41 protein-coding genes and 3 pseudogenes are annotated in these 42,026 nt (G+C 60.9%); 30 read left to right on the top strand and 14 right to left on the bottom strand.

Annotated elements, in window-relative coordinates:
* Positions 1-53: 53 nt before the first annotated feature.
* Both ppnP and BGI27_RS09910 read left to right on the top strand, forming a co-directional pair.
* Positions 54-296: pseudogene (gene ppnP, locus BGI27_RS09905) on the top strand (pyrimidine/purine nucleoside phosphorylase); the annotation flags it as partial.
* Positions 297-390: 94 nt separating this feature from the next.
* Positions 391-885, top strand: coding sequence for a YajQ family cyclic di-GMP-binding protein (locus tag BGI27_RS09910; RefSeq protein WP_095524712.1), 495 nt, complete (start codon positions 391-393; stop codon positions 883-885).
* A 106-nt stretch (positions 886-991) separates the two neighbouring features.
* Here the strand turns inward: BGI27_RS09910 and BGI27_RS18870 are convergent.
* A pseudogene (locus BGI27_RS18870) lies at positions 992-3,547 on the bottom strand (sodium-translocating pyrophosphatase).
* Positions 3,548-3,827: 280 nt separating this feature from the next.
* On the opposite strand from BGI27_RS18870, the gene BGI27_RS09920 reads away from it, so the two are divergent.
* Positions 3,828-4,055 (top strand): DUF2788 domain-containing protein, encoded by a 228-nt coding sequence (locus tag BGI27_RS09920; protein WP_095524713.1) that lies wholly within the window; start codon positions 3,828-3,830, stop codon positions 4,053-4,055.
* Positions 4,052-4,267 (top strand): DUF3820 family protein, encoded by a 216-nt coding sequence (locus BGI27_RS09925; RefSeq protein WP_095524714.1) that lies wholly within the window; start codon positions 4,052-4,054, stop codon positions 4,265-4,267. The genes BGI27_RS09920 and BGI27_RS09925 overlap by 4 nt, the downstream gene beginning before the upstream one ends.
* A 5-nt stretch (positions 4,268-4,272) precedes the next feature.
* Here the strand turns inward: BGI27_RS09925 and BGI27_RS09930 are convergent, their stop codons facing one another.
* The 6 genes from BGI27_RS09930 to cimA form a co-directional block, all read right to left on the bottom strand.
* Positions 4,273-5,841, bottom strand: coding sequence for an ABC transporter ATP-binding protein (locus BGI27_RS09930; protein WP_095524715.1), 1,569 nt, complete (start codon positions 5,839-5,841; stop codon positions 4,273-4,275).
* On the bottom strand, positions 5,838-6,884 hold the full coding sequence (locus BGI27_RS09935; protein ID WP_095524716.1) for an ABC transporter permease: 1,047 nt from the start codon (positions 6,882-6,884) through the stop codon (positions 5,838-5,840). Before BGI27_RS09935 ends, BGI27_RS09930 begins: the two co-directional genes overlap by 4 nt.
* On the bottom strand, positions 6,877-7,920 hold the full coding sequence (locus tag BGI27_RS09940) for a microcin C ABC transporter permease YejB (RefSeq protein WP_095524717.1): 1,044 nt from the start codon (positions 7,918-7,920) through the stop codon (positions 6,877-6,879). Before BGI27_RS09940 ends, BGI27_RS09935 begins: the two co-directional genes overlap by 8 nt.
* Positions 7,921-7,925: 5 nt before the next feature.
* Positions 7,926-8,387: an endonuclease domain-containing protein gene (locus BGI27_RS09945; protein ID WP_223871731.1), complete on the bottom strand. Its 462-nt coding sequence runs from the start codon at positions 8,385-8,387 to the stop codon at positions 7,926-7,928.
* Positions 8,388-8,456: 69 nt separating this feature from the next.
* Positions 8,457-10,274 (bottom strand): extracellular solute-binding protein, encoded by a 1,818-nt coding sequence (locus tag BGI27_RS09950; protein ID WP_095524719.1) that lies wholly within the window; start codon positions 10,272-10,274, stop codon positions 8,457-8,459.
* Positions 10,275-10,292: 18 nt separating this feature from the next.
* Positions 10,293-11,843: a citramalate synthase gene (gene cimA, locus BGI27_RS09955; protein WP_095524751.1), complete on the bottom strand. Its 1,551-nt coding sequence runs from the start codon at positions 11,841-11,843 to the stop codon at positions 10,293-10,295.
* A 371-nt stretch (positions 11,844-12,214) separates the two neighbouring features.
* On the opposite strand from cimA, the gene BGI27_RS09960 reads away from it, so the two are divergent.
* From BGI27_RS09960 to BGI27_RS09970, 3 genes are all read left to right on the top strand, one after another.
* Complete coding sequence (locus BGI27_RS09960) at positions 12,215-12,760, top strand: PAS domain-containing protein (protein ID WP_141239743.1); 546 nt, start codon at positions 12,215-12,217, stop codon at positions 12,758-12,760.
* Positions 12,669-15,224, top strand: coding sequence for a sensor domain-containing protein (locus tag BGI27_RS09965; RefSeq protein ID WP_170942998.1), 2,556 nt, complete (start codon positions 12,669-12,671; stop codon positions 15,222-15,224). Before BGI27_RS09960 ends, BGI27_RS09965 begins: the two co-directional genes overlap by 92 nt.
* Positions 15,225-15,433: 209 nt before the next feature.
* Positions 15,434-15,733, top strand: coding sequence for an HU family DNA-binding protein (locus BGI27_RS09970; protein ID WP_095524721.1), 300 nt, complete (start codon positions 15,434-15,436; stop codon positions 15,731-15,733).
* 65 nt (positions 15,734-15,798) lie between these two features.
* Here BGI27_RS09970 and BGI27_RS09975 read toward each other — a convergent pair whose 3' ends face one another.
* Positions 15,799-16,479 carry an NUDIX hydrolase gene (locus tag BGI27_RS09975; protein ID WP_223871732.1) on the bottom strand — a complete coding sequence of 227 codons (681 nt, stop codon included), beginning with the start codon at positions 16,477-16,479 and terminating at the stop codon, positions 15,799-15,801.
* A gap of 177 nt (positions 16,480-16,656) precedes the next feature.
* Here BGI27_RS09975 and BGI27_RS09980 point away from each other — a divergent pair, with 177 nt between their 5' ends.
* From BGI27_RS09980 to BGI27_RS10005, 6 genes are all read left to right on the top strand, one after another.
* Positions 16,657-17,514, top strand: a complete 858-nt coding sequence (locus tag BGI27_RS09980; RefSeq protein ID WP_095524723.1) for a cysteine hydrolase family protein — start codon at positions 16,657-16,659, stop codon at positions 17,512-17,514.
* Between the two features lie 15 nt (positions 17,515-17,529).
* Positions 17,530-18,735 (top strand): nicotinate phosphoribosyltransferase, encoded by a 1,206-nt coding sequence (gene pncB, locus BGI27_RS09985; RefSeq protein ID WP_095524724.1) that lies wholly within the window; start codon positions 17,530-17,532, stop codon positions 18,733-18,735.
* 33 nt (positions 18,736-18,768) lie between these two features.
* Positions 18,769-19,239 carry an NADAR family protein gene (locus tag BGI27_RS09990; RefSeq protein WP_223871733.1) on the top strand — a complete coding sequence of 157 codons (471 nt, stop codon included), beginning with the start codon at positions 18,769-18,771 and terminating at the stop codon, positions 19,237-19,239.
* Positions 19,240-19,275: 36 nt separating this feature from the next.
* Positions 19,276-20,988 (top strand): NAD+ synthase, encoded by a 1,713-nt coding sequence (locus BGI27_RS09995; RefSeq protein ID WP_095524726.1) that lies wholly within the window; start codon positions 19,276-19,278, stop codon positions 20,986-20,988.
* A 19-nt stretch (positions 20,989-21,007) separates the two neighbouring features.
* Positions 21,008-22,024, top strand: a complete 1,017-nt coding sequence (locus BGI27_RS10000; protein WP_095524727.1) for a bifunctional nicotinamide-nucleotide adenylyltransferase/Nudix hydroxylase — start codon at positions 21,008-21,010, stop codon at positions 22,022-22,024.
* Positions 22,025-22,169: 145 nt separating this feature from the next.
* Positions 22,170-22,517: a YgiW/YdeI family stress tolerance OB fold protein gene (locus tag BGI27_RS10005; RefSeq protein ID WP_095524728.1), complete on the top strand. Its 348-nt coding sequence runs from the start codon at positions 22,170-22,172 to the stop codon at positions 22,515-22,517.
* Positions 22,518-22,586: 69 nt separating this feature from the next.
* Here BGI27_RS10005 and thrC read toward each other — a convergent pair whose 3' ends face one another.
* The 4 genes from thrC to BGI27_RS10025 form a co-directional block, all read right to left on the bottom strand.
* Positions 22,587-24,020: a threonine synthase gene (gene thrC, locus BGI27_RS10010; RefSeq protein WP_095524729.1), complete on the bottom strand. Its 1,434-nt coding sequence runs from the start codon at positions 24,018-24,020 to the stop codon at positions 22,587-22,589.
* A 95-nt stretch (positions 24,021-24,115) separates the two neighbouring features.
* Positions 24,116-25,426 (bottom strand): homoserine dehydrogenase, encoded by a 1,311-nt coding sequence (locus BGI27_RS10015; RefSeq protein ID WP_095524730.1) that lies wholly within the window; start codon positions 25,424-25,426, stop codon positions 24,116-24,118.
* Positions 25,423-25,875 (bottom strand): GNAT family N-acetyltransferase, encoded by a 453-nt coding sequence (locus BGI27_RS10020; protein ID WP_095524731.1) that lies wholly within the window; start codon positions 25,873-25,875, stop codon positions 25,423-25,425. The genes BGI27_RS10015 and BGI27_RS10020 overlap by 4 nt, the downstream gene beginning before the upstream one ends.
* Entirely contained in the window at positions 25,865-27,172 is a 1,308-nt protein-coding gene (locus BGI27_RS10025; RefSeq protein ID WP_095524732.1) for a pyridoxal phosphate-dependent aminotransferase, read from the bottom strand. The genes BGI27_RS10020 and BGI27_RS10025 overlap by 11 nt, the downstream gene beginning before the upstream one ends.
* Positions 27,173-27,257: 85 nt before the next feature.
* Between BGI27_RS10025 and BGI27_RS10030 the strand changes: the two genes are divergently transcribed.
* From BGI27_RS10030 to BGI27_RS10045, 4 genes are all read left to right on the top strand, one after another.
* Positions 27,258-27,632: an Mth938-like domain-containing protein gene (locus tag BGI27_RS10030; protein ID WP_095524752.1), complete on the top strand. Its 375-nt coding sequence runs from the start codon at positions 27,258-27,260 to the stop codon at positions 27,630-27,632.
* Between the two features lie 79 nt (positions 27,633-27,711).
* Positions 27,712-28,164: a peroxiredoxin gene (locus BGI27_RS10035; protein ID WP_095524733.1), complete on the top strand. Its 453-nt coding sequence runs from the start codon at positions 27,712-27,714 to the stop codon at positions 28,162-28,164.
* A gap of 58 nt (positions 28,165-28,222) precedes the next feature.
* A complete protein-coding gene (locus BGI27_RS10040) occupies positions 28,223-29,647 on the top strand; it encodes a PhoH family protein (protein WP_095524734.1) in 1,425 nt (474 codons plus the stop codon).
* Between the two features lie 79 nt (positions 29,648-29,726).
* Entirely contained in the window at positions 29,727-30,263 is a 537-nt protein-coding gene (locus BGI27_RS10045) for a C40 family peptidase (RefSeq protein ID WP_095524735.1), read from the top strand.
* A gap of 11 nt (positions 30,264-30,274) precedes the next feature.
* Here BGI27_RS10045 and BGI27_RS10050 read toward each other — a convergent pair whose 3' ends face one another.
* Positions 30,275-31,648, bottom strand: coding sequence for an AAA family ATPase (locus BGI27_RS10050; RefSeq protein WP_317984290.1), 1,374 nt, complete (start codon positions 31,646-31,648; stop codon positions 30,275-30,277).
* A 547-nt stretch (positions 31,649-32,195) separates the two neighbouring features.
* Between BGI27_RS10050 and BGI27_RS10055 the strand changes: the two genes are divergently transcribed.
* From BGI27_RS10055 to hisD, 12 genes are all read left to right on the top strand, one after another.
* On the top strand, positions 32,196-33,014 hold the full coding sequence (locus tag BGI27_RS10055) for an ABC transporter ATP-binding protein (RefSeq protein ID WP_095524738.1): 819 nt from the start codon (positions 32,196-32,198) through the stop codon (positions 33,012-33,014).
* Entirely contained in the window at positions 33,007-33,798 is a 792-nt protein-coding gene (gene mlaE / locus BGI27_RS10060) for a lipid asymmetry maintenance ABC transporter permease subunit MlaE (RefSeq protein ID WP_095524739.1), read from the top strand. Before BGI27_RS10055 ends, mlaE begins: the two co-directional genes overlap by 8 nt.
* A gap of 3 nt (positions 33,799-33,801) precedes the next feature.
* Positions 33,802-34,269, top strand: a complete 468-nt coding sequence (mlaD, locus tag BGI27_RS10065) for an outer membrane lipid asymmetry maintenance protein MlaD (RefSeq protein WP_095524740.1) — start codon at positions 33,802-33,804, stop codon at positions 34,267-34,269.
* The gene (locus BGI27_RS10070) at positions 34,266-34,976 is read left to right on the top strand and encodes an MlaA family lipoprotein (protein ID WP_095524741.1); all 711 of its coding nucleotides are present in this window, start codon (positions 34,266-34,268) and stop codon (positions 34,974-34,976) included. The genes mlaD and BGI27_RS10070 overlap by 4 nt, the downstream gene beginning before the upstream one ends.
* Before the next feature lie 15 nt (positions 34,977-34,991).
* On the top strand, positions 34,992-35,600 hold the full coding sequence (locus BGI27_RS10075; protein ID WP_095524742.1) for an MlaC/ttg2D family ABC transporter substrate-binding protein: 609 nt from the start codon (positions 34,992-34,994) through the stop codon (positions 35,598-35,600).
* Positions 35,597-35,908 (top strand): STAS domain-containing protein, encoded by a 312-nt coding sequence (locus tag BGI27_RS10080; protein ID WP_095524743.1) that lies wholly within the window; start codon positions 35,597-35,599, stop codon positions 35,906-35,908. The genes BGI27_RS10075 and BGI27_RS10080 overlap by 4 nt, the downstream gene beginning before the upstream one ends.
* Positions 35,895-36,818, top strand: coding sequence for an ABC transporter ATP-binding protein (locus BGI27_RS10085; RefSeq protein WP_095524744.1), 924 nt, complete (start codon positions 35,895-35,897; stop codon positions 36,816-36,818). The genes BGI27_RS10080 and BGI27_RS10085 overlap by 14 nt, the downstream gene beginning before the upstream one ends.
* Complete coding sequence (locus BGI27_RS10090; protein ID WP_095524745.1) at positions 36,815-37,570, top strand: ABC transporter permease; 756 nt, start codon at positions 36,815-36,817, stop codon at positions 37,568-37,570. The genes BGI27_RS10085 and BGI27_RS10090 overlap by 4 nt, the downstream gene beginning before the upstream one ends.
* Positions 37,571-37,572: 2 nt before the next feature.
* Positions 37,573-37,836, top strand: coding sequence for a BolA family protein (locus tag BGI27_RS10095; RefSeq protein ID WP_095524746.1), 264 nt, complete (start codon positions 37,573-37,575; stop codon positions 37,834-37,836).
* Positions 37,837-37,967: 131 nt separating this feature from the next.
* Positions 37,968-39,218 (top strand): UDP-N-acetylglucosamine 1-carboxyvinyltransferase, encoded by a 1,251-nt coding sequence (murA, locus tag BGI27_RS10100; protein ID WP_095524747.1) that lies wholly within the window; start codon positions 37,968-37,970, stop codon positions 39,216-39,218.
* Between the two features lie 10 nt (positions 39,219-39,228).
* On the top strand, positions 39,229-39,885 hold the full coding sequence (hisG, locus tag BGI27_RS10105; protein WP_420886927.1) for an ATP phosphoribosyltransferase: 657 nt from the start codon (positions 39,229-39,231) through the stop codon (positions 39,883-39,885).
* Positions 39,882-41,168 carry a histidinol dehydrogenase gene (hisD, locus tag BGI27_RS10110; protein WP_095524749.1) on the top strand — a complete coding sequence of 429 codons (1,287 nt, stop codon included), beginning with the start codon at positions 39,882-39,884 and terminating at the stop codon, positions 41,166-41,168. The genes hisG and hisD overlap by 4 nt, the downstream gene beginning before the upstream one ends.
* A 68-nt stretch (positions 41,169-41,236) precedes the next feature.
* Here the strand turns inward: hisD and BGI27_RS10115 are convergent, their stop codons facing one another.
* Positions 41,237-41,587 (bottom strand): ABC transporter substrate-binding protein, encoded by a 351-nt coding sequence (locus BGI27_RS10115; protein WP_095524750.1) that lies wholly within the window; start codon positions 41,585-41,587, stop codon positions 41,237-41,239.
* A gap of 66 nt (positions 41,588-41,653) precedes the next feature.
* Here BGI27_RS10115 and BGI27_RS10120 point away from each other — a divergent pair.
* A pseudogene (locus tag BGI27_RS10120) lies at positions 41,654-42,026 on the top strand (transposase); the annotation flags it as partial.

Below are 42,026 nucleotides of genomic sequence, written 5' to 3' on the forward strand. Positions count from 1 at the left end.
TGAAAAACAGTATTTCATGAAGCTCGGGGCTGTCTAGGAAACCCGGGGCGATTCACAGCTTCGTGCTGGCCGATGGCACGAAGAAGTCCGCAGGCGTGATCCTGCCTGCGCGTCTGACATTCACCACCGGCGCAGCCGAGATCATGGAGACCGTGGCGGGATCCTGCCGCGTGCTGCTCAAGGGCGAGAGCGAGTGGAAGACCTATGGCGAGGGGCAACGTTTCGACGTGCCGGGAAATTCCAGCTTCGAGATCGAAGTGACCGAGCCCTATCACTACATCTGTCACTACGCCTGAAATTCATTGGCGCTTCGCGTCGCGTGTCGCCTTTTCCGCGATCTGCATGCGATGCGCCTCAATGAATTTCGTGTCAGGAATCAGGAGAGTCTCAATGCCTTCATTTGATTTCACTTCAGAAGCCGACATGGTCGCGATCAAGAATGCGATCGATGTGGCCTCCCGTCAGATCGACAACCGCTACGACTTCAAGGGCACCAGCGCCAAGATCGAGTTCAACGAGAAGGACAAGCAGATCACGCTCTTCGGCGATTCGGATTTCCAGCTCGATCAGATCAAGGACATTCTTTTCCCCGCGATGGAAAAGAAGGAAGCCGAGAGCTCCAAGCGTTTGGATGCTGAAAAGGTCGAGTCGATCTCGGGCAACAAGGTCAAACAGCTCTTCAAGATCAAGAGCGGCATCGAGAGCGAATTGGCGAAGAAGATCGTCAAGCAGATCAAGGACGCCAAGCTCAAGGTGCAGGCCGCGATCCAGGGCGATGCAGTACGGGTGACCGGTGCCAAGCGTGATGACCTGCAGGAATGCATCGCGCTGATCCGCAAATCGGTTACGGATTTCCCGATCAAGGCGGGTAATTTCCGCGACTGATCCCCACGGAGTCTTTGTCGGACGTGGCCTGTACTGCCCGGGCGGAAAAGAAAAGGCGGAACGCTTTCGCGTTCCGCCTTTTTCATGTCTTCGAAGCAGTCTGGAATCAGTCAGCGTTGAGCGACTCGATACGCATGCCGTAGAAGCTGCGATACACGAACACCAGATTCAGCAGCAGGAAGATAGCGGCCAGCGTGTACTGAACACCGGTGCTGCCCTGGGTTTGCAGGCCGACGGCCATTTCTACGGCGAGCAGACCGAACAGGGTGGTGAACTTGATGATCGGGTTCATAGCCACCGAGGAGGTGTCCTTGAACGGATCACCCACGGTGTCACCCACCACGGCGGCGTCATGCAGAGGGGTGCCCTTCGCGCGCAGCTCGGTTTCCACAATCTTCTTGGCGTTGTCCCAGGCGCCACCGGCATTGGCCATGAATACTGCTTGATACAGGCCGATGATGGCGATCGAGATCAGGTAGCCGATGAAGAAGAAGGGTTCGATGAAGGCGCAGGCCAGCGTGCCGAAGAACACGGCGAGGAAGATGTTGAACATCCCCTTCTGTGCGTACTGCGTGCAGATCGCCACGACCTTCTTGCTGTCTTCGATAGAAGCCTTGGTGACGCCATCGAGCTTGATGTTGCGCTTGATGAACTCCACCGCACGGTAGGCACCGGTCGACACGGCCTGGGTGGATGCACCCGAGAACCAGAAGATGGTGGCACCACCGGCGATCAGGCCAAGCAGGAAGGGGGGGTAGAGCATCGACAGCTTCTGTACGGCAGCGACACTGTCGAGGCCATCGGTGAGCATGAAGATGATCGAGAACACCATGGTGGTCGCACCCACGACAGCGGTGCCGATCAGCACCGGCTTGGCGGTAGCCTTGAAGGTGTTACCGGCGCTGTCGTTTTCTTCGAGCAGATCCTTGGCCTTGTCGAAATTGGCGTCAAACCCGAAATCACGCTTCAGTTCGCCTTCGATGCCTTCGATCTGTTCGATGGTGGAGAGCTCATACACCGATTGAGCGTTGTCGGTCACCGGGCCATAGGAGTCGACCGCGATGGTGACCGGGCCCATGCCGAGGAAGCCGAATGCCACCAGGCCGAAGGAGAATACCGCGGCCATGATCTTGCTGTGTTCGGGGTTGTTATTGATCACGTGTGCCAGTTCGCCTTGCGAGACGAGGTAGGCGCCAGTCATCAGGCCGACGATGATCACGCCCATTCAGAAGGCGGAGAAGTTGCCTGCGGTGAGGCCGGCCAGGATGTTCAGGCTGGCGCCACCTTCGCGAGAGGCGGTGACGACTTCACGCACATGACCGGACTTGGTGGAGGTGAACACCTTCACGATCTCGGGGATGATCGCACCGGCCAGCGTGCCGAAGGTGATGATGATCGACAGCTGCCACCACAGGCTGGTATAGGCCACACCGTTGATGGAGATATTGCCGATCAGCGCCTTGGAGACGATGAAAGTGAGGATCAGGGAGACGATGGAAGTTACCCATACCAGCGAGGTCAGCGGGGCTTCGTAGTCGAATTTGTCGGCATTGCCGAAGCGGGCCTTGGCCACGGCTTCGTTGAGCAGGTACGACGCGCCGGAGGCGATGATCATCACCACGCGCATCACGAAGATCCAGACCAGCAGCTGAACCTGGGTGGACGCCTCGGGCACGGCAAGCATGATGAAGCTCACCAGGGCCACGCCGGTCACACCGTAGGTTTCGAAACCGTCGGCGGTCGGGCCAACCGAGTCGCCCGCGTTGTCGCCCACGCAGTCGGCAATCACGCCAGGGTTGCGGGCATCATCTTCCTTGATCTTGAAGACAATCTTTATCAGATCGGAACCGATGTCAGCGATCTTGGTGAAGATGCCGCCTGCGATTCGCAGTGCGGCAGCACCCAGCGATTCACCGATGGCGAAGCCGATGAAACACTTGCCGGCCAGCGAAGGATCGATGAAGAGCAGGATGCCCAGCATGATGATCAGCTCGGTGGAAATCAGCAGCATGCCGATCGAGATACCAGCCTTGAGCGGAATCGCGTAGCACGGGAAAGCCTTGCCATTGAGTGAAGCGAAAGCAGTACGGCTGTTGGCCAGCGTGTTGATGCGGATGCCGAACCAGGCCACGCCGTAGGAGCCGGCGATACCGATCAGCGAGAACACCAGGATCAGCAGCACTTCAGACGCCGGCAGGCCGGCGGTGCCATCGGCGCCATGGGCGACGAAGCCGAAGTAGGCCACGATGATCACAGCGATGAAGGCTTCGAGGATCAGCAGGAACTTGCCCTGCGTGAACATGTAGGTCTTGCAGGTCTCGTAGATCAGCTCAGAAACATCGGCCATGGATTTATGGACCGGGAGTTTCTTGACTTGCGTATAGATGATGGCGCCGAACACCAGACCCAGCGCGCAGATCAGCAGGCCCCAGGAGAGCAGGGAGCTACCGGTCATGCCGCCCAGGAAGGTGGCGAGTGACGGATCGTTCAGATTGGGTAGCACCAGGTTGGCTTCACTGGATGCGAGTGCGGGACAGGCTGCGCTGCCAAGCGCCAGGACTGCGAGTAACTGCAGATGACGCTTGATGGCTCCGCCGCTTTGCGCGATGAAGCGTGCGCCGACGGATCGGGCCGTTGTTACAAATGACATATATGCCTCCATGTATACTTCGATCAACAAAACAGTGGATCTGGTGTTGCTTCCGCAAGGCTCACGAAAAAGAAGTCAACGTTGCGGGCTATTGCATTGTTTGTACGCTAGCGGCTATTGGGGTTGACGGGGCTCAAACACCTTCGTTGCATCGGGAACAAAACAGGTGCGAGTTGCCACATCGGCAACAGATGGCAATGACCCCGGTGACAGAAGCTGTTTCCCGCGACAGCACGGGGGTAGCATGCGACCAGCGCGGCAGGGGCCGCGATGATTCCAGGCGTCCCGCACCATGAATACACCCATGATCCTTGGCCTGACCGAACCCGAATTCGCCGAGCTGTGCCTGAAATTCCTGCTCAGCGGGCTGATCGCCTACATGGTGTTCATCATCTGGCGTCTGGCGACCGAGTCGCGTGCCGGGCGCTACGGCGCCTTCTGGCTGTTCTTCGCGCTCGGCCTGGGCATGTTCGGCTTCATCGCCAAGGAGCTGGTCATCAAGATGCTGTCTTCGCAATGAGATCCGAGCTGCTGGAAAAACTGGTGTCGATGCACATGCCCTTCGGCAAGTACGAAGGGCGTCTGCTGGCGGATTTGCCGGGGCATTATCTGGGCTGGTTCGCACGTGAAGGTTTTCCGCGCGGAGAGCTCGGAACGCTGCTGGCCTTGATGTACGAGCTGGATCACAACAATCTGCGCGGTCTGCTCGATCCGCTGCGTCGCCCTTCCTGAGTGCTTCAGGCCGCTGCCTCGATGAGGCGTCGGGTGTAGGGCTCGCGTGGCTGTGCCAGCACTGTTTCTACAGGGCCGCTCTCGATCACCCGGCTGTCCTTCATCACCAGCACGCGATGGGCCATGGCACGGATCACGTCGATGTCGTGGGTGACCAGCACGTAGGCGATGCGGTAGCGGCGCTGCAGTTCCGCGAGCAGCGCCAGCACCTGCTGCTGGATGGTCACGTCCAGCGCGCTGGTGGGTTCGTCCAGGATCAATACCTGCGGACGCAGGATCAGCGCCCTTGCGATGGCGATGCGCTGGCGCTGGCCGCCGGAAAATTCGTGCGGGTAGCGCGCGAGCAGGGATTGGTCATCCAGACCGACATCGGCCAGCGCGGCGAGAATGCGTTCGCGCCGTTCGGCGGCGTTCAGGCGCGGCTCATGGATTTCCAGCCCTTCGCCGACGATCTGCTCGATGGTGAGTCGTGGCGAGAGGGAGGAGAGCGGGTCCTGGAATACCACCTGAATGCGTTTGCGCAGGCTGCGTTCCGTTTCCCGGCCGCCCTGGCGCCATTGCTGTTGCCCCAGCGCCACACGGCCTGTCGACGGAATCAGATCGAGCAGGGCGAGCGCCAGCGAGGTCTTGCCCGAGCCGGATTCACCGATCACGCCCAGGGTTTCGCCCGGGGCGAGATCGAAGCTGGTCGGGCTCACCGCGCAGAAGCGCCCCTTGCGGAACCAGCCGGCGATGCCGGGCAGGGTTTGCGGGTAGTGCACGCTCAGATCCGTCGCGCGCAGCAGGCAACCGTTGGCCGCGGCGGCAAGCTGGCGTTGCGGGCGGCTGTCGATGAGGCGCCGGGTGTAGGGATGTTCCGGTGTGCTCATCACCTTGCTGGTGTCGCCCTGTTCGACGAGCCGGCCTTTTTCCATCACCGCCACGCGATCGGCGAAGCGGCGGACCAGGTTCAGGTCGTGCGTGATCATCAGTACCGCGAGGTCGCGCTCGCGGCGCAGCTCTTCGAGCAGATCGAGGATCTGCAGGCGCAGGGTGACGTCCAGCGCGGTGGTCGGTTCGTCAGCGATCAGGATCTTCGGATCGCAGGCCAGCGCCATGGCGATCATGGCGCGCTGGCGCTGCCCGCCCGAGAGTTGGTGCGGGTAGCTGTCGATGCGCCGTGCCGGCTCGGGGATGCCGACGCGCTCCAGCGCGGCGATGGCCTGTCTGCGCGCGGCACGGGCATCCAGGCCCTTGTGCAGTTGCAGGCTTTCCATGATCTGGCGGCCAATGCTCAGCACCGGATTCAGGGCTGTCATGGGCTCCTGGAAGATCACCGAGATCTCGCCGCCGCGGATCTGCCGCAACTCACGGGGGCTCATCGCCAGCACTTCCTTGCCGGCGAAACGGATACTGCCTTCGAGGCCGGCGGCTTCCAGCAGGCGCAGGCAACTCAGCGCGGTCACTGTCTTGCCTGAACCGGATTCTCCCACCAGGGCGAGTTTTTCACCGGCTTTCAGGCTGAAGCTGGCTTTGTGCACCACGGCGTGCTGGCCGAAGCGGATGTCTAGATCCTGGACTTCCAGAAGGCTCATTGCCCGTCTCCCACCAGTTTGCGCGGATCGAGCGCATCGCGCAGCGCGTCGCCGATCAGCACCAGCAGCATCAGCGTGCCGACCAGCACGGCAAACGTGGAGACCGAGATCCACCAGGCATCGAGATTGGCCTTGCCCTGGGCCAGCAGTTCGCCCAGGCTGGGTGAGCCGGGCGGCAGGCCGAGGCCGAGGAAATCCAGGCTGGTCAGCGCGCCGATGGCACCGGCCATGGTGAACGGCAGCAGGGTGATCACCGGCGTCAGGGCGTTGGGCAGGATGTGGCGGAAGATGATCCTGCGCCGGCTCTGCCCCAGGGCACGCGCGGCGCGCACGTAATCCAGACTGCGGTTCTTGAGGAATTCGGCGCGTACGTAGGCGGCCATGCCCAGCCAGCCGAAGGCGGAGATCAGGGTGACGAGCAGCCAGAAGCCCGGCGAGAACAGTGCCGAGAAGATGATCAGCATGTACAGCGTGGGCATCGCGGCCCAGATTTCCACTGCGCGTTCCATGGCGATGTCGGTCCAGCCGGCGAAGAAGCCCTGGATTGCGCCGTAGAGCACGCCGAGCACGGCGCTGACCAGCGTGACCACCAGTGCGAAGAAGACCGAGAGCCGGAAGCCGTAGAAAAGACGGGCGAGCAGGTCACGGCCGCGGTCATCAGTGCCGAGCAGGTTTTCGCGCGTGGGGCCGGAAGGCGCCGGCTCCTTGGCGAAGTAGTTGATGGTGCTGTAGTGGTTCGGATTGGGTGGGAACAGTGCGAAGTTGCCTGGCTGCTCGAATTGCTCACGGATGAAAGGGTCGTGATAATCGGTCGGGGTGTCGAAGTCGCCGCCGAAAGTCGTTTCGGGCAAGGTCTGCGCGATGGGGAAATACCACTGGCCGACGTAGCGGGCCACGATGGGGCGGTCGTTGGAGAGCAGTTCAGCGCCCAGGCTGAGGATGAACAGCAGACAGAACAGCCACAGGCTCCAGTAGCCGGGGCGGTTGCGGCGGAAGCGCAGCCAGGCGCGACGGGCGGGGCTTTGCGGGCGGGGCTCAGTCATATTTCACGCGCGGGTCTACCCACAGGTAGGCAAGATCGCGGATCAGGGTGGTGAGCAGCCCGATCAGCGTGAACAGGAAGAGGCTGCCCAGCACCACCGGATAATCACGCCGGATCACCGATTCGTAGGAGAGCAGGCCCAGACCGTCGAGCGAGAAAAGCGTTTCGATCAGCAGCGAGCCGGTGAAGAACGCTCCGACGAATGCGGCCGGAAAGCCGGTCATGATCGGAATCAGCGCATTGCGGAAGACATGGCGCCAGAGCACGGTGCGCTCATCCAGCCCCTTGGCGCGGGCGGTGAGTACGTACTGCTTGCGGATCTCTTCCAGCATGGAGTTCTTCGTCATCAAGGTGATGACGGCGAAGCTGCCGGCGGTCATGGCGATCACGGGCAGGGTGATGTGCCAGAAGTAGTCCAGCAGCTTGCCCCATAGGCTGAGTTCATCCCAGTTCGCCGAGGTGAGCCCACGCAGCGGGAACCATTGCAGCACGCTGCCGCCGGCGAACAGCAACATCAGCAGGACGCCCAGCACGAAACCGGGGATGGCGAAGCCGAGCAGCACCGCGAAGCTGCTGGCGAAATCGAAGCGGCTGCCGGCGCGTACGGCCTTGAGAATGCCCAGCGGCACCGAGATCAGATAGGAGAGCAGGAAGCTCCAGATGCCCAGCGAGATGGAGACCGGCAGTTTTTCGCGGATCAGCTCGCCCACGCCCTTGTTGTGGAAGAAACTTTGCCCGAGATCGAAGCGCGCGAACTGCCCCAGCATCTGCAGGTAACGCTCGTGCGCAGGTTTGTCGAAGCCGTAGAGTTTTTTGATCTCCTCGATGCGCGCCGCATCCACGCCCTGGCGGCCGCGATAGGCACTGCTGGCGGAGCTCGCCGCGCCTTCCCCGGCGGCGTTGCGTCCCTGCAATTGCGACACCATCTGCTCCACCGGCCCGCCAGGCACGAACTGGATCACCAGGAAGGTGATGGTCAGCACCCCGAGCAGCGTGGGGATCATCAGCAACAGGCGTTTGAGGATGTAGGACCACATGGGAGTCAGTCGGTCTCGCGTTGCAAATGACGCGTCAGGTCGTCAAATACGCCGGATAGATTCTGCAGCACGTCACCGTTGCGGTAACGCAGCACCCTCAACCCCTGGCCGGCCAGGAAGCGTGTGCGTGCGGCGTCATATTCCGCCTGTGCGGCATGGCTGTCGCCATCGACTTCCACGACCAGTCCAAGTTCGGCGCAATAGAAGTCGACAATGTAATGGCCGATCGGTTTCTGACGGTGAAATTTGTAATGCGCGAACTGGCGATGCCGCAACACCCGGCGCCAGAGCAGCGCTTCCGCTGGCGTGGGGTTGCGCCGGTTGGCACGGGCCAGGGCCGTCAGCGCTTGGGCGTACGGCAGGAAGCGGCGCTGAAACCCCTCCCCAGCCCTCCCCTTGTCAGGGGAGGGAGTATCGGGCGCGGTGCGTTCGGGGGAGTCCCCGATGAGGGCGGGCGTTGCGGCCAAGGCGTGTGCGGACTCCCCCCTGACAAGGGGGGCTGGGGGGGTTAGAGGGGGGCGCCGAGTGGACATCGCTCAGTTCCCCGCTGGCAGTGACCACCAGGTGCGCAGCACCCAGTCCTCGGCCTGGAAGTAGTCCGGTGCCGTGGCCGGTTGGGCGAAGCGCTTGCCGCGCCAGGCGATGCGGAAGCCGTCTGCATACCAGGCGGGGACGAAATGATGCTCGTGGCGCAGCACGCGATCCAGCGCACGCAGGCTGGCGATCAGCGCTGGCCGGGTGGTGGCGCTGATGGCTTTCTGAAGAAGCGCGTCCACTGCCGGACTGCGGATACCCATCAGGTTGCCCGAGCCCTCCGTGTCGGCTGCCTTGCTGCCAAAGCGGTCCAGCAGCTCGGCGCCCGGGGCCTCGGAGCCGAGCAGGCGGATGCTGGTGATGTCGAAGTCGAATACATCCAGCCGCTTTTGCAGCAGGGCGAAATCGACCTGGCGGTAATCGCACTGGATGCCGAGCTTGGCCAGCGCCTGCATGTAGGGGGTGACGACGCGCGATTGTCCCCCTTCGCTGTCCAGGAATTCGATCCGGAACACTTCTCCCCTGGCATTGCGCAATGCACCGTCGCGGTAGGTCCAGCCGGCCTCGGCGAGTAGATCGCGGGCACGGCGCAGATTGGCGCGCAGGCTGTCCGGTGGCTCGGTGGTCGGCGGCATGGGCACCGGTCTGGTGAACACCTCGGGGCGAAGCTGCTTGCGTAGCGGTTCGAGCAGCGCGAGTTCATCGGCGCCGGGCAGGCCCTTGGCCTCGAAATCGCTGCCGTTGAAGTAGCCGCGCACGCGTGTGTAGCTGTTGTAGAAGAACTGGCGGTTGAGCCATTCAAAGTCCATGGCCAGGCCGATGGCTTCACGCACCCGGGCGTCCGCCAGATGCGGGCGGCGGGCATTGATCAGATAACCCTGGAAATCGCCGGCATTGCGAGCCGGCAACTTGCTGCGCACGAGGTTGCCGTTGTCGAACTGGCGTCCGGTGAAGACGCGAGCCCATTCGCGCGCGGAGAAGACTTCCACATAATCGAACTCACCGGCCTTGAAGGCTTCGGTCTGGGCGGTATTGTCCTTGTAGATGCGGTAAGTGACGCGATCGAAGTTGAACTGGCCGCGCCGTACCGGAATATCCTTGGCCCAGTAGTCGGGATCTCGGTCGTAACTGATGTCGCGGCCGAAGCTCTGGCGGCCGATGCGATAGGGACCACTGGCGATCGGCGGCTCCATGACGATCTGGTCGAAGGGCTTGCCGGCACCCCAGTCCCGGCTGAACACCGGGAGACTGCCCACGATCAGCGGCAATTCGGCACTGGCGCGTACGAACTCGAAGCGGACGCGGCGTGAATCCAGCGCGCGTGCATCCTTTACGTCGGCGAACAGGTTGGCGTAGCCTGGATGCGCCTGCTTGCTGGTCAGCATGCGGAAGCTGTGCACCACGTCGGCAGCTTCCACGGGTTTGCCGTTATGAAAGCGCGCGGCCGGATTCAGGTGAAATGTGGCGGAGAGCTTGTCTCGTGCGACCTGGATATCGTCGGCGAGCAGGCCATAGGCGGTGGTGGGTTCATCCAGCGTGCCGGTGAGGAGGCTCTCGAAGAGCAGGCGGGAAAGGCCTGGTGGTGAAGTGCCCTTGAGCGTGAAAGGGTTGAATTTGTCGTACTGGGTGACGCGCGTGGGCGCCACCAGCCTGATCTCGCCCTCTTTGGGCGCTTCCGGATCAACCCAGTCGAAATGCCGGAAACCCGCCGGGTACTTGATGTCGCCGAATTGCGCATAGGCGTGTGCAGCCTGCACTGGGGCGGGGGCGCTCAACCCCGTCAGGAATACGAGGAACAGGTAGCAAAGCGGTCGCCACATGCCTTGCGTTCTCATGTTTCAGGTTGCCAGCTTGTATTCGATGGCATCCACCAGCGCACGCCAGGAGGCGTCGATCACGTCGGAGGATACGCCGATGGTGCTCCAGGAATTCTGTGCGTCGGCCGATTCAATCAGCACACGCACGCGGGCAGCGGAGGCTTTGTCGGAGTCGAGTACGCGAACCTTGTAATCGGTCAGGCGCATCTCGCGCAATTGCGGGTAGAAGCGCTCCAGCGCACGGTCCAGCGCATTGACCGGGCCGTCGCCCTCGGCGGCAGTGATCTCGTCTTCGCCGTCGACACGGATCTTGATCATGGCCGACGAGTTCACGCCATTGACGCTGGGCTCATTGACGATGACCTTGAATTCCTTGAGTTCGAACGAAGGTGTGAATTTGCCCAGCATCTTGCGCACCAGCAGTTCGAAGCTGCTTTCAGCGCTCTCGAACTGATAGCCCTCGTGTTCCAGTTCCTTGAGTCGTTCGATGATGGCGTGGGTTTCAGGCGAATCCTTGGTCAGTGCAGGGTCGATGTCGTTGATCTTGCCCAGGATGGTGGAACGGCCCGCCACCTCGCTCATCAATACTCTGCGTGCATTGCCCACGGATTCCGGCGGCACGTGTTCATAGCTGACAGGATTCTTCTTCACTGCATCGATGTGCATGCCGCCTTTGTGGGCAAAGGCGTCGGCACCGACGTAGGCTGCCTTGTCGTTATGTTCGACGTTGGCTACTTCGGAGACGAAGCGGGCCACTGGGGTAAGGTGTGGCATCGCCGCGGCGGGGATCACCGGGAACCCCAGCTTGAGCTGCAGATTGGGGATGATGGCGCAGAGATTGGCATTGCCGCAGCGCTCGCCGATGCCGTTGATGGTGCCTTGCACCTGGCTGGCGCCGGCCTGTACGGCGCGGACCGAGTTGGCCACCGCCAGCTCGCAGTCATTGTGGCAATGGATACCCACGGCAACGCCGGGGAAGCGTGAAACCACCGCGCGGGTGATTTCGAAGATCTCGTCGGGGAAACTGCCGCCATTGGTGTCGCAAAGCACAAGGCTGTCGGCGCCGCCTTCGGTTGCTGCGGCCAGCGCCTGCAGGGCGTAGTCCGGATTGGCCTTGTAACCGTCGAAGAAGTGTTCTGCATCGAACACCACTTCACGCCCCTGGGCCTTGAGCCAGGCAAGCGTGGCGCGGATTATGCGCAGATTCTCTTCCAGCGTGGTGCGCAGGATGGCGGTGACCTGGTAGTCCCAGGTCTTGCCGAAGATCGCCACGGCCGGCGTGCCGGCGGAAAGCAGGGATTCGAGTTGCCTGTCCTCGGCCGGCTCGGCGCCGACTTTGCAGGTGCTGCCGAAGGCGATGATGCGGGCATGGCGCAGCGTCAGCTCGCGCACGCGCTCGAAGAATTCCAGATCCTTCGGATTGGAGCCCGGGTTGCCGGCTTCAATATAGGTAATGCCCAGCTCGTCGAGCTTGCGCACGATCTTGAGCTTGTCGTCCACCGAAAAGGATATTCCCTGGGCCTGCGCGCCGTCGCGCAGGGTGGTGTCGTAGGCATAAACCGGGTGAGTCATGTTCTGGATCAAAACGGAGATGGGCTGCACAACGGGTATCCGCCAAAAACTTGGCGAAGTGCTCGAAAAGTACCACAGAACCCTCAGGAAGCTGAACCATCAGGTATTGGGGTGTTTGCCACGGGCTGGGAGTGGGCTGGGTGCCGCCAGCCTGTTGATGTGTTGCCCCCCTTTGGGATCGTTTGCCGCAGGTGTATCTTCTGTCAGCCGTCACACGATGAATTTGCAAGAATTTTTCTGACTTCGTGGCGGGACCAATCACATAAGAACAATTGCGGCGCTGGGGGCAGGCTTTGTTGCGAGGAGTTTTTTCGGCCAAGCGGAGGCGCGATGATGCGCGCGTCTGGCTTGGACTATCCGTGTTCGGCGCAATGCCCGCTCATGCAAGTGGCGCGGCAGAGGGCGGTGGCACGGCCCTGATCTCCGTCATGATCGGGGCCGCATTGCTGTTGCTGCTGACGGCAGCTTTAATGTATCGCCGTCAGTTGCAGCAGATTTCGCTGCGTACCCGTGAGCTGCAGCGCTCGGAAAAGCGCTTCCGGGTGCTGGTCGAAGGCACGAACGTGGTCGCCTGGGAGTACGACGCCGGCTCCGATGCCTTCACTTACGTCTCCGCGCCTGGCGAACACCTGTTGGGTTTCAGCCTGGATGACTGGCGACGTTCGGGGTTCTGGCGTTCCCGTCTGCATCCGGAAGATCGCGAACTGGCGCTGGCTTTCCTGCGCGACACCATGGCGTACGCGGATGCTCGCGAAGGCGAGTATCGCTTGTTGCTTGTTGCATGCGGATGGGCGCGAGATCCATGTGCGCGATCTGCGCAGTCCCATGGAAAGGCATCAGGGGCATCTCAGCGGGCTGCGTGGCATCTTTGTGGATATCACTGCACGCAAGGCCTCGGAAGCGGCATTGGAGGATAGCGAAGCGCGCTTCCGGGGTACTTTCGAGCAGGCCGCGATGGGGGTCTGTCTGTGCGCGGTCAATGGTCGTTACATGCGTGTCAATCAGCGCTACTGCGAGCTGACCGGCTATTCCGAGGTGGAGTTGCTGCTGCGGGATTTCCGCGAAATCACGCATGCCGACGATCTCGAAGCCAATGAACGCCTGCTTGATGCGCTGATCCTCGACAACACCGAGCGGCATTCGATCGAGAAACGCATCCTGCGGCGTGATGGCGAGCTGATCTGGGTGAATCTGACCATTTCACTGGTGCGTTCGCGGCGCGGCTCGGGGCAGTTCATGGAGGTGATCGAGGACATCACCGCCCGCAAGCATGCCGAGCGCGAGCTGCGGGAGAGCGAAGCACGCATGCGCAGCATCCTTTCCGCCATGCGTGAGGGCGTGATCATGCGTGATGCCGAAGGCGTGGTGATCATCGCGAATGCAGCGGCCCGGCGCCTGTACGGGCTCGCGCCGGAAGCGGTGTTCCCGCCGTTGCTGGAGCCCGAGGGCTATTCCTTCGTGCGCGAGGACGGCTCCGAATGCCCGGTACCTGAACTGCCTGGGGCGCGTGCCATGGTGGAAGGCTGTTCGGCCGCAGCCGTGGTGGGCATCGTGGCGGAAAACGGGCAATGCAGCTGGGTCATGGCACGGGCTGAGCCCTTGCAGCGGGATACACACACGGGCCTGTTCCCGGTGGTGCTGACGCTCAACGACCTGACGGCGCAGCGGCGCGCGGAAGAGGAGCTGCGTCTGGCCGCGACGGTATTCGACAACAGTGTCGAAGCAATCATGATCACCGATGCCGGCAGACAGATACTGTCGGTCAACAAGGCTTTCACCGTGCTGACCGGGCACGAGCCGATGAGCGTGAGTGGCCAGACGCCGGCCATCCTCAGTTCCGTACGCCAGGGACTGAACCAGTATGACCGCATCTGGCGCGAGGCCGCCATGCGTGGGGTCTGGCAAGGCGAGGTGTGGCAACGGCGGCGGGAAGGTGGTGAATTCCCTGTCTGGCTGTCGATCAGCGTGGTGCGGGATCGTGGCGGGGCGATTGCCAATTTCGTCGCGGTGTTTTCGGACATTACCGAGCGCAAGGCCAATGAAGCGCGTATCGCCTTTCTCGCGCATCACGATCCGCTCACGTCACTCCCCAACCGAACACTTTTCCAGGACCGTCTGGAGCAGGCGCTGGCGCGCTGCGAGCGTAACGGCGGGCGGCTGGCGTTGCTGTTTCTGGACCTCGACCGGTTCAAGACCATCAACGACTCGCTCGGCCATCTTGCCGGAGACCGTCTGCTGCAGGCCGTAGCCGAACGGCTGCGCCACTGCGTGCGTGACACCGACACCATCTGCCGTCAGGGCGGTGACGAATTCATCATCGTCCTGCCGGACGTGCTGGATTCCGAGGTCTCGGCGCGGGTGGCCGAAAAGATCCTGCGTCGTCTGGCCGAGCCTTTCGAGATCGATGGCAATGCGCTGGGCACCTCCTTCTCCATCGGCATTGCGGTGTACCCGAACGATGGTCGCCAGGCTTCCGTACTGATGAAGAATGCCGATACCGCGATGTATCACGCCAAGGAAAGCGGGCGGAATACCTATCGCTTCTTCACCGAAGCCATGAATGCCAACGCATTGGAACGCCTGCAGGTGGAGAATCAGTTACGTCAGGCGCTTGAGCGTAGCGAGCTGCTGCTGCACTTCCAGCCCCAGGTCGAGCTTTCCAGCGGGCGCATCGTCGGTGGCGAGGCCTTGTTGCGTTGGCAGTCGGAAGTGCTGGGCTTCGTGCCGCCCGGGCGTTTCATTCCCATCGCCGAAGAGTCCGGATTGATCGTGCCGATCGGGCGTTGGGTGCTCTGGGAAGCCTGTCGGCAGGCCAAGCGCTGGCTCGTCGAAGGGCAGGCCCGTGTGACGGTGGCCGTCAATATTTCTGCCTTGCAGTTCCGCCGCGAGGATATCGTCGAGCTGGTCAGCCAGGCCCTGGCCGAGACCGGATTGCCGCCTTCCTGCCTGGAGCTGGAGCTGACCGAATCCTTGCTCATGGAGCAGGCCGAGGATGTGCTGGATACCGTGCAGTGCCTGAAAAATCTGGGAGTCCGACTTTCTATCGATGACTTCGGCACCGGCTATTCCTCACTGTCCTACCTCAAGCGTTTTGCCGTCGATCGGCTGAAGATCGATCAGGGGTTCGTACGCGACATGGTCGAGGACCCGGACGATGCCGCCATCGTGCGCTCCATCATTCAGCTGGGGCGAAGCCTCAAGCTGGATGTCATCGCGGAGGGCGCTGAGTCCCGCACCCAGGTGGATTTCCTGATCAGCGAGGGATGTCGCGAGGCGCAAGGCTACTATTTCTGCCCGCCGGTGACGCCTGAGGTATTCGCACAGATGATCAGTTCCAGTCCCGACCCGTCCGAATGGCAGCGAGAAGCAAGAAGGGCTTGAGTTTCCGGGCTGCTGAGGCCAGAATCGCCCTGTCGTCGAGGCTGCAGCGGTGCGATGCAGCTTCAAGGCCCGTCCCGCAAGGCATAGGCCCGGCTTTTTGTGTGAGGTAAGCACTGGTTTTCCCTGATCGCCAAGGCGTTCTTCTGCACTGATATTGCACATCTTCAACGCCTGGGCTTGAAGTCCATTCCATCAACCGGAGATAACGCATGAACAAATCCGACCTGCTTGCAGCCATTGCAGCCAAGACCAATCAGTCCAAGGTTGCTACCGGCGAGTTTCTTGACGCCGCCATCGCCGTGATCGAGGAAGCTGTTGCCACTGGCGATTCCGTGACCCTGGTGGGCTTCGGCACTTTCAAGGCCGCCGCACGCGCCGCACGCGAAGGCAAGAACCCCAAGACCGGCGAAAAGATCAAGATCGCCGCGACCACGGTGCCGCGTTTCTCCGCCGGTGCTGGCTTCAAGGCCAAGGTTGCCGCAGGCAAGGTCAAGAAGGCCAAGAAGTAATTCTTTCCAGGGCCAAAAAAGAAAACGGCGTCCCGAGGGGCGCCGTTTTTCATATCCGGTATGTCTCAATCTGGATTGATGGCCCGATCTGTAGTGGAAAGTAGCTTGCGATAGGCCTGTTTGAGCCGATACAACTGGGCGGGCCGATTGGCTCGGCCGGTTTCGCGGGCGCCCTGTACAGGTTCGAGGATGTCGAGTTCATCCATCTTGCGGCGAAAACTCACCTTGTTGATCGATTCACCCAGCAAGGCTTCATAGACAGCCTGAAGCTGGGGCAACGTGAATTGCTCACCACAGAGGAAGACCGGCAGCGAGGAATAGCTGCTCTTGCTGCGGACCCGGGCGACTGCGGCCTGCACAATGTCGCGGTGGTCGAAGGGGAGCCCCTTGAGCGGGTCCACGGCAAGCAGCTGGATTTCCGGGTGATGCTCAAGTTCGAGCAGGCTGGCTGGCACCAGCGCGTAATAGGCCACCGAAATCGACCAGCCGCGTGGATCGCGCGCACGTCCGGAAAATGTCGCCAGCTGTTCCAGGTAAGGGCTGACGATGGCTGTTTTCTCAAACAGGATGCGTGCCGCGGCGCTTTCCGTATCTTCATCCTCGTCAGCGCGGACGTAGCCGCCCGGCAGGGCGAGCGCTCCGGCGAAAGGCTCGTGTTCGCGCCGTAACAGGGCCACGTGCAAGGCAGCATCCTTCAGGCTCAGCAGGACCACATCGACGGTGCAGATGATGGTTTCACGACTCACGTTCGGATTTCCTGTTGGTTGCATCTGGAAACAAACGGCAAGAGGCTTTCAACAAGCAGGCCAGAACTGTAACACCTGTTTTCCTCATGTGCCTATCTGGTGTTAGTTGAGAAATGAATCTAAGTGGCGTACAGTGCTCCGAGGCGCCACCAGCCGGATTTGCTCAGGATTGATCTCATGAACCGCGTCAAACACCATCTGCTCATCATCGATCCGCAGAATGATTTCTGCGATCTGCCCGCAACGCACCGGCCAGTGCTGGGCGGTGTGTGCCAGGCGCCCGCATTGCCCGTGCCGGGTGCGCATGCCGACATGTTGCGACTGGCGGTGCTGATCGATACCGCTCGGGAGGCGATCGATGCGATTACCGTGACGCTGGATTCGCATCAGCATCTGGACATCGCGCATCCGACCTTCTGGGCTGATGACCATGGCAATGCCGTGTTGCCATTCACCCAGATCCACGCGGAGGACGTGCGGGCAGGGCGTTACCGTCCGCGCCTGAGCGAGGCATTGCCGCGGGTCTTGGCCTATCTGGACGTATTGGAAGCCAGCGGGCGCTATACCCACATGATCTGGCCGGTGCACTGCGAAATCGGCACCTGGGGCCACAACATCCACCACGAACTGCGTCTGGCACTCAATCGATGGGAAGAGGCACATGCGGCGATCACCGCCAAGGTGATCAAGGGCACCAACCCCTGGACCGAGCATTACAGTGCGGTGATGGCGGAGGTGCCGGATCCCGCCGACGCGGAAACCCAGCTGAATTCAGCATTGATTGCCAGTCTGCGCGGCGCGGCACGGGTATTCATCGCAGGAGAGGCGGGAAGCCATTGCGTCAAGGCGACCGTTGAGCACATCGTTGCCAATCTGCCGACGGAGCAGCTAGACAGATTGGTACTGATCGAGGATTGCATCAGCCCGGTGAGCGGTTTCGAGGCGCATTACGCTGATTTTCTGACCCGGATGCGCGAGCTTGGTTTGCAGGTTCGGCATTCGACGGGGTTGATCGACGAACTGGCCGGTGGCTGATCGGAGAGATATTCAATGAGCCAGAATCAGGGACCGGTGGTGCATAGCCTGCTAGAAAACGATCTCTATAAATTCACCATGTGGCAGGCGCTGCTGCACAGCAACCCTGGTGCACAGGCGGAATATCGCTTCGTCTGCCGCAATCGGCCGGCGTTCCCGCTGACAGCGCTGAAGGTCGCGGTGGAGAAAGAGCTGGATCGCCTGTGCAGCCTGCATTTCACCCAGGATGAACTGGATTACCTTTCCAGCCTGCGCTTCATCAAGAGTGATTTCGTCGACTTTCTGTCGGTATTTCGCTTCCAGCGCCGCTTTGTCCAAGTCGGTATCGACGCCGACCAATTGACGGTGACCGCCCGGGGGCCGCTGGTGCACGTGATGGGGTTCGAGATCTTCGTGCTCTACATCGTCAATGAGCTGTATTTCCGCCGTCTGGCGCAAGAAGGGGTGATGGATATTGCCCGTGAGCGTTTGCAGGCCAAGCTGAGCTTGTTGCGTGAGGCGTTGGCGGATTCAGCCAACGATGGCGGGGCGCCTTTCATCTTCTTCGATTTCGGCCTGCGGCGGCGTTACAGCGGGGCCTGGCAGGAAGAGGTCGTGCGTACCCTCGCACAGGCTTTCCCGCAGAATTTCCGTGGTACCTCCAACGTCCATCTGGCGCGCACGCTGGGGCTGACACCGGTAGGCACGATGGCGCACGAATACCTGCAGGCCTATCAGGCCTTCGGCTTTCGTCTGCGTGACTTCCAGAAGGCCGCACTAGAAGGCTGGGTGCAGGAGTTTCGCGGTGATCTGGGTGTAGCGCTGACCGATGTGGTCGGCATGGATGCCTTCCTGCGGGACTTCGATCTCTACTTTGCCAAACTCTTCGATGGCCTGCGCCATGATTCCGGCGACCCGGTAGTCTGGGGGGAGAAGGCAATCGCGCATTACAAACAGCTGCGCATCGACCCTGCCAGCAAACGGCTGGTTTTCTCCGACGGGCTGGATCTACCGCGCGCCCTGGCCTTGTTCCAGCATTTCCGCGGCCGCATCCAGACCAGCTTCGGCATCGGTACCAATCTGACCAACGATACGCCGCACGAGGCACTCAACATCGTCATGAAGATCACGGCCTGCAATGGTCAGCCGGTGGCCAAGCTGTCCGACGCATCGGGCAAGACCCTGTGCGAGGATGAAACCTTCCTGGCCTATCTGCGTCAGGTGTTCAACCATCCGGCCTGACCGACATTCCGGGCGATGCGCATCACGGAGAACATGCTGCTTTTCTGGCGTAGCCATGAGATCTATTGCAACTGGTACCCGAGCGGGTTCGTGGTCGATGGACAGCACTTCAATTGCGGCGAGCAGTGGATCATGCATGCCAAGGCGAGCCTCTTCGGCGATAGGGAGATTGCTGCGAAAATCCTTGCCGAACCGCATGCACGTCGTCAGAAACTGCTCGGACGGCAAGTGCGTGGTTTCGATGCCGCGCACTGGAATGCCTGCTGCGAAAAGCTCGCCTTTGTCGGCCTGCTGGAAAAATTCCGGCAGAATCCGGCGCTGAAGGCCGAACTCCTGGCAAGTGGTGAGCGTCTGCTGGCCGAAGCCAGTCCTGATGACCGCATCTGGGGGATCGGGCTGGAAGAAGCAGATCCGCGCGCACTGGACTCGACGCAATGGCAGGGCGAAAACCGGCTGGGCAAGATCCTGATGCAGGTGCGCACCAATCTGAGAGCCTCATCATAGTCTTACCCTGAAACAACCCAACTCTGAATCTCCTCAATGAAGTCCGCATTCCGAATCACGCTCGCCCAGATCAACCCCACCATCGGTGACATCGACGGCAACATTGCCCTGATGCGTGCAGCCGCCGCCAAAGCCCAGGCAGAAGAGGCCCGCATGGTGGTGTTTCCCGAGCTGTCACTGACGGGCTATTACCCTGGCGACCTGCTCGATGAGCAGGCTTTCCTGGTCCGGGTGGCTGCTGGAGTGGAGGCCGTTCGTGAGGCCACGCGGGCCACTCCGGGCCTGCACTGGGTGCTTGGCGCACCACTGCCTCACGGCGGTCCCGGCAAGGCCCTGCAGAACTGTCTGCTGGTGGTTGTCGATGGCGAGATCCGTCTGCGCTACGCCAAGCAGTTGTTGCCCACTTACAACATCTTCGACGAGCATCGTCATTTCGAACCAGGGCCGGATGTCGCCTGTGTATTGCGCATTGACGGCATGCAGATCGGCTTCCTCATCTGCGAGGATGGCTGGAACGACGAAGGCCGCGCCTACACGGTCAATCCCTTTCAGCGTCTGGCTGATGCAGCGCCGGATCTGGTCGTGGCAATCAATGCCAGCCCGTCGAACGTGGGCAAGCGCGAGCAGCGTCATGCCCTGTTCGCGGCGGCCAGTGGCCGCCACCAACTGCCACTGGTATTCGTGAACCAGATCGGAGGGCATGACCAACTGGTGTTCGATGGTGCTTCATTTGTCGTTACGCCAGAGGAGGGGGTGGTCTTCGAGGCCAGGCGTTTCGAAGAAGATGTCGTCACGCTGAGCTTTGCTGACGGGCGCTTCGGGGCTGCCGATGGTGCTTCGCTGGCGACGCCTCCGATGGAAGGGTTGTCACGCATGGCGTTCTATCGCAGCCAGATCGTGCTCGGGCTGCGCGATTACGCCAGACGCAGCGGTTTTTCGCGTGCCCTGGTGGGTTCATCGGGTGGTATCGACAGTGCGCTGACGCTGGCGTTGGCGGTCGAAGCGCTGGGGGCGGAGAACGTCGTCGGCATCACCATGCCTTCGCGTTTTTCCAGCGCGGGAAGCGTGGATGACTCCGTCGACCTGTGCCGCAATCTGGGTATTCGCCTGATCGAACACTCCATCCGCGACATCGTGGTGCAGTACGAAGCCGGTTTTGCCGATGCCTGTGGTGAACCGCTGGCGGGGTTGGCGCGCGAAAACCTGCAGGCGCGGATACGCGGCACCATCCTGATGGAGTTCTCCAACGCCTTTGGCAATCTGCTGCTCACCACCGGAAACAAGAGCGAGATTTCGGTGGGGTACTGCACGCTGTATGGCGATACCAATGGTGGTCTGGGGCCCATCGGCGATCTCTACAAGACAGAGGTCTTCGACCTTTGCCGCCACATCAATACCGAGGCGGGGCGCGAGTTGATCCCGCAAGCCATCATCGACAAGGAGCCTTCGGCCGAACTCGCTTCCAATCAGCAGGACAGCGACAGCCTGCCGCCGTATCCGGTGCTGGACCTGATCCTCAAGCAACTGATCGAGGGCGAACGCCTGGGGGCCGAGGAGCGTGAAGCCACGCGTCAGGCCTACGCCGAGCTGCTGACCACGCCCGAGGGCCCCGCGCTGGTGGCGCGCGTCAAGCGGCTGATCTGGCGCAACGAGTACAAACGCCGTCAGGCGCCTCCTATCCTGCGCTTGCGTGCGCGGGCCTTCGGCAGCGGCCGGCAGATGCCCATCGCAGCCAAGTACGATTACTGAAAGCCCGGGAGTCTCCATCATGCAACATGACGTGGCCGTGCTCATCGGGCGTTTCCAGCCCTTCCACAATGCCCATGCGGCACTGCTTGCCCAGGCACTCGACGTTGCGCCACGCGTGATTGTGCTGCTGGGCTCGGCGCACGCGGCGCGCAATGCCAAGAATCCCTTCAACTGGGAGGAGCGCGCGGCGATGGTTCGCTGCACGCTGGACGAGGAGACGCGGGCGCGGGTGAGTTTCCTGCCGATGCGGGATCGCTGGGACGACGCTCGCTGGGCTGCGCAGGCGCTTGAGGCGGTGCAGCGGGAAGCTGGCGTGACGGCGCGCGTGGCGCTGGTCGGGCACATCAAGGATGCCTCCAGCCAGTACCTCAAGCGCTTTCCGAGCTGGGATTTCATCCCGGTTCCAGCCCAGGGCGAGATCGACGCCACCAGCCTGCGCCGCATCTGGTTTGAAGGTGAGGACGAGGCCGTGAACTACGCGTTGTTGTCGCCCTTGCTGCCACCGGCCGTACTGCGCTATCTGCAGGGGTGGGCGGTATTGCCGCACTTCGCCCGCCTGCGCGAGGAACATCTGACCATCGAGGAGAACAAGCGCATCTGGGGGACAGGGCCTTTCGTGACCGTGGACGCGCTGGTGAAAGCTTCAGGCAAGGTCTTGCTGATCCGTCGAGGTCGTGCCCCCGGCAAGGGGCTGTGGGCATTGCCGGGCGGCTTCCTGGACGGGCGTGAGCGCGTGCAGCAGGGCGCGATCCGCGAACTGCGCGAGGAAACCGGCCTTGCCTTGTCGGATGCCGCGCTGGAGGCAGCATTGGCCGGTGTGATCGTGTTCGATCATCCTGACCGCAGCCTGCGCGGGCGAACCATCACGCACGTGCATTTCTTCGATCTTGGCAACCTCGCGCCGCCTGAAGTCGCCGGTGGCGACGATGCTGCCGAGGCGCACTGGGTCCCACTGGAAGCATTGGCCGCGATGGAAGGCGAGTTCTTCGAGGATCATTTCAACATCCTTAACCACTTTCTCGCCATTACGCACTGACGCGGTTTTGCCGAAAGGCTTGTGTTTCCGATCAAGCAGGAACCTGCCGCCTTTTCAGGGATCTCTTCATAACGTGAAGGGAACGCTGGTGCCGTCAGGACACCAGCGTGGATCCTGCCCGCGTGATCACCAGGAGGATCGAAAAATGCGAAGAATGTTGGCAGGGCTCGTTGCCGGGCTGTTGTTCGTACCTGCTTTTGCGCAATACACCGGCCCTGGCTCACAACCGCTCGTGACCAGTCTGCAGGCTGTCCTGAGCAAGCCGGTCGATGATCAGCAGGTGACCTTGAGAGGGAGGATCCTGCGCCAAGTCTCTGGCGACAAGTACATCTTCTCGGATGGCAGGGATGAAATCCGGGTGGAGATTGACGACAAGCTGTTCGCAGGCAAACCTGTCTCTGCCAACACCCTGGTGGAGATCTCCGGGGAGGTGGAAAAGGATTTCATGGAGTCACCGGAGATCGATGTCGATGCCTTGCGTATCATCGAATGAGCGTGACGCCGGATCAGCGATGGCACGCTGATCCGGCGTCACGAGGTCTTCGCGGGGCTCCGTGGACGTTCAGCCGCCACTGCGTGCGGCAATGAAATCCTTTACGGCCTGCACGTCGATATCCATCACCTCGACCCGCTGCGGCAGGGCTTCGATGTTTTGCATGCTGGTCGGACGCCAGGGCTTCTCGCCCAGCGCTTCGATGATGGTCTCTTCGAATTTCGCCGGCAGCGCGGTTTCCAGCACGATGGTTGGGATGTCTGTGTCGCGGTGTTCGAGCGCCACCTTCAGGCCGTCGGCCGTGTGGGTATCGATCATCAGACCATGATCCTTATAGACGCGGCGGATCGTCGCGAGACGGTCAGCGTGCGAACTGGCGCCCGAGACAAAGCCGAAATCCTTGATCCGTGCCCAGAACTGCGTGCCTGCCAGATCGAACTGGCCGCCGCCATCCACTGCGCGCCACAGTTCGGCCACCACCTTGGGGTCGCGGCCGACGAGGTCATAGACGAAGCGTTCGAAGTTCGACGCCTTGGAGATATCCATCGACGGGCTGGAGGTGACTTTCACATCGACCGTCTTGCGTGGCTTGTAGGCGCCGGTGCGAAAGAATTCGTCTAGCACGTCGTTTTCGTTGGTTGCCAGAATCAGCTTGCGGATCGGCAAGCCCATCTGGCGTACGATATGCCCGGCGCAGATGTTGCCGAAGTTGCCCGAGGGCACCGCAAAACTGACTTCCTGATCGTTCCCGGTGGTGGCGGACAGCCAGCCCTTGAAGTAATAGATCACCTGCGCGGCCACCCGGCCCCAGTTGATCGAATTCACCGCACCGATCTTGTACTGCGCCTTGAAAGCGAGATCGTTGGAGACGGCCTTCACGATGTCCTGCGCATCGTCGAACATGCCGCGCACGGCAATGTTGAAGATGTTCGCATCCTGCAGTGAATACATCTGAGCGCGCTGGAAGGCGCTCATGTTTTCGCGCGGTGAAAGCATGAAGACGCGCACGCCGTGCTTGCCCCGCATGGCGTACTCGGCAGCCGAACCGGTATCGCCCGAGGTCGCGCCAAGAATGTTGATCTCCTCGCCACGTTTGGCCAGCACATACTCGAACAGGTTGCCGAGCAACTGCATCGCCATGTCCTTGAAGGCGAGTGTCGGTCCATTCGACAGCTCCTGCAGGAACAGATTGTTCTCCAGCTTGCGCAATGGCGTGATCTGGCTGGCATCCGAATCCGGGCGGCCGTTGCAATACACCTGTGCTGTGTAGGTCTTCGCCGTGAGGGCACGCAGATCTTCGACCGGGATGTCGGTAGCGAATTTCGACAGGATCGTGAAGGCCAGTTCCGCGTAGCTCATGGAGCGCATCGCGGTGAGTTCGGCGTCGGTGATCCGCGGATATTCGGCCGGCAGCGACAAACCGCCATCCTGCATCAAGCCACCCAGCAGGATGTCGGAAAAACCGAGTTGCGGGCTGTCGCCGCGAGTGGAGAGGTATTTCATGTGCTTTTCAGGGGGCGGGAAGGTGGCAGAGGGAAAGCATGCTCAGCGTGTCGGTTTCACCTTTTGTTCCTTCCTGCCTCTCCCTTCTCCTTCGTTCAGTTGAGTTCTTCCAGACGGATCTTCGTCACCTTGCCTACCACGGTCTTAAGCGCTTCGATATTGGCGATGGCGGCGTTGACCTGGCCCTCGATGGCCTGGTGAGTGAGCAGGATGATGTCGGTCTGAGATTCGCCTTCACCAGGCTCCTTCTGCAGCATGGCGTCGATGGAGATGCTGCCTTCGGCCAGGATGCGCGTGATGTCGGCGAGTACGCCAGCGCGGTCTTCCACGCGCATGCGCAGATAGTAGGCAGTCTGCACTTCCTCGATCGGCAGGATCGGCAGATCGACGAGCTGGTCGGCCTGGAAGGCGAGATGGGGCACGCGGTGACCAGGCTCGGCGGTGGCCAGACGGGTGACGTCCACCAGATCGGCGATCACGGCCGAGGCGGTGGGTTCGGCACCAGCGCCCTTGCCGTAGTAGAGCGTGGCACCGACGGCATCTCCCTGGACCAGCACGGCGTTCATGGCGCCCTCGACATTGGCGATCAGGCGGCTGGAAGGAATCAGCGTGGGATGCACGCGAAGCTCCACGCCAGTTTCCCGACGCTTGGCGATGCCCAGCAGCTTGATGCGATACCCCAACTGTTCGGCGTACTTGATGTCGACGGCTTCGAGCCGGGTGATGCCTTCGACGTAGGCTTTGTCGAACTGCACCGGGATGCCGAAGGCCAGCGCGCTCATCAGCGTGGCCTTATGGGCTGCGTCGATGCCTTCGATGTCGAAGGTGGGGTCGGCTTCCGCATAGCCCAGGCGCTGGGCTTCCTTGAGTACGTCGGCAAAGGGCAGGCCCTTGTCGCGCATTTCGGAGAGGATGAAGTTTGTGGTGCCGTTGATGATGCCGGCGACCCACTGAATGCGGTTGGCGGCCAGGCCTTCGCGCAGCGCCTTGATGATGGGAATGCCGCCAGCCACGGCGGCTTCGAAGGCTACCGTGACGCCCTTGGCCTGTGCCGCGGCGAAGATCTCCTTGCCGTGCACGGCAAGCAGTGCCTTGTTGGCGGTGACCACGTGCTTGCCGTTCTCGATGGCGGCGAGCACCAGATCGCGAGCCACGGTATAGCCGCCGATCAGCTCGACGATGATGTCGATCTCGGGGTCTTTCACCAGCTCGAAGGCGTCGGCCGTCACGCGTGCCGCACCGCCCGTGACCTGCGTGGCCAGCTCGGTGTTGCGATCGGCCACGGCGGTGATGCGGATCGGGCTCCCAGCGCGACGGGTGATTTCCTCTGCGTTGCGGGAGAGTACGGTCCAGGTGCCACCGCCGACGGTGCCGATGCCGAGAAGGCCAACGTTGATAGGTTTCATACGAGCTGTTTCTTGAAGTTGTGGGAAAGGATAAAAAAGCCTTCTCGGAAGTAGAAGGCATGAGCCCGGAAGCGCTGCACGCCGGAGTCGAGATCGATGCGCGTGGCGCCCAGTGCGCGCGCCTTGTAGCCGAGCGCCTCGATCAGCGCATGGCCGGCTCCGCCGGAGCGACGGGTTTCGTCGGTGACAAGGTCATCGACGTAGAACTTGATGCCGTTGGCGGTATCTTCGAAGCTGCGCCAGACGGCCAGGCCAATGACGACGTCTCCCTGGACGGCGAGCGTCATGCGCCCGCCATCGCGGAAAATGCGTGTGAGCTTGCCGACGTAGTCCACATCGAGGTCCGGACGTAGCTGCCGATGGACAGGCTCCGCACGGGAGAGCCAGCCCGATTCGACGATCCGGCCCTCCGCGTCACAGACATCGACCAGGCGGTAATCAGCTGCCATGGCGTTTGCGGTAGCGATCGAGGAAGCGGGCAATACGCTCCATGACCTCGGTAAGGTCGTCGGAGTTGGGCAGGAAGACCACCCGCACATGATCCGGCGTCGCCCAGTTGAAGCCGGTGCCCTGTACCAGCAGCACACGCTCGGCTTCCAGAAGTTCGAGCACGAACTGCTGATCGTCGACGATGGGGTAGAGCTTCGGATCGAAGCGCGGGAACATGTACAGCGCGCCCTTGGGCTTCACGCAGGTAACGCCGGGCATGCTGCTCAGCGCGTCGTAGGCGATATCGCGCTGGCGGGCCAGGCGGCCCCCCGGTTTGACCAGATCATGGATCGATTGATAGCCGCCCAGTGCGGTCTGGATGCCGTATTGCGCCGGCACGTTGGCGCACAGACGCATGGTGGCAAGGATGTTCAGGCCTTCGATGTAGTCCTGGGCGATGCGCTTGTTGCCCGAGACGACCATCCAGCCAGCACGGTAGCCACAGGCGCGGTAGTTCTTGGAGAGCCCGTTGAAGGTGAGGAACAGCACATCGTTGGCCAGGGAGGCCATCGAGGTGTGCGTGGCGCCTTCATACAGGATCTTGTCGTAGATCTCGTCGGCACAGATGATCAGGTTGTGCTGGCGGGCGACTTCGACCAGCTCGCGCAGCACCTCGTCCGGATACACCGCGCCGGTGGGGTTGTTCGGATTGATGACGACGATGGCCTTGGTACGCTCGGTGATCTTCGAGCGGATGTCGTCCAGCGCGGGCAACCAGCCATTGTCCGGGTCACAGAGATAGTGGCGGGCGCGGCCGCCGGAAAGATTCACGGCGGCAGTCCATAGCGGATAGTCGGGCGAGGGAACCAGTACCTCGTCACCGTCATTGAGCAGGGCCTGCATGGCCATCACGATCAGTTCGGAGGCGCCATTGCCGATGTAGATGTCGTCCACGGTGACATCGGCGATCTTCTTCTCCTGCGTGTAATGCATGATTGCCTTGCGCGCAGGGAAAATCCCCTTGGAGTCTACGTAGGCCGCGGCGCTGGACATGTTGCGGATCATGTCCAGCGTGATCTCGTCGGGCGCTTCGAAGCCGAAAGCCTTGGGGTTGCCGGTATTCAGCTTGATGATGCGATGACCTTCTTCTTCCATCTGACGGGCCCGTTCGAGCACCGGGCCACGGATGTCGTAGCAGACGTTGGCCAGCTTTGCGGACTTGGCGAAACTGCGGGCCACCGGGGCTGCGGCGGCAGCTTCCGCCACACGTCTTTGCGTGGAAGAATTTGCGACATGCAGGGTGTGGCCTTGTTTCATGATCTTGCTCCAGAAGAATGGCGCGCGGCGCGCACCGCGAACCCCGTATGATAGCGAAACCGCGTACTACTCTGCTCAATTGCGCATGAAGCTGTCCCGAGAGATTTCGCAAGGCCTGCTGACCGTGACGGCGGTCAGCCCGGAAGCCGTCAGCGTCGATGGCGTGCCTTATCGGGCAAGCCTGCTCCTGGAACCACAGACACTCTCTGTCTGGCATGTCCGTCGCGCTGCCGATATCGATGCGCAGGCGATTGCAGACATCGCTGCACGCAAGCCCTCGCTGGTGCTGCTGGGGACAGGGCCGCGCCAGCATTTTCTGCCTGCCGCCGTGTTGCGCCCATTGATCGAGGCGGGCATCGGATACGAGTTCATGGATACGGCAGCAGCCTGCCGGACCTTCAACCTGCTGGCGTCCGAAGGGCGGCGCGTGTTGGCTGCATTGGTACTGGAGGATTTTTGAGCTGGTTTTTCCTCGCTTGCCGCCGGGCGTGAATGTCGATACGCTGATATCAAAAGCCCGCCCCCAAGAAGATAGAAAAATGAGCGACAGCCTTCCCGATCTCACGCTGGAGGCCACCAGCGGTCAACACATCAATCTGGCGGAACTTGGTGGTGGCAAGGTGGTGCTGTACTTCTACCCCAAGGACAACACGCCCGGTTGCACCACCGAAGGTATCGATTTTGCCCGTCTGCATGCTGAGTTTGCCGCAGCAGGGGCCAGGGTTTTCGGGGTTTCGCGTGACAGCGTGAAATCTCACGAGAACTTCAAGTGCAAGTTCGACTTCCCGTTCGAACTCCTCTCCGACGCCGACGAGAGCCTGTGCGATACCTTTGGCGTCATCAAGCTGAAGAACATGTATGGCAAGCAGGTGCGTGGCATCGAGCGCAGCACCTTTGTCTTCGCCGTGGGCGGCAAGCTCGCGCGTGAATGGCGCAAGGTGAAGGTCGATGGTCATGCCCTGGAAGTGCTGGAGTATGTAAAGAGCCTGTAACCGTCCGGGCAGACATTCTCCGATTCCCTCCGGTTTCTCCACCTCGCAGCGAGCTCACATGGCTACTCGAAAAAAAGCTGTCACGCCTCCGCCGACCAAGCTGTTCGTGCTCGATACCAATGTGCTGATGCACGACCCGACGAGCCTTTTCCGCTTCGAGGAGCATGATCTGTTCGTACCGATCATGACGCTTGAGGAGCTGGACAACAACAAGAAAGGCATGTCTGAGGTGGCGCGGAACGCGCGCCAGGCCAGCCGCAGCATGGACGAGGTCGTGTCTGCCTGCGAGGCGCACATCGAGGCGGGAATTCCGCTGTCCGAACCTTCGCGTGGGCTGGCCTCCGGGCGATTGTTCCTGCAGACCCAGGCCATCGATGTGGTGTTGCCGGCGTCGGTGCCGACAGCCAAGGCCGACAACCAGATCCTGGCCGTGGTGATGTTCCTCAAGGAGCAGCGCGCGGATCGCCATGTGATCCTGGTCTCCAAGGACATCAACATGCGCATCAAGGCCCGTGCCCTGGGGCTGGAAGCGCAGGATTACTTCAACGACAAGGTGCTGGAGGATACGGATCTCCTCTACACCGGCATGCGCGAATTGCCCGACGATTTCTGGGAGACGCATGGGCGGAACATGGAGTCCTGGAAGGAAGCGGGGCGCGCCTGTTATCGCGTGCGCGGGCCGCTTTCCAACGAGCTGTATCTGAATGAGCTGGTCTATCAGGAGGGTGAAAAGCCGCTCTATGCCATCGTCAAGAAGAAGGATGGTCCAGTTGCCCAGCTTGAGTCACTGATCGACTACACCCATCAGAAGAACAATGTATGGGGGATCGTGGCGCGTAACCGCGAACAGAACTTCGCGCTGAACCTGCTGATGAATCCGGACATCGATTTTGTTTCCCTGCTCGGGCAGGCCGGGACCGGCAAGACCTTGCTGACGCTGGCAGCTGGCTTGACGCAGGTGCTGGAGACCAAGCGCTACGCCGAAATCATCATGACCCGTGTGACCGTGCCGGTGGGTGAGGACATCGGCTTTCTGCCGGGGACCGAGGAAGAAAAGATGGCGCCCTGGATGGGGGCGCTGGAGGACAACCTCGATGTACTCAACGGCAGCCCCGAGGATGGCGGCGGCTATGGCGGCGAATGGGGCAGGGCGGCTACGCGCGATCTGATTCGCACCCGTATCAAGGTCAAGAGCCTCAATTTCATGCGTGGACGGACCTTCATCAACAAGTTCCTGATCATCGATGAAGCGCAGAACCTAACTTCGAAGCAGATGAAGACGCTGATCACGCGCGCAGGGCCGGGGACCAAGGTCGTCTGCCTTGGCAACATCGCGCAGATCGATACGCCCTATCTGACAGAAGGTAGTTCCGGTTTGACCTATGTAGTCGATCGTTTCAAGGGCTGGGAACACAGCGGCCACATTACCTTGCAGCGCGGTGAACGCTCGCGTCTGGCGGACTACGCAGCGGATGCTCTTTGAATGGTCGTGATGAATTTTGGGGTAAGGGCGGTAATGCATGGTTTACAGCAACTTAGGGCCAAAGTTATAGTCCGGCCCCATGCGCTTCCCGCCCTTCCGTTTCCTGCTGTGCCTCAGCTTGCTCCTGTCCGTGCTGCCAGCACGAGCTCAGGAGCTTCCGTCATCGGCCGATGCTGATCAGGGAAGTGTGGGTCAGCTGCTCGACAAGGGATTCGCCTATCTCGGCATCAAGTACCTTTTCGGCGGTGACAGTCCTGAGCGCGGTGGATTCGATTGTAGTGGGCTGGTGCGCAAGGTCTTCGGGGATGCGTTGGGGCTCAATCTGCCAAGAACGGCGGCCGAGATGGCGAAGATGGGCGACAAGGTCGGTGCGAAAGACCTCCAGCCTGGTGACTTGGTGTTCTTCAACACCATGCGCCGTGCCTTCTCTCATGTAGGGATTTATGTGGGCGACAACAAGTTTCTGCATGCACCCTCCCAGGGAAGTGTCGTTCGTGTCGAGGAAATGAACGGCAGCTACTGGATGAAACGCTTCAACGGCGCGCGGCGTCTGGTGTCGGAAGCCCAGGCGGCTGAAGCTCCATCAGGAGCTCCTGCAGGTTTGCCTTTGGAATGACTCGCTCAGCTTCAGGAAGAGGCCGCATCAGCGGCCTTTGTTTTTTCCAGGCGCAGCGATTTGAAAGAGCGGATGAATGGGCCGGCCGCACGTAGCCAGGCAGGGAGTTGCTGAACACCATTTTGTGCGCTGCGGCTATCCGGATATGCGCCGTAAATCACGCCGATCATCTGTTTAGGGTCGTTCTTGACCACGAAGAGCCTTAGTTGCGCAGGATCCAGCGCTCTGTCGGCACTGGCAAGAAAATCCTCTAGGCTGGAGGCGTTGCTGGCGGGTACCGAGCGAAGCTGAATGAACCAACGATCGTCTGGTATGCCTGCCATGTCCGCACGTGAGTCGAGAAGGCGGGCGTGGGCGAGTGGCCCCAGTGCCGTCGGGACTGGAGCCCAATCTTGTACAAGTTCAAGCTCAGATGCAGCAGCAATGACGGTGTTACTGGCCGTTGGTTCTGCTGCCTTTTCGTCGTGAGACGCCTTGCTTGCGAGAACTGAGGGTAGCCTGGGTGCCTCTGCGTTTTCAGCGATCGGCTGGGGGGCGGGAGGGGGCGCACGGAATTGTGTGACCAGAGTCACGCTCAGGCCGGTTATCAGCAACAACGCAACGGGCAGGCGCCATACGCCAGTGCGTGCTGCGTAGCGTGAATCGCGTATGGCAAGGTTCAGGTGTCGAGTGTCCAGACGCCGGGTATTGTCGGCGAATGCCGCCAGCAAGACCTTGTCGGCCAGAATGTTGACGCGTCGTGTCAGTCCTCTGGATACGCGTGCGAGGCGGGGCAGGATGTGCTCAGGGAACAGGTCCGGCCCTCTGTAGCCCGCAACATGCAGGCGGAAGCCGAGGTAGTCGCGGATCTGTTGTGCCGTTAGTGGCGCGATATGGAAATGCTGGGTGATGCGCTCATGCAGTGAGCGCATGTTGCGCTCCGCGAGAACTCCGTTGAGTTCCGGTTGGCCGAACAGAACAATCTGCAGCAGTTTTTGCGTGGAGATCTCCAGATTGGAGAGTCGTCGGATCTGCTCCAGTGAGTCACGAGGCATTGTGTGAGCCTCGTCAATGATCATGATGACCCGAAGGCTGGCGTTATGCAGCTCGATCAAGCGCCGCTCGATGCAGCGCAGTGGGTTTTTGTCTTCCTGGTTGGCGATGTCCAGACTGCGTGCGATGGCTACCAGCAATTCTTGTGGGTTCAGGCCCGGATTCGCCAGATGGATCACCCGAGTACCTTCAGGTAGGCGATTCGTCAGCATGTGGCAGAGCATCGTTTTGCCAGAGCCTACCTCCCCACTGACCATCAGGATGCCTTCGTCGTGGCTCAGTGCATGCAGCAGAGCCTCGAGTAGCTCGCCACGCTTTGCACCGGGGTAGAAATGCTCGGTTTGTGGCGTGATGCGGAACGGGGGCTAGCGCAGGCCGAAATAGTCCTGGTACATGGCAGCTCGCTCTAGCAAAAATGTGTGGAGGTAATGGATGCGCCGTATGTAGTGCCGCACCCTAGACGAGTGTTGTTGTTACAGGGGGAGGCATGGTCCGGAGCGGTGGGCGCCCGGTTCGAGGGCTTAAAGCGGCGGGAGATGCCGGGCGATTGCGGGTGCCGACTGAAAAGCGGCTCCATGCCCTTGGGGGATAGGGTGTTGTCGACGATCAGCAGTGGCGGGCGCAGGGCGGTCATGCAGATACGTACGGTCCGGGGAGCGAACGATGAAATAGTGTAGCGCATTCGTTCGAGGGGGCGGGCTGATGTCCTTTAAGGGGAGTTGTTTGCATCTATTGACCCTCGGAGCCATGTTTTTACTTACATACATCCAAGAATGTATGTATATTTGAGGTACTGCTGGCTTCAGGATGGGTTTTGTACCCTTCAGCGTGCCCAGATGGCTCTTGGGTGCGTGTTAGAATCCTGCCCCTGCTTTCCCCCGAGAGCCGATAAGAACTCAGATGAATGCAAGCGTTTCCCCTTCGCTGGTAGAGCTGCGCGATCTCCATTTCGCCTACGGTCAGCGTGATGTCTTGCATGGCGTGAATCTCACTGTGCCGCGCGGCAAGGTAGTTGCCATCATGGGAGGGTCGGGCAGCGGCAAGACAACCTTGATGCGCCTGATCGGAGGGCAGCTTCTGCCGAGAAGCGGCAGTCTCAGTGTTTGCGGTCAGGACGTGCCTGCATTGGGCCGCAAGGATCTGTATGCGCTGCGCCGGCGTATGAGCATGCTGTTCCAGTTCGGTGCTCTGTTTACCGATATGTCGGTGTTCGACAACGTAGCCTTTCCGATGCGCGAACACACCGAACTGTCCGAACCTGTGATTCACGACCTGGTACTCATGAAGCTCCATGCTGTCGGTCTGCGGGGGGCTGCGTCCCTGATGCCGCGCGAGCTGTCCGGTGGCATGGCACGCCGTGTTGCACTGGCACGTGCAGTCGCACTTGATCCTGAATTGATGATCTACGACGAACCGTTTACCGGTCTGGATCCCATCTCGCTGGGGGTTATCGGACAGTTGATTCGCAGGCTCAACGATGCGTTGGGCGCCAGCTCTATCGTCGTAACACACGATGTGCAGGAGTCCTTGCAGATGGTGGATTACATCTATTTCCTGTCGGCAGGCAAGGTGGTCGCCGAAGGGACTCCGGACGAAATCCGGACTTCCACTGATCCTTGGGTGCATCAGTTCGTCTGGGGCGAAGCGGATGGTCCCGTGCCGTTCCAGATCCCTGCCGAACCTTATGAGCAGGCCTTGCTAGGGGCTGGTGATGCTTGATGCGGTGAGCTGTTTTTTGCGCGCAATTGGCGCGCGCCTAATCAATGCCATATTGCGTCTGGGGTTTGCCGCGCGATTTTTCTGCATGGTCCTAGCCCTGTCTGGCACGAGTCTCAAGCGCTTCCGGCTGACGTTACGGGAAATCCATTTCGCTGGTGTGCTGTCCCTGGTGATCATCGTGGTGTCAGGGTTGTTCGTCGGTATGGTGTTGGGCCTGCAAGGTTACGAAACCCTGGTCCGATCCGGATCCGAGGAAGCGCTTGGCGTGCTGGTAGCGCTTTCCCTAGTCCGCGAGCTAGGGCCTGTGGTAGCAGGGCTGCTGTTCGCGAGTCGGGCAGGGTCTGCGATTACGGCCGAGATAGGTTTGATGAAGGCAACCGAGCAATTGGATGCGATGGACATGATGGCCGTGAACCCCATTGCCCGCGTGGTGGCGCCGCGCTTTTGGGGGGGCGTGCTTTCGATGCCCTTGCTGGCCGCGCTGTTCTCGGCAATGGGGATCTTTGGTGGCTATCTTGTCGGAGTGGTTCTGATCGGCGCGGACGAAGGGAGCTTCTGGAGCCAGATGCAGGCATCGGTGGATTTCCAGGAGGACATTCTCAACGGCGTGATCAAAAGCGTGGTGTTTGGTGTCGCCGTTTCGTGGATCGCGGTGTTCGAGGGGTATGACTGCGAACCCACTGCCGAGGGTGTTTCTCGGGCAACCACACGTACTGTGGTGACTTCTTCGCTGGCCATCCTTGGGCTGGATTTTGTGTTGACCTCTCTCATGTTCGGGAGCTGATTTATGAAGCGTGCAAGCATAGACATCTGGGTGGGAATCTTTGTGGTACTGGGTGTGCTCGCGCTGCTGTTCCTGTCCATGCGGGTCGGCAATTTGGGCGGAACAAAACTGCAGGACCCCTATTCGCTGCAGGCACATTTCGACAACATCGGGGGCTTGAAGGTGCGAACTCCGGTCAAGAGCGCTGGCGTGGTCGTGGGGCGTATCGAATCGATCGCGCTGGATCCCCAGAACTATCAGGCGGTGGTCAGTCTGAACATGGACGGGCGTTATCGTTTCCCGCGTGACACTTTTGCCACCATCAATACCTCGGGCCTTCTCGGTGAGCAGTATATCGGCCTGGAGCCTGGCGGCGACGAGGAAGTGCTGGCTCCCGGGGCTGAGATCCGCAAGACTCAATCCGCCGTGGTGCTGGAAAAGCTGATCAGTCAGTTCATGTTCAATACCGCTGAAGGCGGGAGTTCCAAATGAGAGGTTTGCGCCTGCTTCTGGCGCTGGTCTGTCTGGGATTGAGCGCGTGCGCGAGCGTGCCGGGAGAACGGCCGGACGTGGATCCTTGGGAGGGGATAAATCGCAAGGTCTTTGCGTTCAACGAAACGCTGGACAAGCACGCACTGCGGCCGGTGGCCCAGGGCTACGAAAAGGTCGTGCCCTTGCCAGCGCGTACGGGTGTCAGCAATTTTTTCGGCAACATCGAGGATCTGTGGACCGGGGTCAACAATCTGCTGCAAGGCAAGCCGGTGGACGGTGGGGTTGATTTTGGCCGTTTCGCCCTCAATTCCACTGTCGGTATCCTCGGATTCTTCGATGTCGCCAGCGAGATGGAACTCGATAAGCATGAGGAAGATTTCGGTCAGACCCTGGGGCGCTGGGGCGTGGGTTCCGGTCCCTATCTGATGCTGCCGTTCCTGGGGCCAAGCACCGTGCGTGACGGTTTCGGGAAAGGTGCGGATTTCCTGGCCAGCCCTACGCAACAAATTCCGGGCTGGCAGACGCGAACTGGTTTGACGGCGCTGGGTCTGATCAATACCCGTGCCCAGTTGCTGGGTGCCGATGCCGCGCTGGAGCAGGCCGCGCTGGACAAGTACGCCTATCTGCGTGACTTCTACCTGCAGCGGCGCCTCAGCCAGATATACGATGGTCGTCCCCCACGGGAGGATGACTTCTTCGACGAATAAGAAAAGGAGTTCCCCATGCTGAAAAAAATTGTTGCAGCCCTGCTGGCTTTCGTGGCTTTCGCCGCCTCGGCGCAGGAGGCTCCGGACGTGTTGGCGCGCCGTCTGATGACTGAAGTGATCGAGATCGTCAAGAACGACAAGGCGATCCAGGCAGGTGATCAACAGCGCATTCTCGATCTGGTCGAAACCAAGGTGCTTGAGCACTTCGACTTCGCCCGCATGACTGCCCTGGCCATGGGCCGTGAATGGCGCAGTGCCTCGGCTGATCAGCGCAAGGCCCTGACCAATGAATTCCGTACCTTGCTGGTCCGCAGCTATTCGAACGCGTTGAGCCAATACAAGAACCAGACCATCGACTTTAAACCTCTGCGTATGAAGCCGACGGATACGGACGTGATCGTGCGCACAGAGATTCGTCAGCCTGGTGCCAAGCCGGTATCCATCGATTATGAAATGATCAAGAGCGGTGATGCTTGGAAGGTCTATGACGTGATGGTGGCTGGCGTCAGCCTAGTGACCAACTATCGCGAAACCTTCGCGCAGGAAATCCGCAACGGCGGTATCGATGGTCTGATCCGCAGTCTCTCCGAACGGAACAAGCAACTGGCCGCGAGCAAGTCATGATCGTGTTGCCGGATGGGCGCCTGCAAGTGCAGGGTGCCGTCAATCAATTCACCGTGCCCGCATTGCAGCCGGCTGGTGAGGCCTTGGTGTGCGAGGCAGACAGAGTGGTGAATTTTTCCAACGTCACGACGGTCGACTCCTCCGCGCTTGCGCTGATCCTGGCCTGGAAGCGTGCCGCGCGTGCCGCGGGCCATACCTTGAGTGTGGAGGCGGCCCCGGTTGCCTTGCGCAGCCTGGCCAGCCTGTACGGCGTATCCGCCATCATTTTCCCGGAACAACAAGGCAGCGACGCTCGTGCCCAATCCTGATACGCCCGCGATCAGCGTGCGCGGTGCGGTCAAGCAATATGGCGCACTGCAGGCTCTGGCTGGCGTTGACCTCGACATTCATCAAGGGGAATTCTTCGGTCTGTTGGGCCCCAACGGAGCGGGCAAGACGACACTGATTTCTTCGCTCGCAGGGCTGGTGCGCCTGAGTGCCGGAGAAATCCGCGTGATGGGGCACGAGGTGGTGCGCGATTACCGCGAAGCACGACGCAAGCTTGGTGTGGTGCCACAGGAGCTGGTATTCGACCCTTTCTTTTCCGTGCGTGAGTTGCTGCGCATTCAATCCGGCTACTTCGGCATTCGCCGTAATGACGACTGGATCGATGAACTGCTGGCAAATCTCGATCTGAGTCACAAGGCAGACATCAACATGCGCGCGCTCTCCGGCGGTATGAAGCGCCGCGTGCTGGTCGCTCAGGCGTTGGTGCACAAACCGCCGGTGATTGTGCTCGATGAACCTACCGCGGGCGTGGATGTGGAGCTGCGGCAGACCTTGTGGCAGTTCATCCGTAAGCTCAACCGCGATGATCACACCATCGTGCTGACAACGCATTACCTGGAAGAGGCGGAGGAACTCTGCGGACGGATCGCCATGCTCAAGCAGGGGCGCATCGTGGCGCTGGATTCGACACCGAACATCCTGCGCCGTGTCAGCCAGCGGGCATTGCAGATCAGAGCCGCCGGCATGCCGGATGTTTTGCCGACGTTCCTCGCCGAGCATTTGCTGGCGCGAGAGAGCGGAGTGCTGCAACTGCGCTTCGATCGCCATGCCGAGATCGAAGGCTTGCTCGCTGCGGTGCGTGAAAGCGGAGCCCTGATCGAGGATATTGCGATCACCCAGCCAGATCTGGAGCAGGCTTTCGTCGAGATCATGCAGGAGAACTCCCGATGAGCTGTTTCTCCGCCTTGCTCTACAAGGAGCTACTGCGTTTCTGGAAGGTAGGCTTCCAGACCGTGGCCGCCCCTGTGATCACTTCCTTGCTCTATCTGATGATCTTCGGTCACGTGCTGGAAGGACGCCTGCAGCCCTTGGAGGGCGTGAGCTACACCGGTTTTCTGATCCCGGGGCTGGTGATGATGAGCGTACTGCAGAACGCATTTGCCAACAGTTCATCCTCGCTCATCCAGAGCAAGATCACCGGCAACATCATCTTCGTGTTGCTGCCGCCGATTTCATACCGTGAGTTCTTTGCGGCCTACGTGATCGCTTCGGTGGTGCGTGGCGTGGTTGTCGGATTCGGTGTCTGGCTGGCCTCGTTGTTCTTCGGCTGGACAGGCGTGGCCCACCCCTGGTGGGTACTCGGTTTCGTGCTGCTGGGCGGCGCTATCCTGGGCACGTTGGGGCTTATCGCCGGTATCTGGGCAGACAAGTTCGATCAGCTTGCCGCTTTCCAGAAGTTCCTCATCATGCCGCTGACCATGCTCTCCGGCGTGTTCTATTCGATCCGCTCCCTGCCCGAGTTCTGGCAGCAGGTGTCGCATCTGAATCCGTTTTTCTTCATGATTGACGGATTCCGCTACGGCGTGTTCGGTGCATCCGACGTTTCGCCCTGGCTGAGTTTCGTCATCGTCGGCACAGCCTTTGTGCTGCTTGCTGCCTTGACGCTCCAGCTGCTGCAGCGCGGCTACAAACTGAGAGGTTGAAGATGTTTCAAGCCAGTGAAATCCAGCGCCTGATCGAGGCCGGGTTGTCTTGTGAGTTCGTGGCCATCGAAGGGGACGATGGCGTGCATTTTTCCGGGATCGTCGTCAGTGCCGAATTCGAAGGCAAACCGCGGGTGCGCCAGCATCAGGCGGTATACGGCACGCTGTACGGCACGCTGGGCAGTCTGATGGGCAACGAAATCCATGCCCTGCAGTTGCAGACCTACACCCCTGCTCAGTGGGCCGAGTTTCAGAAATCCCTCTGATAGTCCCGGCCCGTGGCCGGGCGAGGGCAGGGCATGGCAAGGGCTATAATCTCCCGCTTTCGCGCCGGTACCTTCCGGCCTTTGCCTTTCACATGGCTGCGCCATGTGCTCACACGAATCGACAAAACTCCATGGACAAGCTCCTGATCAAGGGCGGTGCCCGTCTGGCTGGCGAGATCGCCATCTCCGGCGCCAAGAATGCCGCCCTGCCGTTGCTGTGCGCGGCACTGTTGACCGATGAAGCGGTCACTTTCACCAATGTTCCCCAGCTCAAGGACATCGCTACGCTGCTAAGGCTGCTCGCCGACATGGGGGTGCAAGTCTCGCGCGAAGGGGATACCGTCACCCTGCAGGCGCGCGAAATCAGCAATCCGGTGGCCAGCTACGAGCTGGTGAAGACCATGCGTGCAGCCATTCTGGTGCTTTGCCCGCTGGTGGCCCGTTGTGGCGAAGCCCGGGTGAGTCTGCCTGGCGGATGCGCTATCGGTGCGCGGCCGGTGGACCAGCACATCAAGGGGCTGCAAGCCATGGGCGCCGAGGTCAATGTCGACCATGGCTATGTGTTGGCGAAGTCACCGCGCCTGAAGGGCGCGCGCATTTTCACCGACATGGTCACCGTGACCGGTACCGAGAATCTGATGATGGCCGCGGCATTGGCCGATGGCGTGACGGTGATCGAGAATGCTGCACGCGAGCCGGAAGTGGTCGATCTGGCCAACTGCCTGGTCGCCATGGGCGCGCAGATATCCGGCGCCGGCACGGACGTGATCCGCGTCCAGGGTGTCGCACGTCTGCATGGCTGCACGCATCGCATCATGCCGGACCGCATCGAGACCGGCACTTACCTCTGTGCCGCTGCGGTGACCGGTGGCGAAGTGCGGCTCAACAACACATCCTCGGCCTATCTGGATGCCGTGATCGACAAACTGATGGATGCTGGGTGCGAGGTGCAGGCTGAGCGGCACGCCATCCATCTGAAGGCTCCGGCACGTCTCAAGGCCGTGAGTTTGCGCACGTCTCCTTATCCGGCATTTCCTACCGACATGCAGGCGCAGTTCATGGCCTTGAACAGCGTTGCGGAAGGCTCCGCGATGATCCGCGAGACGATCTTCGAGAACCGTTTCATGCATGCAGTGGAGCTGCAGCGCCTGGGCGCCGACATCAAGATCGACGGCAATTCGGCGTTGGTCACCGGTGTGGAAAAGTTGCAGGGGGCTGCGGTGATGGCCACCGATTTGCGCGCTTCGGCCAGCCTGGTGATTGCCGGACTGGTGGCTGAAGGCGAGACACTGATCGATCGCATCTACCACCTGGATCGTGGCTACGAGAAGCTCGATGAAAAACTGGTCGCGCTTGGCGCAAGCGTCAGCCGGACCAGTTGAGGACATGACTGTGAGCAACACGTTCAACGGCATTACCCTGGCCTTGTCGAAAGGCCGCATTTTCGAAGAAACCCTGCCGCTGCTGGCTGCTGCCGGCATCGAGCCAGCGGAAAGTCCGGAAAGCTCCCGCAAGCTGATCATCGAGACCAACCGCGCAGATGTGCGTCTGGTGATCATCCGTGCTTCAGATACGCCCACCTACGTGCAGTACGGTGCAGCCGATCTCGGCATCGCGGGCAAGGATGTGCTCATCGAGCATGGCGGGACCGGGCTGTATCAACCGGTGGATCTGAACATCGCCAAGTGCCGCATGAGTGTGGCCGTGCCCGCCGGATTCGACTATGAAGCCGCCGTGCAGCGTGGCGGGCGTATCCGTGTCGCCTCCAAGTACGTCAGGATCGCGCGCGAGCACTTCGCCGCCAAGGGCATGCACGTGGATCTGATCAAGCTCTACGGTTCCATGGAGCTGGCACCCCTGGTCGGGCTGGCGGACGTGATTGTGGATCTGGTGTCCACAGGCGGTACGCTGCGTGCCAACAAGCTGCAGGAAGTCGAGGAAATCATGCAGATCAGTTCGCGTCTGGTGGTCAATCAGGCAGCGCTGAAGATGAAGCGTGAGCTATTGCAGCCTGTGATTGAAGCCTTTGCCGGAGCCGTGAAGTCATGATCCGCAAGATGAATTCCGCTGAGGCCGGTTTCCAGGAGGCGCTGATCCTGCTGGCTTTCGACAACAGCACCGATACGCGCGTGGATGCAGCGGTGACCGAGGTTCTGGCTGCCGTGCGCGCACGTGGAGACGCTGCCGTGGTCGAATACACCAACCGTTTCGATCAGTTGCAGGCGGCCGACATCCGCGCGCTGGAGCTCCCCCGAGCCGCGCTTGAAGAAGCGCTTGCGGTCATCACGCCGGCTCAGCGCCAGGCACTGGAGACGGCCGCAGCCCGGGTACGGGCCTATCACGAAAAGCAACTACTTGAGTCCTGGAGTTTTGCCGAGGCCGACGGCACCCGCCTGGGACAGAAGATGAGCCCGCTGGATCGCGCTGGCCTGTATGTGCCGGGCGGCAAGGCGAGTTATCCCAGTTCGGTGTTGATGAATGCGATTCCGGCCAAGGTAGCTGGCGTCAAGGAACTCATCATGGTCACGCCCACGCCGCGTGGCGAGCGTAATCCCCTGGTGCTGGCCGCCGCCGCGATTGCGGGCGTCGACCGGGTGTTCACCATCGGTGGCGCACAGGCAGTGGCTGCGCTGGCCTATGGCACGCAGACGATCCCGCAGGTGGACAAGATCGTCGGCCCTGGCAATGCCTTCGTAGCAGAAGCCAAGCGCCGTGTGTTCGGTACCGTCGGTATCGACATGGTGGCTGGCCCCTCCGAAGTGCTGGTGATCTCCGATGGCACTGGCGAGCCGGACTGGGTGGCAATGGATCTGTTCGCCCAGGCTGAGCATGACGAAGTGGCACAGGCCATCCTGCTATGCACTTCCGACGAATTCATCGCGGCAGTCGAGGCTTCGATCGCACGCCTGCTGCCCCAGATGCCGCGCCACGAAATCATTGCTGCGTCGTTGGCCAATCGTGGTGCATTGATCAAGGTCGGCAGCCTCGACGAGGCCTGCGAGATTGCCAACCGGATCGCGCCAGAGCATCTGGAGCTGGCAATCGAAGAGGCTGAACCCTGGGTGGAGAAGATCCACCATGCGGGCGCCATCTTCGTGGGGCATTGCTCGGTCGAGTCGTTGGGGGACTACTGTGCCGGGCCGAATCACGTGCTGCCCACCATGCGCAGTGCACGTTTTTCATCGCCATTGGGCGTGTATGACTTCCAGAAACGCACCAGCATCATCCATATGTCCAGGGCGGGTGCAGCCGCCCTGGCGCCAGTGGCGGCTGAACTGGCCTATGGCGAAGGGCTGCAGGCGCATGCGAAATCGGCTGAATATCGCGCCTGAACGTTCGTTTCCCGTCGTGAAAAGGGCCATCCATAGGATGGCCCTTTTTGCTTGGGGCGAGAGACTGATCACTCGATCGTCTGCATCACTTCCCACTTGCCCTGACGAACCTGATAGACGGTGACGCCGCCATTGGCGAAATCTCCATGCTCATCGTAGGAGATCTCCGGCGAAGTCACACCAGCGTGCTTGATGTTGGCGAGCGTCGGCAGGTACTTCACGGGTTCCGTCGAGTCAGCCTGCAGCATGGCGGCGACCAAGACGCGGGTGGCATCGTAACCGTAAGGGGAATAAACCTCGGGTTCGCCGAAACGCTCGCGGAAACGCTTGAGGAAGTCCTCACCGCCGGGCATCTGCTCCATGGGCACACCTGCGAGCGAGGCGATGGCGCCTTCGGCTGAGTCGCCAGCGAGCTTGATGAATGAATCGCCCCCGGTTCACTAGACACTTCGAAGCCTTAAGCTGGCAACCAAGTGGAGGTGTCTATGAGTAGCAAGCGATACACGGAAGAGTTCAAGATTGAAGCGGTCAAGCAAGTGACCGATCGTGGACATAGCGTTGCGGACGTTGCCGGGCGACTGGATGTGAGCATCCACAGTCTGTACGCATGGATCAAGCGCTACAGCCTGACGCCGCAGGAGCGTCAAACGCAGGATAGCCAAGAGGACGAGTTACGTCGGCTACGAGCCGAGCTCAAGCGGGTAACCGAGGAGCGCGACATCCTAAAAAAGGCCACAGCGTACTTTGCCAAGCAGTCCGGGTAAGGTACGCCTTCATCGAAGCGCATCAGAACGTCTGGCCAATCCGACGCATGTGCAAGGTCATGCGGGTCCATCCGAGTGGGTACTACGCCTGGCA

The organism is Candidatus Dactylopiibacterium carminicum (assembly GCF_014736495.1).
GTDB classification, from domain to species: Bacteria; Pseudomonadota; Gammaproteobacteria; order Burkholderiales; family Rhodocyclaceae; genus Uliginosibacterium; species Uliginosibacterium carminicum.

Bases quoted from the DNA above. Each gene is read 5' to 3' on its own strand.
- BGI27_RS10055 (WP_095524738.1), top strand. From the start codon at position 32,196: ATGAATGCAAGCGTTTCCCCTTCGCTGGTAGAGCTGCGCGATCTCCAT.
- BGI27_RS09935 (WP_095524716.1), bottom strand. From the start codon at position 6,884: ATGACTGAGCCCCGCCCGCAAAGCCCCGCCCGTCGCGCCTGGCTGCGC.
- BGI27_RS09965 (WP_170942998.1), top strand. From the start codon at position 12,669: ATGGAAAGGCATCAGGGGCATCTCAGCGGGCTGCGTGGCATCTTTGTG.
- BGI27_RS10040 (WP_095524734.1), top strand. From the start codon at position 28,223: ATGGCTACTCGAAAAAAAGCTGTCACGCCTCCGCCGACCAAGCTGTTC.
- BGI27_RS09950 (WP_095524719.1), bottom strand. From the start codon at position 10,274: ATGTGGCGACCGCTTTGCTACCTGTTCCTCGTATTCCTGACGGGGTTG.
- mlaD (WP_095524740.1), top strand. From the start codon at position 33,802: ATGAAGCGTGCAAGCATAGACATCTGGGTGGGAATCTTTGTGGTACTG.
- BGI27_RS09990 (WP_223871733.1), top strand. From the start codon at position 18,769: ATGCTGCTTTTCTGGCGTAGCCATGAGATCTATTGCAACTGGTACCCG.
- BGI27_RS09920 (WP_095524713.1), top strand. From the start codon at position 3,828: ATGAATACACCCATGATCCTTGGCCTGACCGAACCCGAATTCGCCGAG.
- BGI27_RS09910 (WP_095524712.1), top strand. From the start codon at position 391: ATGCCTTCATTTGATTTCACTTCAGAAGCCGACATGGTCGCGATCAAG.
- cimA (WP_095524751.1), bottom strand. From the start codon at position 11,843: ATGACTCACCCGGTTTATGCCTACGACACCACCCTGCGCGACGGCGCG.
- BGI27_RS10025 (WP_095524732.1), bottom strand. From the start codon at position 27,172: ATGAAACAAGGCCACACCCTGCATGTCGCAAATTCTTCCACGCAAAGA.
- thrC (WP_095524729.1), bottom strand. From the start codon at position 24,020: ATGAAATACCTCTCCACTCGCGGCGACAGCCCGCAACTCGGTTTTTCC.
- BGI27_RS10080 (WP_095524743.1), top strand. From the start codon at position 35,597: ATGATCGTGTTGCCGGATGGGCGCCTGCAAGTGCAGGGTGCCGTCAAT.
- BGI27_RS09980 (WP_095524723.1), top strand. From the start codon at position 16,657: ATGAACCGCGTCAAACACCATCTGCTCATCATCGATCCGCAGAATGAT.
- BGI27_RS09930 (WP_095524715.1), bottom strand. From the start codon at position 5,841: ATGAGCCTTCTGGAAGTCCAGGATCTAGACATCCGCTTCGGCCAGCAC.
- BGI27_RS09960 (WP_141239743.1), top strand. From the start codon at position 12,215: ATGCCCGCTCATGCAAGTGGCGCGGCAGAGGGCGGTGGCACGGCCCTG.
- BGI27_RS10090 (WP_095524745.1), top strand. From the start codon at position 36,815: ATGAGCTGTTTCTCCGCCTTGCTCTACAAGGAGCTACTGCGTTTCTGG.
- BGI27_RS10000 (WP_095524727.1), top strand. From the start codon at position 21,008: ATGCAACATGACGTGGCCGTGCTCATCGGGCGTTTCCAGCCCTTCCAC.
- BGI27_RS10075 (WP_095524742.1), top strand. From the start codon at position 34,992: ATGCTGAAAAAAATTGTTGCAGCCCTGCTGGCTTTCGTGGCTTTCGCC.
- mlaE (WP_095524739.1), top strand. From the start codon at position 33,007: ATGCTTGATGCGGTGAGCTGTTTTTTGCGCGCAATTGGCGCGCGCCTA.
- BGI27_RS10030 (WP_095524752.1), top strand. From the start codon at position 27,258: ATGAAGCTGTCCCGAGAGATTTCGCAAGGCCTGCTGACCGTGACGGCG.
- BGI27_RS09995 (WP_095524726.1), top strand. From the start codon at position 19,276: ATGAAGTCCGCATTCCGAATCACGCTCGCCCAGATCAACCCCACCATC.
- BGI27_RS09925 (WP_095524714.1), top strand. From the start codon at position 4,052: ATGAGATCCGAGCTGCTGGAAAAACTGGTGTCGATGCACATGCCCTTC.
- BGI27_RS10070 (WP_095524741.1), top strand. From the start codon at position 34,266: ATGAGAGGTTTGCGCCTGCTTCTGGCGCTGGTCTGTCTGGGATTGAGC.
- BGI27_RS09940 (WP_095524717.1), bottom strand. From the start codon at position 7,920: ATGTGGTCCTACATCCTCAAACGCCTGTTGCTGATGATCCCCACGCTG.
- BGI27_RS10020 (WP_095524731.1), bottom strand. From the start codon at position 25,875: ATGGCAGCTGATTACCGCCTGGTCGATGTCTGTGACGCGGAGGGCCGG.
- BGI27_RS09970 (WP_095524721.1), top strand. From the start codon at position 15,434: ATGAACAAATCCGACCTGCTTGCAGCCATTGCAGCCAAGACCAATCAG.
- BGI27_RS10095 (WP_095524746.1), top strand. From the start codon at position 37,573: ATGTTTCAAGCCAGTGAAATCCAGCGCCTGATCGAGGCCGGGTTGTCT.
- BGI27_RS10015 (WP_095524730.1), bottom strand. From the start codon at position 25,426: ATGAAACCTATCAACGTTGGCCTTCTCGGCATCGGCACCGTCGGCGGT.
- murA (WP_095524747.1), top strand. From the start codon at position 37,968: ATGGACAAGCTCCTGATCAAGGGCGGTGCCCGTCTGGCTGGCGAGATC.
- BGI27_RS10045 (WP_095524735.1), top strand. From the start codon at position 29,727: ATGCGCTTCCCGCCCTTCCGTTTCCTGCTGTGCCTCAGCTTGCTCCTG.
- pncB (WP_095524724.1), top strand. From the start codon at position 17,530: ATGAGCCAGAATCAGGGACCGGTGGTGCATAGCCTGCTAGAAAACGAT.
- hisD (WP_095524749.1), top strand. From the start codon at position 39,882: ATGATCCGCAAGATGAATTCCGCTGAGGCCGGTTTCCAGGAGGCGCTG.
- BGI27_RS10035 (WP_095524733.1), top strand. From the start codon at position 27,712: ATGAGCGACAGCCTTCCCGATCTCACGCTGGAGGCCACCAGCGGTCAA.
- BGI27_RS10005 (WP_095524728.1), top strand. From the start codon at position 22,170: ATGCGAAGAATGTTGGCAGGGCTCGTTGCCGGGCTGTTGTTCGTACCT.